This window comes from Pseudomonas piscis (assembly GCF_009380155.1).
GTDB classification, from domain to species: domain Bacteria; phylum Pseudomonadota; class Gammaproteobacteria; order Pseudomonadales; family Pseudomonadaceae; genus Aquipseudomonas; species Aquipseudomonas piscis.
Map to the genome: position 1 here is coordinate 279985 of NZ_WHUV01000006.1, position 43386 is coordinate 323370.

Annotated in this window: 42 protein-coding genes (1 of these 42 only partly in view); 24 read left to right on the forward strand and 18 right to left on the reverse strand. The window is 63.4% G+C overall.

Features of this window, described 5'->3' with window-relative positions; translation table 11 throughout:
• The 8 genes from GDH07_RS28635 to GDH07_RS28670 form a co-directional block, all read right to left on the reverse strand.
• Window positions 1-233 carry the start of a PrkA family serine protein kinase gene (locus GDH07_RS28635; RefSeq protein WP_011063831.1) on the reverse strand. The gene continues 1690 nt to the left of window position 1, outside the view, so 233 of the gene's 1923 nt are visible here — the first part of the coding sequence; it begins with the start codon at window positions 231-233; its stop codon lies beyond the left edge, outside the window.
• Between the two features lie 302 nt (window positions 234-535).
• Complete coding sequence (glpE, locus tag GDH07_RS28640) at window positions 536-865, reverse strand: thiosulfate sulfurtransferase GlpE (protein ID WP_022641427.1); 330 nt, start codon at window positions 863-865, stop codon at window positions 536-538.
• Window positions 866-894: 29 nt separating this feature from the next.
• Window positions 895-1755, reverse strand: coding sequence for a symmetrical bis(5'-nucleosyl)-tetraphosphatase (locus GDH07_RS28645; protein ID WP_152899554.1), 861 nt, complete (start codon window positions 1753-1755; stop codon window positions 895-897).
• Entirely contained in the window at window positions 1755-2135 is a 381-nt protein-coding gene (gene apaG / locus GDH07_RS28650) for a Co2+/Mg2+ efflux protein ApaG (protein ID WP_022641425.1), read from the reverse strand. The genes GDH07_RS28645 and apaG overlap by 1 nt, the downstream gene beginning before the upstream one ends.
• Before the next feature lie 126 nt (window positions 2136-2261).
• Window positions 2262-3071, reverse strand: a complete 810-nt coding sequence (gene rsmA / locus GDH07_RS28655; RefSeq protein ID WP_152899555.1) for a 16S rRNA (adenine(1518)-N(6)/adenine(1519)-N(6))-dimethyltransferase RsmA — start codon at window positions 3069-3071, stop codon at window positions 2262-2264.
• A complete protein-coding gene (gene pdxA / locus GDH07_RS28660; protein WP_085599136.1) occupies window positions 3068-4057 on the reverse strand; it encodes a 4-hydroxythreonine-4-phosphate dehydrogenase PdxA in 990 nt (329 codons plus the stop codon). Before pdxA ends, rsmA begins: the two co-directional genes overlap by 4 nt.
• Window positions 4054-5370, reverse strand: coding sequence for a peptidylprolyl isomerase SurA (gene surA, locus GDH07_RS28665; RefSeq protein ID WP_157836821.1), 1317 nt, complete (start codon window positions 5368-5370; stop codon window positions 4054-4056). Before surA ends, pdxA begins: the two co-directional genes overlap by 4 nt.
• Window positions 5351-8182, reverse strand: a complete 2832-nt coding sequence (locus tag GDH07_RS28670) for an LPS-assembly protein LptD (protein WP_152899556.1) — start codon at window positions 8180-8182, stop codon at window positions 5351-5353. The genes surA and GDH07_RS28670 overlap by 20 nt, the downstream gene beginning before the upstream one ends.
• Before the next feature lie 131 nt (window positions 8183-8313).
• On the opposite strand from GDH07_RS28670, the gene GDH07_RS28675 reads away from it, so the two are divergent.
• The 3 genes from GDH07_RS28675 to GDH07_RS28685 are packed head-to-tail and all read left to right on the forward strand — an operon-like array spanning window position 8314 to window position 10779.
• A complete protein-coding gene (locus GDH07_RS28675) occupies window positions 8314-9339 on the forward strand; it encodes an aminoglycoside phosphotransferase family protein (RefSeq protein WP_152899557.1) in 1026 nt (341 codons plus the stop codon).
• Window positions 9336-10010 carry an N-acetylmuramate alpha-1-phosphate uridylyltransferase MurU gene (gene murU / locus GDH07_RS28680; RefSeq protein WP_152899558.1) on the forward strand — a complete coding sequence of 225 codons (675 nt, stop codon included), beginning with the start codon at window positions 9336-9338 and terminating at the stop codon, window positions 10008-10010. Before GDH07_RS28675 ends, murU begins: the two co-directional genes overlap by 4 nt.
• Window position 10011: 1 nt before the next feature.
• Entirely contained in the window at window positions 10012-10779 is a 768-nt protein-coding gene (locus GDH07_RS28685) for a TerB family tellurite resistance protein (RefSeq protein WP_085599142.1), read from the forward strand.
• A gap of 50 nt (window positions 10780-10829) precedes the next feature.
• Here the strand turns inward: GDH07_RS28685 and GDH07_RS28690 are convergent, their stop codons facing one another.
• Window positions 10830-11822, reverse strand: a complete 993-nt coding sequence (locus tag GDH07_RS28690) for an alpha/beta hydrolase family protein (protein ID WP_085599144.1) — start codon at window positions 11820-11822, stop codon at window positions 10830-10832.
• A gap of 74 nt (window positions 11823-11896) precedes the next feature.
• On the opposite strand from GDH07_RS28690, the gene GDH07_RS28695 reads away from it, so the two are divergent.
• The 17 genes from GDH07_RS28695 (at window position 11897) to GDH07_RS28775 (ending at window position 31614) form a co-directional block, all read left to right on the forward strand.
• A complete protein-coding gene (locus GDH07_RS28695; RefSeq protein WP_152899559.1) occupies window positions 11897-14296 on the forward strand; it encodes a PAS domain-containing sensor histidine kinase in 2400 nt (799 codons plus the stop codon).
• A gap of 13 nt (window positions 14297-14309) precedes the next feature.
• On the forward strand, window positions 14310-14939 hold the full coding sequence (locus GDH07_RS28700) for a response regulator (RefSeq protein ID WP_103325778.1): 630 nt from the start codon (window positions 14310-14312) through the stop codon (window positions 14937-14939).
• A 300-nt stretch (window positions 14940-15239) separates the two neighbouring features.
• Complete coding sequence (locus GDH07_RS28705) at window positions 15240-16364, forward strand: ABC transporter ATP-binding protein (protein WP_022641413.1); 1125 nt, start codon at window positions 15240-15242, stop codon at window positions 16362-16364.
• Window positions 16365-16409: 45 nt separating this feature from the next.
• On the forward strand, window positions 16410-17453 hold the full coding sequence (locus GDH07_RS28710; protein WP_022641412.1) for an ABC transporter substrate-binding protein: 1044 nt from the start codon (window positions 16410-16412) through the stop codon (window positions 17451-17453).
• Between the two features lie 76 nt (window positions 17454-17529).
• Complete coding sequence (locus GDH07_RS28715) at window positions 17530-18777, forward strand: ABC transporter permease (RefSeq protein ID WP_053137591.1); 1248 nt, start codon at window positions 17530-17532, stop codon at window positions 18775-18777.
• Between the two features lie 13 nt (window positions 18778-18790).
• Entirely contained in the window at window positions 18791-19615 is an 825-nt protein-coding gene (locus tag GDH07_RS28720; protein WP_022641410.1) for an ABC transporter permease, read from the forward strand.
• 101 nt (window positions 19616-19716) lie between these two features.
• Window positions 19717-21090 carry a sigma-54 interaction domain-containing protein gene (locus tag GDH07_RS28725; protein WP_022641409.1) on the forward strand — a complete coding sequence of 458 codons (1374 nt, stop codon included), beginning with the start codon at window positions 19717-19719 and terminating at the stop codon, window positions 21088-21090.
• Between the two features lie 195 nt (window positions 21091-21285).
• Complete coding sequence (locus GDH07_RS28730) at window positions 21286-22434, forward strand: iron-containing alcohol dehydrogenase (protein WP_022641408.1); 1149 nt, start codon at window positions 21286-21288, stop codon at window positions 22432-22434.
• A gap of 73 nt (window positions 22435-22507) precedes the next feature.
• Window positions 22508-23950, forward strand: a complete 1443-nt coding sequence (locus tag GDH07_RS28735; protein ID WP_053137585.1) for a hypothetical protein — start codon at window positions 22508-22510, stop codon at window positions 23948-23950.
• Between the two features lie 117 nt (window positions 23951-24067).
• Complete coding sequence (locus tag GDH07_RS28740; RefSeq protein ID WP_085599154.1) at window positions 24068-25216, forward strand: iron-containing alcohol dehydrogenase; 1149 nt, start codon at window positions 24068-24070, stop codon at window positions 25214-25216.
• 80 nt (window positions 25217-25296) lie between these two features.
• Window positions 25297-25971, forward strand: coding sequence for a ribulose-phosphate 3-epimerase (gene rpe, locus GDH07_RS28745; protein WP_022641405.1), 675 nt, complete (start codon window positions 25297-25299; stop codon window positions 25969-25971).
• The gene (locus GDH07_RS28750; RefSeq protein WP_085599156.1) at window positions 25968-26786 is read left to right on the forward strand and encodes a phosphoglycolate phosphatase; all 819 of its coding nucleotides are present in this window, start codon (window positions 25968-25970) and stop codon (window positions 26784-26786) included. The genes rpe and GDH07_RS28750 overlap by 4 nt, the downstream gene beginning before the upstream one ends.
• Before the next feature lie 71 nt (window positions 26787-26857).
• Complete coding sequence (gene trpE, locus GDH07_RS28755; protein WP_152899561.1) at window positions 26858-28345, forward strand: anthranilate synthase component I; 1488 nt, start codon at window positions 26858-26860, stop codon at window positions 28343-28345.
• Between the two features lie 13 nt (window positions 28346-28358).
• Window positions 28359-28952 carry an aminodeoxychorismate/anthranilate synthase component II gene (locus GDH07_RS28760; RefSeq protein ID WP_022641402.1) on the forward strand — a complete coding sequence of 198 codons (594 nt, stop codon included), beginning with the start codon at window positions 28359-28361 and terminating at the stop codon, window positions 28950-28952.
• A 9-nt stretch (window positions 28953-28961) separates the two neighbouring features.
• A complete protein-coding gene (gene trpD / locus GDH07_RS28765; RefSeq protein WP_022641401.1) occupies window positions 28962-30011 on the forward strand; it encodes an anthranilate phosphoribosyltransferase in 1050 nt (349 codons plus the stop codon).
• Window positions 30008-30844, forward strand: coding sequence for an indole-3-glycerol phosphate synthase TrpC (trpC, locus tag GDH07_RS28770; RefSeq protein WP_053137579.1), 837 nt, complete (start codon window positions 30008-30010; stop codon window positions 30842-30844). The genes trpD and trpC overlap by 4 nt, the downstream gene beginning before the upstream one ends.
• A 68-nt stretch (window positions 30845-30912) precedes the next feature.
• Complete coding sequence (locus GDH07_RS28775; protein ID WP_152899562.1) at window positions 30913-31614, forward strand: lipoate--protein ligase family protein; 702 nt, start codon at window positions 30913-30915, stop codon at window positions 31612-31614.
• Here the strand turns inward: GDH07_RS28775 and crp are convergent.
• Entirely contained in the window at window positions 31611-32255 is a 645-nt protein-coding gene (crp, locus tag GDH07_RS28780; RefSeq protein WP_152899563.1) for a cAMP-activated global transcriptional regulator CRP, read from the reverse strand. The two genes, GDH07_RS28775 and crp, sit on opposite strands and share 4 nt — an antisense overlap.
• Window positions 32256-32493: 238 nt before the next feature.
• On the opposite strand from crp, the gene GDH07_RS28785 reads away from it, so the two are divergent.
• Complete coding sequence (locus GDH07_RS28785) at window positions 32494-32916, forward strand: OsmC family protein (RefSeq protein WP_152899564.1); 423 nt, start codon at window positions 32494-32496, stop codon at window positions 32914-32916.
• 56 nt (window positions 32917-32972) lie between these two features.
• Here the strand turns inward: GDH07_RS28785 and coq7 are convergent, their stop codons facing one another.
• The 6 genes from coq7 to hemJ form a co-directional block, all read right to left on the reverse strand.
• Window positions 32973-33620, reverse strand: a complete 648-nt coding sequence (gene coq7, locus GDH07_RS28790; RefSeq protein WP_022641396.1) for a 2-polyprenyl-3-methyl-6-methoxy-1,4-benzoquinone monooxygenase — start codon at window positions 33618-33620, stop codon at window positions 32973-32975.
• A 121-nt stretch (window positions 33621-33741) separates the two neighbouring features.
• Window positions 33742-34080, reverse strand: a complete 339-nt coding sequence (locus GDH07_RS28795) for a histidine triad nucleotide-binding protein (RefSeq protein WP_022641395.1) — start codon at window positions 34078-34080, stop codon at window positions 33742-33744.
• A 74-nt stretch (window positions 34081-34154) separates the two neighbouring features.
• Window positions 34155-34943, reverse strand: coding sequence for an SDR family NAD(P)-dependent oxidoreductase (locus GDH07_RS28800; protein ID WP_022641394.1), 789 nt, complete (start codon window positions 34941-34943; stop codon window positions 34155-34157).
• 61 nt (window positions 34944-35004) lie between these two features.
• A complete protein-coding gene (locus tag GDH07_RS28805) occupies window positions 35005-35949 on the reverse strand; it encodes a DUF805 domain-containing protein (protein ID WP_152899565.1) in 945 nt (314 codons plus the stop codon).
• 94 nt (window positions 35950-36043) lie between these two features.
• Window positions 36044-37012 carry an NAD(P)H-dependent flavin oxidoreductase gene (locus tag GDH07_RS28810; RefSeq protein ID WP_152899566.1) on the reverse strand — a complete coding sequence of 323 codons (969 nt, stop codon included), beginning with the start codon at window positions 37010-37012 and terminating at the stop codon, window positions 36044-36046.
• Window positions 37013-37044: 32 nt separating this feature from the next.
• Window positions 37045-37476, reverse strand: coding sequence for a protoporphyrinogen oxidase HemJ (gene hemJ / locus GDH07_RS28815; protein ID WP_053137565.1), 432 nt, complete (start codon window positions 37474-37476; stop codon window positions 37045-37047).
• 136 nt (window positions 37477-37612) lie between these two features.
• Here hemJ and argC point away from each other — a divergent pair, with 136 nt between their 5' ends.
• Both argC and erpA read left to right on the forward strand, forming a co-directional pair.
• Window positions 37613-38647: an N-acetyl-gamma-glutamyl-phosphate reductase gene (gene argC, locus GDH07_RS28820; RefSeq protein ID WP_068575543.1), complete on the forward strand. Its 1035-nt coding sequence runs from the start codon at window positions 37613-37615 to the stop codon at window positions 38645-38647.
• A 168-nt stretch (window positions 38648-38815) separates the two neighbouring features.
• On the forward strand, window positions 38816-39166 hold the full coding sequence (erpA, locus tag GDH07_RS28825) for an iron-sulfur cluster insertion protein ErpA (protein WP_011063789.1): 351 nt from the start codon (window positions 38816-38818) through the stop codon (window positions 39164-39166).
• A gap of 69 nt (window positions 39167-39235) precedes the next feature.
• Here erpA and GDH07_RS28830 read toward each other — a convergent pair whose 3' ends face one another.
• The gene (locus GDH07_RS28830; protein ID WP_152899567.1) at window positions 39236-40327 is read right to left on the reverse strand and encodes an anhydro-N-acetylmuramic acid kinase; all 1092 of its coding nucleotides are present in this window, start codon (window positions 40325-40327) and stop codon (window positions 39236-39238) included.
• Window positions 40328-40330: 3 nt separating this feature from the next.
• Window positions 40331-41752, reverse strand: a complete 1422-nt coding sequence (locus GDH07_RS28835) for a peptidoglycan DD-metalloendopeptidase family protein (RefSeq protein ID WP_152899575.1) — start codon at window positions 41750-41752, stop codon at window positions 40331-40333.
• 209 nt (window positions 41753-41961) lie between these two features.
• Here GDH07_RS28835 and tyrS point away from each other — a divergent pair, with 209 nt between their 5' ends.
• Complete coding sequence (gene tyrS / locus GDH07_RS28845) at window positions 41962-43161, forward strand: tyrosine--tRNA ligase (protein WP_085599168.1); 1200 nt, start codon at window positions 41962-41964, stop codon at window positions 43159-43161.
• Window positions 43162-43386 lie beyond the last annotated feature (225 nt).

Here is a 43386-nt window from a genome sequence, read left to right on the forward strand (position 1 = left end):
AAGTCTTCAAAGGCCGGATAGCGCCGGATCACTTTGTTGGAAAAGATTCGCGACAGCCTCGAGTTGGTCGAGGTGTCCAGCAGCTCGGGTTCGCCAATGGCCAATAGCAGGCGTTCTGCGGCCGAGGCATAGGCGCTGCGATCCTTCTTGCACAGTTCGAGGTATTCCTGCAGGGAAAACTCTTCCTGGCGCGTGGATTCGAAGCGTTGTTGGAAGTGGCTAAAAATACTCATGACGTCACCTCGCTCGATACGTGGAGCCGGCCGCGGATCAGTCAGTCAAGTGCTGGCATGCAACTGATGAAGTTCCAGTTGCTGTTTACCCCCCAGAACACTTTCAAAGCTATCGAGCTTGAAAGCTAGTACCGATGACCCGCTCGCCGGTGTACCGGCTCTCCCCTGATTTGGATGGCCTGTGGCTAAGGATAGTTCGGAATCGCAGAGGTCAAGGCGAGATGGCGGATTAGTTACACGCTACCGTTCGTCTGGTGGCGCGTCAGCCCACGTAGTACGCGGGCTAGAGCGGTGGAAAAAAATTATTCGGCGTTGTCCCGGGCGGTTTCCGCAGGATAGGTGCTGCGCCACAGCTCGAAACCGCCATCGAGGCTGTAGACGTCGGAGAAACCCTGGCTGACCAGGTAGGCCGCAGCGCTCTGGCTGGAGTTGCCGTGGTAGCACACCACCACCAGCGGGGCGTCCAGGTCGGCGTTGCGAATGAAGTCCGAGATGGAGTGGTTGTCCAGGTGCAGCGAACCGCTGATGTGGTTCAGGGCGTAGGTTTGCGGGTCACGGATATCCACCACGACGGCGCCTTGTTCGCGCAGGGCCTGGGCCTGTTCTGGAGGGATGCGTTTGAATTCGCTCATGGCGGACTCCTGGGTTGGGTCGGCGCCGTCTAGGCGACGGGCGGGGTAGGGATGGGGGCGGGTGCTGCATGGCCATGGGCATCGCAGTCGCAGGTCAGGCGCAGGCCGGTATCGAGGTTCATCAGGGTCATGGAGCCGCCCCAGACACAACCGCTGTCCAGGGCGAAGACGCCCGGTTCGTTGCACTGGCCTTCCAGGGCCGCCCAGTGGCCGAAGATGATCTTCAACTCCCGGGTCTTGCGTTCCTTGTGGCTGAACCAGGGGGCATAGCCGGCAGGCGCGGTATCCAGGCCCTCCTTGGTCTTGAGGTCGAGCTTGCCGTCGCTGGTGCAGAAGCGCATGCGCGTGAAGTAGTTGGTGATGACCCGCAAGCGGGTGACACCCTTGAGCTCGCTGTCCCATTTCGCTGGGTCGTTGCCGTACATGCCGTCCAGGAAGGGCTCGAAGAGGTTGTCGTCACGCAGTGCCTGCTCGACTTCCGCTGCGTACTTGAGCGCCTTCTTCAAGGACCATTGCGGAGCGATGCCGGCATGCACCATGGCGACGTTGCGGGTTTCGTCGTAGTGCATCAGCTGCTGCTGGCGCAGCCATTGCAGCAGTTCCTCGCAGTCCGGGGCTTGCAGGATTTCGCGCAGGGTATCGGACTTCTTCAGGCGCTCGATATTGCGCCATGCGGCCAGCAGGTGCAGGTCGTGGTTGCCCAGTACGCAGACCAGCGACTCACGGATGGAGTAGAGATAACGCAGGGTCTCCAGGGACTGTGGGCCGCGATTGACCAGGTCGCCGACCAGCCACAGGCGGTCCCGGGTGGGGGCGAAGTCTACCTGCTCCAACAGGCACTGCAGCGGTTCCAGGCAGCCTTGCAGGTCGCCAACGGCGTAGGTTGCCATCAGTGCAGTGCCCCGGGGACCGCGAGGCGGAAGGGCGCGATGATGGCGTCGAACTGTTTGCCGTCCTCGGCCAGCATCTGGTAGCTGCCCTGCATGTTCCCGACCTGGGTGGTCATGACTGTGCCGCTGCTGTAGGTGTGGCTCTTGCCGACGGCGATCAACGGTTGCTGGCCAACCACGCCGGCACCGCGTACCTCTTCCACATGCCCGTCGCCATCGGTGATCACCCAGTGCCGGGACAGCAACTTGGCTGGCAGCAGGCCGTTGTTCTGCACGGTGATGGTGTAGGCGAAGGCGAAACGGTTGTGCTCGGGTTGCGACTGGTCTGCCAGGAAGCGAGTGACGACGCTGACGTCGATCTGATAGCGGGGATCGGACATGCAAAGGGCCTTTAAAGCAAAGCGGGGCGCGGGACAGGATTGACGCAGGTCAGTCTAGGTCAAGTAGCGGGTAGGACACCAGACATCCTGGTTGGCGTCCTACCCGCTGGCGCTGGGTGGGGTTGCTCAGCTGGTGGGCTTGGCCTGGTCGGCCAGTTGGTCGGCCAGGCGCACGAACGCGGCCAGGTCCAGCTGTTCAGGGCGCAGGCTGCCGTCGACGCCGGCGGCTTCGATCTCGGCATTGCTCAGGAGGGCCTTGAGGGTGTTGCGCAGGGTCTTGCGACGCTGGTTGAAGGCTTCGCGAACGATGCGTTCCAGCAACCGATGGTCCTTGGCCGGGTGCGGCAGCACTGCGTGGGGTACCAGGCGCACGATTGCCGAATCGACTTTCGGCGGCGGGTTGAAGGCGCCAGGGCCGACATTGAACAGGTGTTCCACGCGGCAGTGGTACTGGACCATGATCGACAAGCGACCCCAGTCGCCACCGCCTGGGCCGGCGGCCAGGCGCTCCACCACTTCCTTCTGCAGCATGAAATGCATGTCGCGGATCAGGCCCGCGTTGTGCAGCAAATGGAAGATCAGCGGCGTGGAGATGTTGTAGGGCAGGTTGCCCACCACCCGCAGGCTGCCTGGCGCGGCACCCAGGGTGTTGAAGTCGAACTTCAGGGCATCGCCCTGGTGCAGCTTGAAGTTGCCGCGGCCAGCGAACTGCTGGTTGAGGATCGGCACCAGGTCCTTGTCCAGCTCCACCACGTCCAGTTGCGCGCCGCTGCCCAGCAGGCCCTCGGTGAGGGCCCCCTGGCCCGGGCCGATTTCCAGCATGCGGTCCTGGGGCTTGGCGTTGATGGCCCGCAGGATGCGGTCGATGACGCCGGCGTCATGCAGGAAGTTCTGACCGAAGCGCTTGCGCGCCCGGTGTTGGTATTGCTCGCTCATATACGGTTCTCGGCCATCTGGTAGGCGGTTTCCAGGGCGACCTGCAGGCTGCCGGTATCGATCCTGCCGCTGCCGGCCAGGTCCAGTGCGGTGCCGTGGTCGACTGAGGTGCGGATGATCGGCAAGCCTAGTGTCACGTTGACGGCAGCGCCGAAGCCTTTGTACTTCAGCACGGGCAGGCCCTGGTCGTGGTACATCGCCAGCACTGCATCGCAGTGCTCCAGATATTTGGGGGTAAACAGAGTGTCGGCCGGCAGCGGACCGCGCAGGTCCATGCCTTCTTGGCGCAGACGCTCCAGGGTAGGTTCGATGATGTCGATTTCTTCGCGGCCCAGGTGGCCGCCTTCGCCGGCATGGGGGTTGAGCCCGCAGACCAGGATTCGCGGCTGGGCGATGCCGAACTTCTGTTGCAGGTCGGCATGCAGGATCCGCGTGACCCGTTCCAGGCGCTCGGGGGTGATCGCATCGGCGATATCCCGCAGCGGCAGGTGGGTGGTCACCAGTGCCACGCGCAAGCCGCGGGTGGCCAGCATCATGACCACCTGCTGGGTCTGGGTCAGGTCCGCGAGGAACTCGGTATGCCCGGAAAAGGCGATCCCGGAATCGTTGATCACGCCCTTGTGTACGGGAGCGGTGATCATCCCGGCGAAGCGACCGTCCAGGCAACCCTGGCCGGCACGCGTCAGGGTCTGCAGGACGAAGGCGGCATTGGCCTGGTCCAGTTGGCCGCTGGCTACGGGTTTACCCAGGGGGGTATCCCAGACATAGAGGCTGCCCGCTGCTGCCGGAGCATCCGGCAAGTGCTCCGGGTCCACCGACAGTAGGGTGACGGCCACTCCCAGTTGCGCGGCCCGCTCGAGGAGCAGGTCGCGGCTGGTAATGGCAATCAGGGGGTGGGGCTGGGGTTGCGAGGCGAGCAGCAGGCATAGGTCGGGGCCTATACCCGCCGGCTCGCCGGGTGTCAGGGCGAAGCGTGCGGGTTTCACTGTGCCGCCTGTTCAGCGCCAGGCAGCTTGATTTCAACGTAGGCCTCGTCGCGGATCTGCCGCAACCAGGTCTGCAGCTCTTCGTCGTACTTGCGGTTACGCAGGACGGTCATGGCTTGCTGCTCGCGGGCCTGGCTGGTGCTGTCGGTGGCGCGACGGCCAAGGACTTCCAGTACATGCCAGCCATAAGGGCTCTTGAACGGCTTGGACAGCTGGCCCTGCTGGGTCTTGGCCATCACTTCGCGGAACTCCGGCACCAGGGCGTTCGGGTCGATCCAGTTGAGGTCGCCACCGTTGAGTGCCGAGCCCGGATCTTCCGAGTAGCTCTTGGCCAGTTCGGCGAAGTCTTCACCGGCAGTGATGCGCTCGTAGAGCTTCTGCGCCAGGCGCTTGGTCTCTTCTTCGCTACGGATCTCGCTAGGCTTGATCAGGATGTGGCGCACATGCACTTCGTCGCGCACCTGGTTGCCACCGCCACGCTTGTCCAGCAGCTTGAGGATGATGAAGCCGCCAGGAGTACGAGCCGGCTGGGTGATGTCGCCAACCGACATCGCGCTCAGTTCACGGTCGAATGGAGGTGGCAGTTGTGCGGCCTTGCGCCAGCCCATGTCACCGCCTTCCAGGGCGTTGTCGCTGCCGGAGCGGGCGATGGCCAGCTGGGCGAAGTCGGCGCCCTGCTTGAGCTGCTGGTACACCTCCATGGCCTGGCGGGCAGCGCCCTGGATGGCTTCGGAGCTGGCGCTTTCCGGAGTCGGGATCAGGATGTTGGCCAGGTGCAGTTCTTCGGAGAGCTGCATCTTGCCCAGGTCCGAGGCGAGGAAGTTCTTCACTTCCTGCTCCGATACCTGGATGCGCTCGGCCACACGGCGTTGGCGCACGCGGCTGATGACCATCTCGCGGCGTACCTGCTCGCGGGCATCTTGATAAGACAGGCCGTCACGGGCCAGGGCGGCACGGAACTGCTCGACGCTCATGTTGTTGCGCTGGGCGATGGTACCAATGGCCTGGTTCAGTTCTTCGTCGGTGATGCGGATACCGGAACGCTCGCCGATCTGCAGTTGCAGGTTCTCGACGATCAGGCGCTCCAGTACTTGCTGTTCCAGGACGCTGGCAGGGGGCATGCCGCCGCCGCGCTTGGCGATGGTCTGCTGGACTTCGTTTACCCGCTGGTCCAGCTGACTCTGCATGACCACGTCGTTATCGACGATGGCCACGACCTTGTCGAGGGACTGCACCGCGGCGCTGGCCGCAGTGCTCAGGAACAGCGCGCCCAGCATCAGCGGGCGCAGACAATCAGAAAGCTTGGTCTTCACGTTCACGATAACCTTGGATGCCTTTGTCGAGGAAGCTCTCTACTTTGGTGCCCATGACGCCACCGAGACCCTTCAGAACAATTTGGAGGAAGATGCCGCGGTCGCCTTTTTCGTTCTCCGGGGCGTTCTGACTGAATTCGTCATACTTGACCCAGTAACGGTTGATCAGGCGCAGTTTCCAGCAGCAGTTGTCGTATTCGAAACCACCGAAGGCCTCGAGCGTGCGGTTGCGGTTGTAGTCGTACTGCCAGCGGCTGATCAGGTTCCACTGCGGCACGATCGGCCAGATGGTCGAGAAGTCGTGCTGCTGGATCTTGTAGTAGTCCTTCACGTAGCCGGGTTGGCCCGGGGTGCCATAGTCGCCACCCATTTTCCAGGAACCGCTGTTCTGGTCGTAACGGATCTGGTCGTTGCGATAGCGATAACCGACGTTGACCACCTTGTTCGGGTTGTCTTCAGGCTGGTAGTGGAACATCGCGCTGCCGGAGCGCGGGCTATGGCTATCCGGGTCCCAGTTGTACTCGGCGGTGGTGCGCCAGTCGCGATTGAAGCGATATTCATACTCGAGTGCGTAGGGCGATACGTTGGATGTCGCATCGTCACGGGTTCGGTAGTCGATACCTGGCAGCTGGACGGTGCGATCCTTGAAGTACAAGGCCTGGCCGACGCTGATGCGCTGGCGCTGGAAGCCGTTGTCTTCGATCCAGCGGCTGGTCACACCCAGGGACAGCTTGTTCTCGTCGCCGACACGATCGGCACCGCTGAAGCGGTTCTCGCGGAACAGCGAGGAGTAGTTGAAGGTCGGCTCGCCGGTATCGAATACCGGAATGTCCTGCTGATCCTTCTCCGGAACGTAGAGGTAGAACATCCGCGGTTCCAGGGTCTGGCGATAGTCCTTGCCGAACCACTGGGTGTTGCGGTCGAAGTACAAGCCGCCGTCGATACTGGCGATCGGTACGCCGCGGCTCTGCGAGCTGCTGTAATCGCCGCCAACGTAGCGAGTACCTTTGAGGGCTGCATTTTGGCGCGCGGTGATGATGCCCTCTTTGCCTTGGGCATCCAGGTCAAGGTTGTAGCGGGTGTACATGTACTTGAGCGATGGCGTCAGGTAGCCATAGCTCCAATTCAGCGGCAGGCTGACACCAGGCTTGAGGTTCAGGCGATCACCATTGGCACGGTCCAGGCCGGAGACGTTGGCATCCAGCCGGCGAGTGCCGTAGGTGTTGGTAACCGGATCGAAAGGCCCGCCATCCTTGTCGAAGTAGTTGCCGTTGCGCAGGCTGCGGTCGAAGCGCACCAGTTCGGTTTCGTAGGTGAAGTCCAGGCCCTGCGGATGGAAGGGCAGGGCACCATTGAAGGTAATCTGTGGCAGCTTGTCGTACGGAGTGATGTTGGACACGGTCGCCAACTGATACGCCTGCACGTTGAGGCGTGCGGTGTAGTCGTCGCCGCGGTAGGTCACCGCACCTTGCTGGTTGACGTAGTCGACACTCTTCACGCCGATCTGGTCGGTTTCCAGGTCCTGGAAGTAGTACGGGTCGCTGATCTTGGTGTAGTCGACCTCGGTCATCAGGCGCGAATCGAGTCCACCCTTGTGTTGCCAGTTGAGCAGGTAGCGGGTTTTCTCGGAGTCGGTCTGCTTCCTGCGATCGTCGCTCTCGTCGTTCAGGTACGCCGCGCCGAACTGGCCCTCGCTGCTCTTGGTCAGGTAGCGGAACTCGCCTTCCATGAGCAGGCCGCGCTTGGCCATGTAGCGTGGGTACAACGTGGCATCGTAGTTCGGGGCCAGGTTGAAGTAGTACGGGGTGACCAGCATGAAGCCGGTGTCGCTGCTGGTGCCGAAGCTCGGCGGCAGGAAGCCGGACTGACGGCGATCGTCGATCGGGAAATAGATGTACGGGGTGTAGAGAACCGGGAAGTCCTTGACCCGCAGGGTCACGTTGGTCGCGGTACCGAAGCCGGTCGCCGGGTTCAAGGTGATGTTGTTGCCCTTGAGCTGCCAGGCGTTGCTGTTCGGTTCGCAGGTAGTGTACGTACCATCCTTGAGGCGGATGATGGCGTTTTCCGCCCGCTTGGCATACAGCGCACTGCCGCGAACCCGCGACTTGTGCATCACGTACTCGGCGTTGTCGACCTTGGCCTCGCCAGTGTCGAGCTGGACGTCGGCGTGGTCGCCGACCATCAGCGTGCCGTTGTCGCGGATGCGCACGTTGCCGCTCAGTTCGCCGCGGTTCTCGGCCTGGTACAGGTTGGCCTCGTCGGCTTCGACCTGCATGCTGCCCTGGCGCATGACCACGTCGCCGGCGAGGGTCGCCACCTGTTGTTCCTGCTGATAACGCGAAGCCTTGGCGCCGATGAAGGTCGGTGCGTCACTTTTCTTCGTCTTGTCATTCATGCCAGGACGAATCGGTTCGATATAGGAACCAGAGCAGTAAGGACCGGTCTCGGCCAGTTGGGCGGCAGTGAGCTGCTCACGCGGTACCCAGTCGAGATGGCTGTAGTCCGCGCTGCGGGACTTCAGGCCACGACCCTTGGCTTCGGTCACCAATACTGGCTTGTCGCCAGCATCTTGCGCCGCACCGCTGTCGGTGGCGCCGCTGGAGGTGAGCGAGTTGGCGTCGTGGACCGGGCGCGGCGGCAGTTGGGCTGCACTGGTCTTGGGGGCACAGGCCCAGCCGCCGGTAGCGGAGACCGAACAGTCGTACTGTTCCGCGGCGACCACGAAGGAAGTGGCTAGAGGTTGCAGGGCCAGCAAACCGCCGGTGACCAGCAACGGGAATTTTTTACGAAACGCGGGGGATTTCAATGCCATCTTATTAGTCCGGGCTTCCTGCGTGCCATCTGCCCGCGGTGTTGGGCCGCACGCCTCTCGATGGTCTGAAAAAGATGCTGGATAATAAAGCATGACCCGCTTGACGGCTAGGGCCGTCGGAGACCCTTGTAATGCCTGACCAAGATGTACGCTTGCAACACCTGAAAGTTTGGCTCGATGAACAGTTGGCGATTGTCTATGCAGCACAGGGCTGGGGTGAAGTGCCCCCGGCTACCTTGGTCGCGGCCAGCAGCGACGCGAGTTTCCGCCGTTATTTCCGTTGGCAGGGCGCAGGCCGCAGCTTTGTGGTGATGGATGCCCCGCCGCCCCTGGAGAACTGCCGGCCCTTCGTGGAAATCGCCGGCCTGTTGGCGACTTCCGGTATCAATGTGCCGAAAATTTTTGCCCAGGACCTGGAGCGCGGCTTCCTGTTGCTCAATGACCTGGGTAGCCAGACCTACCTGGATGTAATAAACGAAGACAATGCCGACGGGCTGTTCGAAGACGCATTGCAAGCGCTGCTGGCCTTCCAGCAGTTGCCCATGGATGCCCCCTTGCCCAGCTACGATGTGGCCCTGCTGCGCCGCGAGCTGGAGCTGTTCCCGGAGTGGTACGTCGGCCGTGAGCTGGGCATTACCCTTACCGCCGAGCAGCGCCAGCAATGGCAACGGGTCAGCGACCTGTTGATCGACAGCGCCCTGGCACAACCCAAGGTTCTGGTCCATCGCGACTATATGCCGCGCAACCTGATGCTCAGCACGCCGAACCCGGGGGTGCTGGACTTCCAGGACGCGGTCTACGGCCCGGTGACCTACGACATCACCTGCCTGTTCAAGGACGCCTTCCTCAGCTGGCCAGAATCGCGCGTGCGGCTCTGGCAGGAAAACTACTGGACCCGCGCCCGGGCGCTGGGCATTCCGGTCCAGGAGGATTTTCAGGAGTTCCTGCGGGCCAGCGACCTGATGGGCGTGCAGCGCCACCTCAAAGTGATCGGGATCTTCTCGCGCATCTGCCACCGCGACGGCAAGCCGCGCTACCTGGCCGATGTCCCGCGATTCCTGGCTTATATAAAAGCGGTGCTGGCCCGTCGGCCTGAATTGTCGGAGCTGGCGCAACTGCTGTTCAGCTTGAGCCAGCCGGCAGGAGCCCAGGCATGAAGGCGATGATCCTGGCGGCGGGCAAGGGCGAGCGCATGCGCCCGTTGACCCTGACCACTCCCAAGCCCCTGCTGCCGGTGGCCGGCGTGCCTCTGATCGAATACCACCTGCGGGCCCTGGCGGCCGCAGGTTTTCGCGAGATCGTCATCAATCATGCCTGGCTTGGCCAGCAGATCGAGGATGCCCTGGGCGACGGCCAGCGCTGGGGCCTGAGCATCCGCTATTCGGCGGAAGACCAGCCGCTGGAGACCGGTGGCGGGATCTTCAAGGCCTTGCCGTTGCTGGGCGACGAGCCCTTCCTGGTGGTCAATGGCGATATCTGGACCGACTACGATTTCGCCAGCCTGCGCCGGCCCCTGGATGGCCTGGCCCACCTGGTGATGGTCGACAACCCGCCGCACCATCCCACCGGTGGCGACTTCTGCCTGGAAAACGGCCTGCTGCACGACGGCCAGCCGGGCGCGCCGACCCTGACCTACAGCGGTATCTCGGTGCTGCATCCTCGCCTGTTCCAGCACTGCGCCGCCGGCGCCTTCAAGTTGGCGCCGCTGTTGCGCGAGGCCATGGCCCGGGGCCAGGTCAGTGGTGAGCACATGCGCGGCCAATGGGTCGATGTGGGAACCGTCGAGCGTCTGGCGCAGGTCGAGCACCTGCTGCAAGCGGGGCGCTGACATGTGGTGGCCAGGGACTCTGATCGGAGCCGGAGCAGGTTTTGCCATAGCCAGCATTCCGGGGGCCATGCTTGGTGCGTTGCTGGGGCAGGCGCTGGATCGGCGCATGCAACTGCACAGCTGGGCACATGTACGTGAACGCCTGGGCGGGCGTCCGGCGCTGCGCAACGATGAGTTGCTGTTCGTCTTGCTCGGGCGCCTGGCGAAAAGCGACGGGCGGGTGGTGGATGGGCATATCCAGCAGGCGCGCCAGGAAATGCGTTCGCTGGACATGAACGAAGTGGCGCAGCGCCGAGCCATCGCCGCCTTCAACCGTGGCAAGTCGGGCAATGACCACCTGCGCGGCTACCTGCGCCGCCTGGGTAGCCAGCCCTATGCCGCCGAAGGCGTGCTGCGCGCCTGCTGGCGCATGGTCTGGGCCGACGGCCGGGTCGGTGCGGCGGAACGCGAGTTGATCCAGTCCTGGGGCAAATGGCTGGGTTGGAGCAGCGAGCAGATCCAGGCGCTGGCCCAGGACTACGGTCCCGCCAGGAGAGACACCGCCGAAGCCGGCATGAGCTACCAGGAGGCCCTGCGCCTGCTGGGGGTGGCGGCGACCACCGAGCCGGCGCAGATCAAGCGTGCCTATCGGCGGCTGCTCAGTCGCCACCACCCGGACAAGGTCGCCGGTAGCGGCGCGACGCCGGAGCAGGTGCGCACTGCCACGGAGAAAACCCGCGAACTGCACAGCGCCTATGCGCTGGTGCGCCAGCGCCGGGCCTTTCGCTGAAGGCAAGGCTGGGGCGCCGCTGCTTCTCTGGCTGCGGCGCCCCGGTGTTTTCAGTTATCGGCGTTTTGCGGATTGAGCCAGCCACGGACCCGGCGGAACAGCTGCTCCTGCTGGGCGCTGTCGTTGCCGGGCAGGGCCTTGAGGGAGATCTGGCTGAAGTTCGAGTGCTTCAAGCGCTTGCTGGCCTGCAGTCGCTCCAGTGCCTCCTTGCGCGCCACCGCTGTGTCGACATAGAAGATATCGGCAGTGGCCAGTTTCAAGGTCGGGGTCAGTTCCGCCAGTTGCGGCTTGCCGTTGCTTGGCGAACGGGCCTCGACCAGCACCAGTTTCTGTACCTGCGATGGCTGTTTTTCGTTCAGGTAGCGCGCGGCCCAATAGGCGCCGGTGCCATGGCCCAGCAGCACGATGCTGCGGGCATTCTGCTGTTCGGCGTAGGCCAGGGCCGCGTCGACCCGGGCGAAGATGCGCTCGGCGTCGGCCTTGACCTGCTCCTCGGTGGTTTCGGCGACCGGATGATCGGCCACATCGGCTTCTCCGCCGGCGACCTGCTCGATGGGCTTGGCCTCGGTGCTGGCGTCCTTGGCGGTATTGGCGCTTTCCGTCGGTGCCGCGGGAGCCGCCTCGACAATTCGCGGTTGTGCCGCTTCGCTTTGCATATCGGGGAGGGTCAGGCTCAGGCTGCCCCAGTCGGTGTCGGGCAGGCGATTGCGTAATGGCGCCACCACCTGTGGCCAGTCGGCGCTTTCCCCGGCACCAGGGAGGATGATCACCACGCCCTTGGGCTCGCTGGTGTTGGCCGGTTTCCACAGGGCCAGGAAACTGCTGTCGCCAGCTTGCAGTTGCTGCTGTTCCTGGGTGGGCAAGCGGCGCTCCAGGGCGGTGGCATCTTCCTGGCTGCGTTCGGGCAGGGCGGGGCGTGGTGCCGGTTGTTCCTCGGCAGGCTTGGCCTCGGGAGCCGGATCGTCGGCGTGGGCGGAAAAGCTCCAGGGCAGGATCAGCGACAGGCACAATACGGGCAGTGCCGAGCGGGGGACGAGGGGCATCGGATATTCCAGGCCAGAAGTAATTCCGGCAGCCTAATGGGTTGGTCAGTATTTGTCAGGGTGTGAGACTTCAGATGATGCGCTTTCGCTGCCTCTTGCTTATCGGCTGTCTGTGCCTTCCCTTGATAGGCGCGGCGGCGCCGGCGGCCCACGAGCCTGCCGCGGTCCTGGGCCATGAGCTGCGCCAGTGGCTGGAGCAGCACCCGGAGCTGCGCGTGGGGGTGGTGCTACAGGCGCCCTTGGCCCAGTACGACCGACGCTTGCAACGCTTGTCCGGGGCCAACGTCGAGTTGATGCAGGCCGTGGCCAGGACCCTGGGCACCGAGTTCAGCTGGCGCAACTTTCCCGACCAGGCCCAACTGGAAAAGGCCCTGCGCGACGGCGAGATCGATATGGCCCCGGGCCTGACCCAGACCCCAGCCGGCCTGCGCCTGTGGCTGTACAGCGATCCTTACATGCGGGTGCCGCAACTGGTGGTGGGAGAGCGCAAGGCTTCCGGGGCGGTGGAGCTGGAGAAGCTCGACAGCCAGGCCCGGGTGGCGGTGCGCATGCCCAGCGCGGTGTCCGAGTACCTGCGCCAGACCTACCCCAACCTCAACTTGCAGGGCGTGCCCCAGGAGCGCCAGGCCTTACAGTTGCTATTGAGCCAGCAGGCCCGCTACGCGGTAGTGGATGAAGCCCAGCTCAGCCGCCTGTCCGCCGAGGCGGAGTTCTCCGGCCTGGCGGTGGTGGGCGATATCGGCCTGCCGCAGCTGTTGCGGGTGGCCACCCGGCGCGATTGGCCGGAACTGGCCAGCATCATGCAAACCGCCCTGCGCACGATTCCCGCCAAGGAGCTGGAACAACTGCACAACCGCTGGCTGCAACCCAAGTATCCGCGCCTGGGCGAGTCCCCCGGCGCCTGGCGCAGCCTCAGCCTGTTGCTGGCCCTGCTGTTGCTGGGCAGCCTGGGCTTGATCCTCTGGCTGCGCCGCCAGCAACGTGGGCTGGAACAGCAGCTGCTGGCGGCCCGGGAAGACATCGCCTTGCGCGCCGCCAGCGAGGAGGCCTTGCGCCTGACCCAGTTTTCCATCGACCAGAGCACCGTGGGCATCCTCTGGGTCAATTGGGACAGCCACGTGCGCTATGCCAACCGCGCCGCCGAAGAAATGCTCGGCTATGCCCCGGGTGGAGTGATCGAGCGGCCGCTGATCGATTTCGAACCCAACCTGCACATGGATCGCTGGCTCAACCTATGGAAGCGCGCCCGGGCCAGCGCCGGGGGCGTGCAGAGCTTCGAAAGCCAGTGCGTACGGGCCGACGGCAGCATCCTGCCGGCGGACGTGTCCTTGAGCTTCCTGCGTTTTCGCGACAGCGAGTACCTGGTGGTCTACCTCACCGATGTCACCGAGCGCCGTCGCGCCCTGGCGGCCCTGCGCGAGAGCGAAGCGCGGCTGCAAGGCATCGCCGCCAACGTGCCGGGCCTGGTGTTTCGCCTGGAGCGTGCGCCAGTCAGCGGGCAGATCGACTTCGCCTACATCAGCGAGGGCAGCCAGACCCTGGTGGGCTACTCGCCTGCGGTGCTCGCCCATCGCGACAAGGGCCTGCGCAGCCTGGTGCACCCTGATGACAAGGCCAGTTACCACCAGACCCAGGACCAGGCCCTGGACACCGACAGCGACTGGTCCTGGCAGGGGCGTATCCTCACCCGCCAGGGCCAGCAGCGCTGGGCCGAGATCAAGGCGATTACCCGGCAGCTGGACGACGGCACCTTCGTCTGGGACGGCATCGTCTGGGACATCAGCGAGAGCAAGCGCATCGAGTTGGAGCTGGCCAGTTCCCGCGAGCAGCTGCGCGAGCTGTCGGCGCACCTGGAGAGCGTGCGGGAAGAGGAAAAGGCCCGCATTGCCAGGGAAGTCCATGACGAACTGGGGCAGATGCTCACCGTGCTCAAGCTGGAGACCTCCATGTGCGAGCTGGCCTACGCTCAGCTCGATCCCGGGTTGAACGAGCGCCTCAACAGCATGAAGCGCTTGATCACCCAGCTGTTCCAGTTGGTGCGCGACGTGGCCACGGCCCTGCGCCCGCCGATCCTGGATGCCGGTATCGCCTCGGCCATCGAATGGCAGGCCCGGCGTTTCGAGGCGCGCACGCAGATCCCGTGCCTGGTGGACGTGCCGGATAACCTGCCACGCCTGAGCGACGCCAAGGCCATCGGCCTGTTCCGCATCCTCCAGGAGGCCCTGACCAACGTCATGCGCCATGCCCAGGCGCATACTGTGGAGCTGTCCCTGGTATTGGATGGGCCACAGTTGTGCATGAGCATCAGCGACGATGGCCTGGGGTTCGATACCGCCGCCACGCGCCCCACCTCCTTTGGCCTGGTGGGGATGCGCGAGCGAGTGCTGATCATGGGCGGCAGCCTGGCGCTGCACAGCGAGCCGGGGGAGGGCACCAGCCTGACCGTCCGGGTGCCCCTGGACCGACAACAATAACGAGGAGAACCGCGTGATCCGTGTACTGGTAGCCGAAGACCACACCATCGTCCGCGAAGGCATCAAGCAACTGATCGGCCTGGCCAAGGACCTGACGGTGGCGGGGGAGGCGAGCAACGGCGAGCAACTGCTGGAGACCCTGCGCCAGGTGCCTTGCGAGGTGGTGTTGCTGGACATCTCCATGCCCGGGGTGAACGGTCTGGAAGCCATCCCACGAATCCGCGCCCTGAGTGATCCGCCGGCGATCCTGGTGCTGTCGATGCATGACGAGGCGCAGATGGCCGCCCGGGCCCTGAAGATCGGCGCCGCTGGCTACGCCACCAAGGACAGCGATCCGTCGCTGCTGCTGACGGCCATCCGCAAGGTGGCGTCCGGTGGGCGCTACATCGACCCGGAACTGGCGGATCGCATGGTCTTCGAGGTCGGCCTGACCGATGCCCGGCCACTGCATTCGCTGTTGTCCGAGCGTGAATTCTCGGTGTTCGAGCGCCTGGCCCAGGGGGCCAATGTCAACGACATCGCCCAGCAATTGGCCTTGAGCAACAAGACCATCAGCACCCACAAGGCGCGGCTGATGCAAAAGCTCAACGTCACCTCCCTGGCCGAGCTGGTGAAATACGCCATGGAGCACAAGCTGCTCTGAGCCAGCGGGAGTCAGCTCCCCCCGCCACAATGGATACGCCCCGAGGTTCGATGGTCCTGGTCAAGGCATTGGCGGGGCATATCCGTTTACGACATCGCCACTTCCCGGCCTTTGCCTGTTCTTGGGGCTTGCCGCTTCAAGCTTGCCCCTGCTCTTGTCTGTTTCCGCCATTCTTGTAGGGCAATCCCTACAGGCAGCCTTCCAGGCGGCTGAGGCGAATCTCTCCTACCCCCCGATTTTCGGGCTTTGTGGGCTGCACTAGGCTTGCCCTACAGCCGTCTAAAACAAAAAGGTGCGGGTATGAGCGAGGTCGATTCAAGCGCTGGGGCCAATGATGTTCTGGTCAGCTTTCGTGGTGTGCAGAAGAGCTACGACGGCGAGAACCTGATCGTCAAGGACCTCAACCTGGAAATTCGCAAGGGCGAGTTCCTCACCCTGCTCGGGCCGTCCGGCTCCGGCAAGACCACCAGCCTGATGATGCTGGCCGGTTTCGAGACGCCGACCGCCGGCGAGATCCAGTTGGCCGGGCGCTCGATCAACAATGTGCCGCCGCACAAGCGCGATATCGGCATGGTGTTCCAGAACTACGCGCTGTTCCCGCACATGACCGTGGCCGAGAACCTGGCGTTCCCGCTGTCGGTACGGGGCCTGGGCAAGACCGACATCAGCGAGCGGGTCAAGCGCGTGCTGAGCATGGTCCAGCTGGACTCTTTCGCCCAGCGCTATCCGGCGCAACTGTCCGGTGGCCAGCAGCAACGGGTCGCCCTGGCCCGGGCCCTGGTGTTCGAGCCGCAGCTGGTACTGATGGACGAGCCCTTGGGGGCGCTGGACAAACAGCTGCGCGAGCATATGCAGATGGAGATCAAGCACCTGCACCAGCGCCTGGGTTTGACCGTGGTCTACGTGACCCACGACCAGGGCGAGGCCTTGACCATGTCCGACCGGGTGGCGGTGTTCCACCAGGGCGAGATCCAGCAGATCGCCCCGCCGCGGACCCTCTACGAAGAACCGAAGAACACCTTCGTCGCCAACTTCATCGGCGAGAACAACCGCCTCAGCGGTCGCCTGCACAGCCATGACGGCGAGCGCTGCGTGGTGGAGCTGGGGCGTGGCGAGAAAGTCGAGGCATTGGCGGTCAACGTCGGCCAGGTCGGCGGCCCGGTGACCCTGTCCATCCGCCCGGAGCGGGTGAGCCTCAACGGTTCCAGCGAACACTGCGCCAACCGCTTTTCCGGGCGGGTGGCGGAGTTCATCTACCTGGGCGACCACGTCCGAGTGCGCCTGGAAGTCTGCGGCAAGAGCGACTTCTTCGTGAAACAGCCGATTGCCGAGCTCGATCCAGCGCTGGCGGTGGGCGACGTGGTACCGCTTGGCTGGCAAGTCGAGCACGTTCGTGCGCTCGACCCGCTTCTAGAGGCGAATTGATCGCCCCCCTTGCAACACCAACCTGCACGTGGAGAACACAATAAAATGCTGAGATCCCTGAAACTCACAGCCCTGACGCTGGGCATGCTGGGGGCCGCGCACGCCTTGGCGGCGGGACCGGACCTGACCGTGGTGTCCTTTGGTGGGGCGAACAAGGCCGCCCAGGTCAAGGCCTTCTACGCTCCGTGGGAAGCGGCGGGCAACGGCAAGATCGTCGCCGGCGAGTACAACGGCGAGATGGCCAAGGTCAAGGCCATGGTCGACACCAAGAGCGTGTCCTGGGACCTGGTGGAAGTGGAGTCCCCCGAGTTGTCCCGCGGTTGCGACGAAGACCTGTTCGAACCCCTCGACCCGGCGCTGTTCGGCAAGGGCGAAGACTATGTCAAGGGCGCTATCCAGCCGTGTGGCGTGGGCTTCTTCGTCTGGTCCACGGTGCTGGCCTACAACGCCGACAAGCTCAAGGCGCCGCCAGGCAGCTGGGCGGACTTCTGGGACACGCAGAAATTCCCGGGCAAGCGCGGCCTGCGCAAGGGGGCCAAGTACACCCTGGAATTCGCCCTGATGGCCGACGGCGTCGCGCCCAAGGACGTGTACAAGGTGCTGGCCAGCAAGGATGGCCAGGACCGTGCCTTCAAGAAGCTCGATGAGCTCAAGCCCAACATCCAGTGGTGGGAAGCCGGCGCCCAGCCACCGCAGTACCTGGCCTCGGGCGACGTGGTCATGAGCTCGGCCTACAACGGCCGGATCGCCGCGGTGCAGAAGGAAAGCAACCTGAAGGTGGTGTGGAACGGCGGCATCTACGACTTCGATGCCTGGGCCATCCCCAAGGGCCTGGACAAGACCCGTGCCGAAGCGGCGAAGAAGTTCATCGCCTACTCGGTGCAGCCGCAGCAGCAGAAGACCTATTCGGAAAACATCGCCTATGGCCCGGCCAACACCCAGGCCGTGCCGCTGCTGGCCAAGGACATCCTCAAGGACATGCCGACCACTCCGGAGAACATCGCCAACCAGGTGCAGATCGACGTCAGCTTCTGGGCTGACAACGGCGAGCAGCTGGAGCAGCGCTTCAACGCCTGGGCGGCCAAGTAAGCATCGCTAGTGGCAGGGGCGGGCTGGCCCGCTCCTGTCGGTGGTGTATTCGAAAGATCGATTCGCGGAGTTTGTCATGACCATCACCGTTCCCCTGGATGCGGTCGCCGGCCCGACCCTCAAGCAGCGACTGGCCCGTGCCGAGAGGGTCAACCGCTGGAAAGCACAGGCCCTGATCGCGCCGCTGGTGCTGTTCCTGCTGCTGGTGTTCCTGGTACCGATCGTGGCGCTGTTGTACAAGAGCGTCGGCAACCCGGAAGTGGTCGGCGGCATGCCGCGCACGGTGGTGGCCGTGAATGCCTGGGACGGTCGTGGTTTGCCCGGCGAGGCCGCCTACAAGGCCTTGAGCGAAGACCTGGCCGAGGCCCGCAAGAACCAGGGCCTGGGCGACCTGTCCAAGCGCCTGAACATGGAACTGGCCGGCTATCGCAGCCTGCTGACCAAGACTGCCCGCGCCTTGCCGTTCAAGGCCGAGCCCGAATCCTATAAAGAAGCCATGGAGGGGGTGGACGAGCGTTGGGGCGACCCGGCCTACTGGCAGGCGATCCGGCGCAATACCAGCAGCCTGACTCCCTACTACCTGCTGGCGGCGCTGGACCACCGGATCGACGACCTGGGCGAGCTGGCCCCGGCGACCCCGGACCAGTCGATCTACCTGGATATCTTCGCCCGGACCTTCTGGATGGGCCTGGTGATCACCGCCATCTGCCTGGTACTGGCCTATCCCCTGGCGTACCTGCTGGCCAACCTGCCGGCGCGCAAGAGCAACCTGCTGATGATCCTGGTGCTGCTGCCGTTCTGGACTTCGATCCTGGTGCGGGTGGCGGCCTGGATCGTGCTCCTGCAGTCCGGCGGCCTGATCAACAGCGCCTTGCTGGCCATGGGCGTGATCGACAAGCCCCTGGAGCTGGTGTTCAACCGCACGGGGGTCTACATCTCCATGGTGCACATCCTGCTGCCGTTCATGATCCTGCCGATCTACAGCGTGATGAAGAGCATCTCGCCGACCTACATGCGCGCGGCGATCTCCCTGGGCTGCCATCCGTTCGCCAGCTTCTGGCGGGTGTACTTCCCGCAAACCTATGCCGGAGTTGGCGCCGGTTGCCTGCTGGTGTTCATCCTGGCCATCGGCTACTACATCACCCCGGCCCTGCTGGGCAGCCCGAACGACCAGATGGTCAGCTACTTCGTGGCCTTCTACACCAACACCAGCATCAACTGGGGCATGGCCACCGCCCTGGGCGGCCTGCTGTTGCTGGCGACCATCGTGCTGTACCTGATCTACAGCTGGCTGGTGGGCGCCAGTCGCCTGCGCCTGAGCTAAGGAGAGAATCGAAATGCTGAGCCCCTACATGTCGCCCGTCGAGCGGGTCTGGTTCTACAGCTTGAGGATCCTCTGCGGCTTGATCCTGTTGTTCCTGGTGTTGCCGGTGCTGGTGATCATCCCGTTGTCGTTCAACTCGGGCAGCTTCCTGGTGTATCCGCTGCAGGGCTTCTCGCTGCATTGGTACCAGGACTTCTTCGCCTCCGCCGAATGGATGCGCGCCCTGAAGAACAGCATCATCGTGGCCCCGGCGGCCACTGTGCTGGCCATGGTCTTCGGCACCCTGGCGGCCATCGGCCTGACCCGCGGCGATTTTCCCGGCAAGTCGCTGGTCATGGCCCTGGTGATCTCGCCGATGGTGGTGCCGGTGGTGATCATCGGGGTCGCCAGCTACCTGTTCTTCGCTCCGCTGGGCATGGGCAACAGCTTCTTGTCGCTGATCATCGTGCATGCGGTGCTCGGGGTGCCGTTCGTGATCATCACCGTCTCGGCGACCTTGCAGGGCTTCAACCACAACCTGGTGCGGGCGGCGGCCAGCCTGGGCGCCTCGCCGCTGACCACCTTTCGCCGGGTGACCCTGCCGTTGATCGCTCCGGGGGTGATCAGTGGTGCGTTGTTCGCCTTCGCCACCTCGTTCGACGAAGTGGTAGTGACCCTGTTCCTCGCCGGACCCGAGCAGGCGACGCTGCCCCGGCAGATGTTCAGTGGTATTCGCGAGAACCTCAGCCCCACCATCGCCGCCGCGGCCACGCTGCTGATCGCCTTCTCGGTGATCCTGCTGCTGACCCTGGAATGGCTGCGCGGGCGCAGCGAAAAACTGCGCACTGCCCAGGCCTGATGCCCTTGGCGGCCTTGGACTAACGTCGCGGCCGCCGGCGTGCCGCTGCCTGGCGTTCACCCGTAAACTGCGTGCTTGCCATGCTTACTGCGGAGTCACGGGTGAACTTCAACGATGCCAGTTTCGAAGAGCTGCTCAATGCACTGCATGACGGTGTCTACATCACCGACGGCCAGGGCCAGACCCTCAAGGTCAACCAGGCCTACGAGCGTCTCACCGGCCTGAACGGCGCCGAGCTGCTGGGGCGGCCGATGCAGGAACTGGTGAAAAGCGGGGTGATTTCCCAGTCTGCATCGTTGCGGGTCCTGCAGGATGGCCGGCCGGTCTCGATGATGCAGAGCCTCAGCCAGGGCAAGAAGCTGCTGGTCAGCGCCACGCCGATCCTCGCCGCCGACCGGAGCATCCGCTATGTGGTCAGCACCGTGCGCGACATGACCGAGCTGCTGCGCATCAAGCGCGAGCGCGACGAGCTGCAGCAACTCAAGCAACTGCGCAACAGCACCGCGCGGCTGCACGCCGGCCAGCGTGACGATCTCCTGCAATCGCCGCTGATGGCCGACCAGGAAGTCTCCGGGCGGATCTTCGCCCAGGCCCGGCAAGTGGCCGACTGCGATGTCAAGGTGCTGCTGCAAGGGGAAACCGGGGTCGGCAAGACCCTGGTGGCGCAGTTCATCCACAACGCCAGCGCTCGCGCCGCGGAACCGTTCCTGGCCCTCAACTGCGGAGCCTTGCCGGAGAACCTGATCGAGGCCGAGCTGTTCGGCTACGCCCCGGGGGCGTTCACCGGCGCGGGTAGCAAGGGCAAGCGCGGGCTGCTGGAGCTGGCCCACAACGGCACGCTGTTTCTCGACGAGATCGGCGACCTGCCGCTGGCGGTGCAGGTCAAGTTGCTCAAGGTCATCGAGGAGAACCGCTTCATCCCCGTGGGCGGCCTGGAGCTCAAGGAGGTGGATGTGCGGATCGTCAGCGCCACCCATCACGACCTCAAGCAGCGGGTGGCCGAGGGCAAGTTTCGCGCCGACCTCTATTACCGCTTGAACGTGGTGCCGATCGCCATCCCGGCCCTGCGCGAGCGCAGCGAGGAGATCGGCCCCTTGCTGGAGTACTACCTGGAGCACTTCAACCAGCGCTACCAGCGGCAGGTGCAATGGAGCCTGGAAGCCCTGGAGCATTTGGGCGAATACGCCTGGCCGGGGAACATCCGCGAGCTGATCAATGTGGTGGAGCGCCTGGTGGTGACTTGCCCGGGGCAGGTGATCGAGGCCCTGGACCTGCCGGAGGAGCTGGTCGGGCAGCAGGCGCGCAATCTCGACGACAGCCGCCTGCCCCTGCGCAAAGTGGTGGAGAACGCCGAGCGCCAGGCCATCCGCGCGGCCTTGCAACTGCACAAGACCACCCGCCTGGCCGCCAAGGCCCTGGGCGTGAGCCAGGCCACGGTGGTGCAGAAAATGAAGCGCTGGGAACACTCTGATTAGGATCCTGATCAGAAGCCCTGCTGGCGATCAACAAAACAATCGCGACGCCCCGGTCATTTCCCGGAATCTACTGCCCGAGCCTTGTAAACCAAGGCTTCTGGCGTCTTGGCACAGCTTTCGCTCTACAAGCTTCGAGCCCATACGAGAGCCCGCCTGGCGGCGCTCTTGCCACAACAATGAATCAAGGCCGAACCGATGAGCATCCGTGCATTCAAAATTGCCAACAAACTGATTACCGGCCAGGGGGCCATCGAGCAACTGGACGCCGAGCTGGCACGCCTCAGGGTCGACAATCCGCTGATCGTCACCGATGCGATCCTGGTGGCCTGCGGCACCGTGGACCTGGCTGTGGCCCACATGGGTGGGCGCAGCCATGGGATCTTCGATGGGGTCGAGCCCGAACCGCAGGTCGCCATCGTCCGGGAGTGCGCCAATGCCTATCGCGCCGGTGGCCATGACGGCCTGATCGGCCTGGGCGGCGGCAGTGCCATCGACATCGCCAAGGCCGTGGCCGCCTTCGCCGGCCATGAAGGTGCGCTGGAGCAGCTGTTCGGCATCGACCAGGTGCCGCGCAAGGGCCCACCTTTGATCGCCATCCCCACCACGGCCGGCACCGGCTCGGAAGTCACTAACGTGGCGATTCTCTCGGACAAGCAGGCCCAGCTGAAAAAAGGCATCGTCAGTGACTACCTGCTGCCGGACGTAGCGCTGGTGAGCCCGGCCATGACCCTGACCTGCCCGCGCAGCGTAACCGCAGCCAGCGGTATCGACGCGCTGGTGCATGCGGTGGAGTCCTACTTGTCGCTCAACGGCTCGCCGATCACCGATGCCCTGGCCCTGGGGGCGATCCGCCTGATCGTCAAGGCACTGCCCAAGGCCTATGCCAACCCCGGGCACCTGCAGGCCCGGGAAGACATGGCCAGCGCCAGCCTGATGGCCGGCATGGCCTTCGGCAATGCCGGGGTCGGCGCGGTGCACGCCCTGGCCTATCCCCTGGGCGGGCGCTTCAACATCGCCCACGGTGTGAGCAATGCGCTGCTGCTGCCCTATGTCATGGCCTGGAACAAGCTGGCCTGCGTCGAGCGCCTGCGGGACATCGCCCAGGCCATGGATGTGCCCGTCATCGGCCTCAGTGACGAGCAAGCGGCGGAGCAGGCGGTCAAGGCCATGGCGGCGTTGTGCGCAGCGGTGGCTATCCCCACCGGCATGCGCAGCTTCGGCGTGCCGGAGGAGGCGATCCCGGCCATGGCCGTTGAGGCCGCGGGCATCGAGCGCCTGATGCGCAACAACCCGCGCCAGCTGAACGCTGCCGATATCGAGCAGATCTACCGGGCCGCCTATTGAGCGACCTGCCCCACGTCGGGCTGGCGTGGGGCGCCTTACACCGCCACCAATACCAATAAGACAGGTGCAGTTGATGCCAACCCCTTCCGACACCCGGCACGAAACGCCGTATTTCGCCCTTGGCCCGTTCAAGGTGCGCTTGCCGTTCATCCACTACAAGCTCGAGCTGCCGGACTACCTGCAGGGCTTGCTGATGTGCGCCGTGGACCTGGCGGCCATCCCGTTGATGACCGAATTCCTCGGCATGCCCTTCGAAATGGCCCTGGCCGTGGTCATGCTCAATGGCCTGTTGTACCTGGCCCACCATCTGTTGGGCGACCCGGTGGTGCCCGGCTGGATCACCCCGGCGGTGCCATTGTTGATGGCTTACTGCGCACAGTTCCCGGTGGGGCCGGAGCGGGTCCATGCGCTGATCGCCTTCCAGCTGATGCTCGGGGTGTTCTCCATTGCCCTGGGCGCTACCGGCATGGCGCGCAAGGTGGTGGGGTTCGTGCCATCGGCGATCAAGTCGGGGGTCATCGTGGGCGCCGGGCTCAGCGCGGTGACCACGGTGTTCCAGGTGGGCGGCAAGTTCGACAGCTTTCCCTGGACCATTTCCATCGCCATCGGCATCGCCTTCTACCTGATCTTTTCCCAGCACTTCGCCAAGTTGAAGTTGCAGAGCCGCTTCTGGTGGAACTTCGCCAAGCTGGGGATCCTGCCGATCATCCTGCTGGCGGTGGTGCTGGCGCCGCTGTTCGGCGAAGCGCCGTGGCCGACCATCCAGTGGGGTCTGAGCAAACCGGACTTCGCCGGCCTGTGGAACAACTACACGGTATTCGGCCTGGGCATGCCGCCGCTGTCGATGTTCCTCAGCGCGCTGCCGACCATGCTGGCGGTGTACATCATCGTCTTTGGCGATGTGCTGAGCGCCAAGGTGTTGCTGGACGAGGCCGGGCAGATCCGCAAGGACGAGAAGGTGGACTACGACCCGGACCGTTCGCACCTGATCTTCGGTGGGCGTAACGCTTTCATGAGCATCTTCGGCCCGGACATCGCCATGTGCGGCCCGAAATGGGCGGCAATGCTGGTGGTCATCATCGAACGCTTCAAGGGCGGGCCCAAGGCCATGGGCTCGATCTATGGCGGCATGGGTTCGTTCCGCTGGGGCACCAACACCGGCTTGCTGCTGTTGCCGGTGGTGACCCTGGTGCAGCCGATCCTCGGGGTGGCGTTGGCCCTGACCCTGCTGATCCAGGGTTATGTCAGCGTGCGCCTGGGCATTCTCGAGGCCCGCAGCCAGCGCGACCTGGGCATCGCCGGGGTGATCGGCGCGGTATTGGCGATCAAGGGCGCGAGTTGGGGCTTCGCCATCGGCGTGGTGCTGTGCCTGCTGATCTACGGCAAGAACTTCTTCAAGGGCGAGAACGACAATACCTTCACCAAGGACCTGGACAGTCCTGACGCCCCGGCGCCAGAGGCTCGGCCGGAACCCGGGGTGAAGGCCCATGCAGTGGCGAAGAACGAGGCGGCCTGAGGCCTGGACCGCCGGCAACAGGCCGTGGCGATGCCGATCGGGCGTCGCGGCGGTCCGGTTGTGCAATCCCCAGCTACGCTTGTGCCGGCTCCCATCTCTATACAAGAGGCTGCGCGCATGAGTATTTCCTCTTTCAAGATCGCCCATAAGCTGCTCACCGGCACCAGCGCCATCGAGCAACTGGCCACCGAACTGACCCGCCTGGATGTGGATAACCCGCTGATCGTCACCGATGCCGCGTTGGTCGAATCCGGCACCGTGGCGCTGGCGCTGGCCCACCTGGGGGCGCGCGACTACGAGATCTTCGATCGGGTACGGCCGGATCCGGAAATCGCCATCGTCGAGGACTGTATGCAGGTCTATCGTGATGGCGGGCACGACGGCCTGATCGGCCTGGGCGGTGGCAGCGCCATCGATATCGCCAAGAGCGTGGCGGCCTATGCCGGTTACCACGGCGCCCTGGAGGACCTGTTCGGCGTCGACCTGGTGCCGCGCAAGGGGCCACCGCTGATCGCCATTCCCACCACCGCCGGTACCGGCTCGGAGGTGACCAACGTGGCGATCCTTTCCGACAAGGCCGCACAGTTGAAGAAGGGCATCGTCAGTGACTACCTGCTGCCGGATGTGGCGCTGGTCAGCCCGCAGATGACCCTGACCTGCCCGCGCCATGTCACCGCCGCCAGCGGTGTCGACGCCCTGGTGCACGGGGTGGAAGCCTACTTGTCGCTCAATGCCTCGCCCATCACCGATTCCCTGGCCCTGGGGGCCATCCGCCTGATCGCCAGGGCCCTGCCCAAGGCGTTCGCCAATCCGGCCAACCTAGAGGCCCGGGAGGACATGGCCACGGCCAGCCTGATGGCCGGCATGGCTTTCGGTAACGCCGGGGTAGGGGCGGTGCATGCCCTGGCCTATCCGTTGGGCGGGCGCTTCCATATGTCCCATGGGGTCAGCAATGCCTTGTTGCTGCCCTACGTCATGACCTGGAACAAGATGGCCTGCGTCGAGCGCATGCAGGATATCGCCGCCGCCATGGGCGTGCGCACGGCGCGCTTGAGCGCCAGCGAAGCGGCGGACCGGGCCGTAGAGGCCATGGCCGATTTGTGCGCCGCCGTGGAAATTCCTGCTGGCCTGCGCGGTTTCGGCGTGCCGGAGGAGGCGATCCCGGCCATGGCCCGGGAGGCCGCCGGTATCGAGCGGCTGATGCGCAACAATCCGCGCCGGCTGAGCCCCGCCGATATCGAGCAGATCTATCGGGCGGCCTACTGATCATTGCGGTGACGGTGTGCGCTCCAAAGCATGAGGTATACAATGCGCGCCATCGTGATTCCGCTCAAAAAAGGTGCGTCATGCAGCCCTTCGCTATTGCTCCGTCGATTCTTTCCGCCGACTTCGCCCGCCTGGGCGAGGAAGTGGACAATGTCCTGGCCGCCGGTGCCGATATCGTCCACTTCGATGTCATGGACAACCACTATGTGCCGAACCTGACCATCGGTCCGATGGTCTGCGCTGCACTGCGCAAGTACGGGATCACTGCGCCGATTGATGCGCACCTGATGGTCAGCCCGGTGGATCGCATCATCGGCGACTTCATCGAGGCGGGCGCCACCTACATCACCTTCCACCCCGAGGCCACGCTGCATGTGGACCGTTCCCTGCAGATGATCCGCGAGGGTGGCTGCAAGGCCGGCCTGGTGTTCAACCCGGCGACCCCGCTGGATGTGCTCAAGTACGTGATGGACAAGGTCGACATGGTGCTGCTGATGAGCGTCAACCCGGGCTTCGGTGGCCAGAAGTTCATTCCCGGCACCCTGGACAAGCTGCGTGAAGCGCGGGCATTGATCGACGCTAGCGGCCGGGACATTCGCCTGGAGATCGACGGTGGCGTGAACGTTGGCAACATCCGCGAGATCGCCGCGGCCGGCGCCGACACTTTCGTCGCCGGTTCGGCGATCTTCAATGCGCCCAACTACCAGGAAGTGATCGAGAAGATGCGCGCCGAGCTGGCGCTGGCTCGATCATGAGTGCCTTCGAGCAGCTGTTCTCGGGGAAGCTGCCACGGCTGGTGATGTTCGACCTGGATGGCACCCTGGTCGACTCGGTGCCCGACCTGGCCGCCGCCGTGGACCAGATGCTGCTCGAGCTGGGCCGTCCGCCCGCGGGGATCGAGGCGGTGCGCCAGTGGGTGGGCAATGGTGCACCGATGCTGGTGCGCCGGGCTCTGGCCAACAGCCTGGATCCGCAGGACATCGACGATGCCGAAGTCACCCAGGCCCTGGAGCTGTTCAACGCCGCCTACGAGGGTAGCCATGAGCTGACCGTGGTCTATCCCGGTGCGCGCGAGACCCTCAAGTGGTTGTACAAGCAGGGCGTGGAGCTGGCGCTGATCACCAACAAGCCCGAGCGCTTCGTCGCGCCCTTGCTGGACCAGATGCGCATCGGTCGCTATTTCCGCTGGATCATCGGCGGCGATACCCTGCCGCAGAAGAAGCCCGACCCGGCGGCGCTGTTCTTCGTGATGAAGATGGCCAGCATCCCGGCCTCGCAGTCGCTGTTCGTCGGCGACTCGCGCAGCGACGTGCTGGCGGCGCGGGCGGCGGGGGTCAAGTGCGTGGCGCTGAGCTACGGCTACAACCATGGACGGCCGATTGCCGAGGAGTCCCCGGCCCTGGTAATCGACGACTTGCGGGCGCTGATCCCCGGTTGCTTAGAACCTGCCGCTGAGATAACGTTGCCCGACGCTGTCCCATCCCCTTCTGGAAATTCCATCGTGGTGGTCACTCGCAAACTCTGGATGAAAGTCATCAAGGCCTTGGCCCGTTGGCGTTGGCGCGCCTGATTTTTGTCTGGCCGGCCCTGCCGGCGTGTTTGCATACCTGACTGTTAGACCCTCAAGCCACGAGGCATCCCATGATTCGCGAAGAATTCCTGCGCCTGGCCGCAGCCGGCTACAACCGTATCCCGCTGGCCTGCGAGACCATTGCCGACTTCGACACCCCGTTGTCGATCTACCTGAAACTGGCCGACCAGCCCAACTCCTACCTCCTGGAGTCGGTGCAGGGCGGCGAGAAATGGGGACGCTACTCGATCATCGGCCTGCCGTGCCGCACCGTCCTGCGGGTGCACGGCTACCGGGTCAGCCTGACCCACGACGGCGTCGAGATCGAAAGCCACGAAGTGGCCGACCCGTTGGCCTTCGTCGAGGAATTCAAGGCGCGCTACAACGTCCCGACCATCGCCGGCCTGCCACGCTTCAACGGTGGCCTGGTGGGGTATTTCGGTTATGACTGCGTGCGTTATGTGGAGCCTCGGCTGGGCCAGTGCCCGAACCCCGACCCGATCGGCGTACCGGACATCCTGCTGATGGTTTCCGATGCGGTGGTGGTGTTCGACAACCTGGCGGGCAAGATGCACGCCATCGTGCTGGCCGATCCGAGCCAGGACAATGCCTATGAAGCTGGTCAGGCGCGCCTGCAAGAGTTGCTCGAGCAGCTGCGCCAGCCGATCACGCCACGTCGCGGCCTGGACCTGGACCGCCCGCCGGCCGCCGAGCCGGTATTCCGCTCCAGCTTTACCCAGGGCGACTACGAGCGTGCGGTGGACACCATCAAGGAGTACATCCTGGCCGGTGACTGCATGCAGGTGGTGCCGTCCCAGCGCATGTCCATCGACTTCCACGCCGCACCCATCGACCTGTACCGGGCCTTGCGCTGCTTCAACCCGACTCCCTACATGTACTTCTTCAACTTCGGTGACTTCCACGTGGTGGGCAGTTCGCCGGAGGTGCTGGTGCGGGTCGAGGACAACCTGATCACCGTGCGGCCGATCGCCGGTACTCGTCCGCGGGGCGCCACTGAGGAAGCCGACCTGGCCCTGGAACAGGACCTGTTGTCCGACGCCAAGGAGATCGCCGAGCACTTGATGCTGATCGACCTGGGGCGCAACGACACCGGGCGGGTCTCGGAAATCGGCTCGGTGCGGCTCACCGAGAAGATGGTCATCGAGCGTTATTCCAACGTGATGCATATCGTGTCCAACGTCACCGGCCAACTGAAGGCAGGCCTGACCGCGATGGACGCACTGCGGGCGATCCTGCCGGCGGGCACCTTGTCCGGCGCACCGAAGATCCGCGCCATGGAAATCATCGACGAACTGGAGCCGGTCAAGCGCGGGATCTATGGCGGAGCCGTGGGCTACTTCGCCTGGAACGGCAACATGGATACCGCCATCGCCATCCGCACGGCGGTGATCAAGGATGGTGAACTGCATGTCCAGGCCGGTGGCGGCATCGTCGCCGACTCGGTCCCGACCCTGGAGTGGGAAGAGACGCTGAACAAGCGTCGTGCAATGTTCCGTGCCGTGGCACTGGCTGAACAAACCCCCGCATCCAAGGCTTGAGGAGTTTCCACCTATGTTGCTGATGATCGATAACTACGACTCCTTTACCTATAACGTCGTGCAGTACCTGGGCGAACTGGGTGCCGAGGTGAAGGTGGTGCGCAATGACGAACTGACCGTGGCCGAGATCGAGGCGCTCAAGCCCGAGCGCATCGTGGTCTCCCCAGGCCCCTGCACGCCGACCGAGGCCGGGGTTTCCATCGAGGCGATCATGCATTTCGCCGGCAAGCTGCCGATCCTCGGCGTCTGCCTGGGCCACCAGTCCATCGGCCAGGCCTTCGGCGGCCAGGTAGTACGGGCCCGCCAGGTGATGCATGGCAAGACCAGCCCGGTATTCCACCGTGACCTGGGGGTGTTCAGCGGCCTGAACATGCCGCTGACCGTGACCCGCTACCACTCCCTGGTGGTCAAGCGCGAGACCCTGCCCGAGTGCCTGGAGATCACCGCCTGGACCCAACTGGACGACGGCTCCGTGGACGAGATCATGGGGCTGCGGCACAAGACACTGAACATCGAGGGTGTGCAATTCCACCCTGAATCCATCCTCACCGAGCAGGGCCACGAGCTGTTCGCCAACTTCCTCAAACAGAGCGGCGGCACGCGCTAAGGACTTTTCATGGATATCAAGACTGCCCTGAGCCGTATCGTCGGCCACCTGGACCTGAGCACCGATGAGATGCGCGATGTCATGCGCGAGATCATGACCGGCCAATGCACCGATGCGCAGATTGGCGCCTTCATGATGGCCATGCGCATGAAGAGCGAAAGCATCGACGAGATCGTCGGTGCCGTGTCGGTGATGCGTGAGCTGGCCGACAAGGTCGAACTCAAGACCCTCGACGGCGTGGTGGATGTGGTCGGCACCGGCGGTGACGGCGCCAACATCTTCAACGTGTCCACCGCTTCGGCCTTCGTGGTGTCCGCCGCCGGCTGCACCGTGGCCAAGCATGGCAACCGCGCGGTATCCGGCAAGAGCGGCAGCGCCGACCTGCTGGAAGCGGCGGGTGTCTACCTGAACCTGACCCCGGTCCAGGTGGCGCGCTGCATCGACAACGTCGGCATTGGCTTCATGTTCTCCCAATCCCACCATGGCGCCATGAAACATGCCGCCGGCCCGCGTCGTGACCTGGGCCTGCGCACCCTGTTCAACATGCTCGGCCCGCTTACGAATCCGGCTGGCGTGAAGCACCAGGTAGTGGGCGTGTTCACCCAGGCCCTGTGCCGGCCGTTAGCCGAAGTGCTGCAGCGCATGGGCAGCAAGCATGTGCTAGTGGTGCATTCCCAGGATGGCCTGGACGAATTCAGCCTGGCGGCGCCGACTTATGTCGCGGAGCTGAAAAACGACCAGATCACCGAGTATTGGGTGCAGCCGGAAGATCTGGGCATCAAGAGCCAGAGCCTGTTCGGCCTGGTGGTGGAGAGCCCGGCGGCTTCCCTGGAGCTGATCCGTGATGCCCTGGGACGGCGCAAGACCGAACATGGCCAGAAGGCCGCCGAGATGATCGTGCTCAATGCCGGCGCCGCTTTGTATGCTGCGGATCACGCCAGCAGCCTCAAAGAAGGGGTGGCCCTGGCCCACGATGCCTTGCACACCGGCCTGGCCCGGGAGAAGCTCGAGGAGTTGGGAGCCTTTACCGCGGTGTTCAAGCAGGAGAATGAAGGATGAGTGTGCCGACAGTTCTGGAAAATATCCTCGCCCGCAAGGTCGAGGAAGTTGCCGAGCGCAGCGCGCGCGTCACCCTGGCCGAGCTGGAGAGCCTGGCCCGGGCAGCCGATGCTCCGCGTGGGTTCGCCAAGGCGCTGCAGGAGCAGGTCAAGCTCAAGCAGCCGGCGGTGATCGCCGAGATCAAGAAGGCCTCGCCAAGCAAGGGCGTGATCCGCGAGGACTTCGTGCCTGCCGATATCGCCAAGAGTTATGAGAAGGGCGGCGCCACTTGCCTGTCGGTGCTCACCGACGTGGATTATTTCCAGGGTGCCGACCTCTACCTGCAGCAGGCGCGCGCGGCGTGCAAGCTGCCGGTGATCCGCAAGGACTTCATGATCGATCCCTACCAGATCGTCGAGGCACGGGCCCTGGGTGCTGATTGCGTGCTGCTGATCGTCGCCGCGCTGGACGACGGGCGAATGGCCGAGCTGGCATCGGTGGCCAAGGGCGTTGGCCTGGATGTACTGGTGGAAGTGCACGATGGCGATGAACTCGAGCGGGCGCTGAAGACCCTCGACACGCCGCTGGTCGGGGTCAACAACCGCAACCTGCACACCTTCGAGGTCGATCTGGAAACCACCCTCGACCTGCTGCCGCGGATTCCTCGCGAGCGCCTGGTGATTACCGAGAGCGGCATCCTCAACCGTGCCGATGTCGAGTTGATGGAGATCAGCGACGTCTATTCGTTCCTGGTGGGCGAGGCCTTCATGCGGGCCGAGAACCCGGGTACCGAGTTGCAGCGCCTGTTCTTCCCGGAGCGTGGCGTGCCGGTGACGGGCTCGACCCTGGACTGAACCTGAGACGATGAACGAGCCGGCAATGCCGGCTTTTTCATGATTATTGCCAAGGAATTGCCGCTGCCATGACCCAACCCCTCGCGCTTACCGTCGAAGCCGGCCTGCAGGCCGAGCAGGATCTGCTGGCCCAGGTTTGTGCCGGTGACCAGGAATTCGGCCTGCTGTTCTGGCAGCCCAGTGACCGGGCGCTGGTGATGCCCCGGCGCTTGAGCCGCTTGCCGGGGTTCGAACAGGCCTGCGAGGCCTCACGAGCCAATGGCTGGCCGGTATTGCTGCGAGAAACCGGCGGCGAGCCGGTGCCGCAATCGGCGGCCACGGTGAATATCGCGCTGGTGTATGCCCCGCCGCGCAGCGAAGGCGACCAGGGCCGGATCGAAACCGCCTACCGGCGCCTATGCCAGCCAATCTGCGACCTGCTCAGCGAACTGGGCGGCAATCCGTCGCTGGGGGAAGTGGAGGGGGCCTTCTGCGATGGGCGGTTCAACGTCAATCTCGATGGTCGCAAGATGGTCGGCACGGCCCAGCGCTGGCGCCAGAGCAAAGGTGGGCAGCGGCCGGTGGGCCTGGTGCATGGGGCGCTGCTGCTGGATGACGAGCGCGAATCCATGGTGGGAGCGGTCAATACCTTCAACCAGGCTTGCGCACTGGAGCAGCGTTGCCGGGCCGAAAGCCATATCGCCTTGCATGAGGCGTTTGCCGCCCCGGATGCCATGGCGCGCCTGGACAACCTGTATCGACAGATGCTTGGCAGTTTCCTGCCGGGCTAGCGGGTACCGAAGACCACCATGGTCTTGCCCTTGACGTTCACCAGGTTGCGCTCTTCCAGATCCTTGAGGACGCGACCGACCATTTCCCGGGAGCAGCCGACGATGCGCCCGATCTCCTGGCGGGTGACCTTGATCTGCATGCCGTCCGGATGGGTCATGGCGTCCGGCTGCTTGCACAGTTCAAGCAGGCAACGGGCGACACGCCCGGTCACATCGAAGAAGGCCAGGTCGCCCACTTTGCGAGTGGTGTCGCGCAGGCGCTGGGCGATCTGGCCGCTGAGCGCATAGAGGATGTCCGGATCGCTCTGCGACAACTCGCGGAACTTGGCGTAGCTGATCTCGGCCACTTCGCATTCCACCTTGGCCCGGACCCAGGCGCTACGCAGTTGCTCGTGTCCCGCGTCCTCGAACAGCCCCAGCTCGCCGAAGAAGTCCCCGGCGTTGAGGTAGGCGATGATCATCTCCCGGCCATCATCGTCTTCGATGAGGATGGTCACCGAACCCTTGATGATGAAGTACAGGCTGTCGGCTACGTCACCGGCGCAGATGATGTTGCTCTTGGCCTGGTAGCGACGGCGCTGACAGTGCATCAGCAGCTTGTCGAGGTGTTTGATCTTGGGAGTTGGGGCAATAGCAACCATGGTTGTATCCCGGAAAGCCTGCACGGTATGGGGTGGTTTTCTTATGGGGCGGAAAGCATCGGCGCATAAAGCTGGCGATGCGCCATTCATTTGGCGTCAGCTTAACAGACACATCCTAGGCAGATTTAAGAATTTTCTTACAGGTAGGTCGCTTTTGGCATCAAGATGCCGCTCGCTGCGAGTCCAAACCCCTGTGCTAAGCTGGCGACCCTTTTTTAAAAGCAGTGGAGTCTGGGCGATGAAGGCACGCATCCAATGGGCTGGCGAGGCCATGTTCCTCGGTGAGTCGGGCAGTGGCCACGTGGTGGTGATGGATGGTCCGCCTGAGGCCGGTGGGCGCAACCTGGGTGTGCGTCCCATGGAAATGCTCCTGTTGGGCGTGGGCGGTTGCAGTAACTTCGATGTGGTCAGCATCCTGAAAAAGTCCCGCCAGGCGGTCGAGAGCTGCGAGGCCTTCCTGGAGGCTGAGCGTGCCAGTGAAGATCCCAAGGTCTTCACCAAGATCCACCTGCACTTCGTGGTCAAAGGCCGTGACTTGAAGGAAGCCCAGGTCAAGCGCGCCGTGGAGCTGTCCGCCGAGAAGTACTGCTCGGCCTCGATCATGCTCGGCGCCGCCGGCGTGGCCATTACCCATGACTACGAGATCGTCGAGCTGGGCTGAGCCCAGGCAGCGGCAAAAGAAAAGGGCGCCCTGGGGGCGCCCTTCTTGTTTCGCTTTCAGATCCGGTAGGTGCTCTTGGTCATGACCTTGGCCAGCAGGCTCATGCCGAATTTCACCGGTGCCGGGAAGCGGAAGCCGCCCGCTTCGAGGGCGGTCTCGGCATGGTGTTCTTCGTCGATGCGCATCTGCTCGAGGATGGCCCGGGATTTTTCGTCCTCGGGCGGCAATTGCTCCAGGTGGTCGTTGAGGTGCTTGCAGACCTGGTCCTCGGTGGCGGCGACGAACCCGAGGCTGACCTTGTCGCTGATCAGCCCGGCGGCGGCGCCGATACCGAACGACAGCCCGTAGAACAGCGGATTGAGTACGCTGGGATGGCTACCCAACTGGCGGATGCGTTGCTCGCACCAGGCCAGGTGGTCGATTTCTTCTTCGGCCGCGTGCTCCATGGCCTGGCGTACTTCGGGCAACTTGGCGGTCAGGGCCTGGCCCTGGTACAGCGCCTGGGCACAGACTTCCCCGGTATGGTTGATGCGCATCAGGCCGGCCACGTGCCGGGTGTCCTCGTCACTCATCTGCGCTTCCGGCTGCACGATGGCCGGCGACGGGCGATAAGGTTGGCCGCTGAACGGCAGCAGCGTGCGCATGGCCATATCGGCTTGCAGCAGCAGGCGGTCGATCGGCGAGTAGTGACGTTGGGTAGTCATGCTTATCTCCGGGAAGAATCACGGCGGCCAGTTTACTCCAATCGATGGGGTGAAACCTGCGCTGGATCAGCGCACCTTCGCCCGGGGCGGGCGCAAGGGCGCTGGAAGAGGGGATGTTCGATCAGCCCGGAGGCCAGTTCATCTGGCGCTGACCCAGGACGTGCATGTGAATGTGGTAGACGGTCTGGCCGCCCATCTCATTGCAGTTCATCACCACCCGGAAGCCATCCTCGCAGCCTTGCTCCTTGGCCAGGCGCTGGGCGGTGAACAGGATGTGTCCGGCCAGGGCCTTGTCGTCCTCGGTGAGGTCGTTGAGGGTCCGGATGGGTTTCTTCGGGATCACCAGGAAGTGCACCGGCGCTTGCGGGGCAATGTCGTGGAAGGCCAGGACCTGGTCGTCCTCGTAGATGATCTTCGCGGGTATTTCTCTGTTGATGATCTTGGTGAACAGAGTATCCACAGCTGTTTCTCCATTGGTTGGTCCGGGCTGAGTGTACTCAGGCGCAAGCCCTGCGCCCAGCCCCGACGGGGTGTCTAGCGTGGGCAGTAGGCCCGGTTGACGTAGCCGACGATCTTGCGGGTCAACCAGCGTGAACTCAGGCGGCCAAGCTGGGCCATCCAGCGGTTCAGGCGCCCGGGAATGATGATGGCGCGGTTCTTCTCCAGGGCTCGGACGGTATACAGCGCCACTTCCTCGGGACTCATGAGCCACTTGCTGTCGTCGACTTTGCGGGTGTCCATCTGGGCGTTCTGGAAGAAGGCGGTCCGGGTCGGCCCGGGGCAGAGTACCGAGACCTTGACCGCGCATTTTTTCAGTTCTTCGCGCAGCCCTTCGGAGAAATGCAGGACATAGGCCTTGCTGGCGTAGTAGGTGCTCATCCAGGGGCCGGGATGGAAAGCGGCCACCGAAGCGACATTGAGGATCTGCCCGCCGCCCAGCAACGCCATGCTGTTGCCCAGGGCATGGCACAGGCGGGTGAGGGCGAGGATGTTGACTTCGATCAGGTCCTGCTCGGTCATCCAGTCCTGGGCCAGGAACGGCCCGCTGGTGCCGATGCCAGCGCAGTTGACCAAAAGGTCGATCTGCCGGTCACCTTCCTCCAACTCCAGCAGGAACCCGGACAGCCTCAGGGGCTCGCCCAGGTCGCAGGCGCGGAACAGGACCTCGACGCCGAAGCGCTGGGTCAGTTCCAGGGCGATGCTTTCCAGCTGATCACGCTGGCGGGCCACTAGTAGCAAGTTGCGGCCACGCCGGGCCAGGGCTTCGGCCATGGCCAGGCCTATGCCGCTGGAAGCACCGGTGATCAGAGCGTAACGGGTCATGCAGTTCTCCATCGCAACGGCCGACGGCCCGCGACGGGAAGGGTCGCAGGCTCGGACGCGTTTATTCTTCCTCGGATTCTACAGTGCTTGCTGCATCGGCGGCTTCAGCCGCTGCGGCCGCGGCATCGGCAGCGCTTTCGGCCTCGTCGCTGCTGGAGTCGTAGGATTCGCTGTAGCTGGTTTCGCTGTAGCGGTCTTCCAGGGAACTCAGGCCACCAGCGACCATGCCGATGATGATCGCGACCAGCAGCACCACCCACATCCAGGACAGGACCTTGACCGCAGTGGTGTTGGGCGGCGGAGGGGCGCCATAGCGGTTGGCCACGTTGCTGCCGGGGCTGACCATCAGCACCAGGGGGAAGACGCTGCCGACGATGGGCACGAAGTTCAGCAGCCACAGCCAGCCCGACCAGCCCAGGTCATGCAGGCGCTGTACGCTGATCTGGATGCTGACGACGATGAAGCCGATGAACACCACGGCGCCGGCGAGAATTCCCAGGCCCATGAGCAGGGTGGAGTTGAGGACTGCTGTGGTAATGACACCGAACAAGGCACCGGCACCGATCACCGCCAACAGGGCCACGGTCAGTACCAGGGTCCAGGCCAGGTAGCGCAGGCGGCCGATACGCCCTTCGAAGCTGAAGACGTTGAGTGTCGCGTATTGGGGTACGGCGTCGCCGACGGTGGCCTGTGGCGGCGCGTAAGGCGAATCCGCGACGCTGGCTGGGCGCGGTGCGGCCGGGGTTACGGCCTCCAGGTTCAGCTCCAGGCCTGGTTCGGCTTCGATCCGGGCATCGAGGCCGGCGTTTTTCAGGGCTTCGAGATAGCGCTGGGCATCGGCCTGGGTCAGGTCGCGCTTGAGTTCGACCGGTTGGCCGCTGAACAGACGCTCCACTGCTGCGGTATCGGTCTTGAACAGTTCTGCGAGGTTCAGCTGCGCGGTGGACTTTTCGACACCGGGCAGCAAAGTGCCGTCGAAGACGATTTTGTAGCGGTTCTCGCTCATGGGGGCTTCCCTGTCACTTGAAATGAAGGCTTACATAAAGTCGCGTAGTTTAAGGCCAGCGCCCCCTGGCTGGCCAAAAAACTATGAGAACTGGTTATCGTGGCCAGCGTTTGGGTAGCTGGGCACAACGCTCCTGGGCCCGGCGGTACTCCTTGTCCAGGCGCTCGATCAACTGGTCGATGCCGGGCAGGTCGTCGATCTCGCCAACGCCCTGGCCGGCGGACCAGACGGTTTTCCAGGCCTTGGCCTCGTCGCTGATGGGTTTGAGCTTGGCCCCGAAGTTGACTTCGCCCTTGCCTTGCAGGGCAGCCATATCGAAGCCGGCGTTCTCCAGGCTCTGGCGCATGAAGCTGGCGGGCACTCCGGATACGGCGGCGGTGTGCACGATATCGGCGGCATGGGAGCCCAGGAGCATGTCCTTGTAGGCTTGGGGCGCGTGGCTCTCGCTGGTGGCGATGAAACGGGTGCCGAGGTAGGCGAGGTCGGCGCCCAGCACCTGGGCGGCGAGAATCTCATGCCCGTGGTTCAGGCAGCCGGCCAGCAGCAGGGTCTTGTCGAAGAACTGGCGGATCTCGGCGACCAGCGAGAACGGGCTCCAGGTCCCGGCATGGCCACCGGCTCCCGCAGCGACGGCGATCAGCCCATCGACCCCGGCCTCGGCGGCTTTTTCCGCATGGCGGCGAGTGGTCACGTCATGGAATACCAGGCCGCCGTAGCTGTGTACGGCATCCACCACTTCCTTGACCGCCCCCAGACTGGTGATGACGATCGGCACCTTGTGCTCGATGCAGATCTGCAGGTCGGCCTGCAATCGCGGGTTGCTGTTGTGCACGATCAGGTTCACGGCATAGGGCGCAGGATTCTCCAGGTTGGCCAGGCCCGCTTCGATCTCCTCCAGCCAGGCCTTGAACCCACTGCTTTCACGCTGGTTGAGCGCCGGAAAGCTGCCGACCACGCCGTTGCGACAGCAGGCCAGGACCAGTTCTGGATTGGAGATCAGGAACATCGGTGCCGCCACGACGGGCAGGCGCAAGCGTTGTTCGAGCAAAGCGGGCAGAGACATCGGTATACCCCCGGGAAAGCAGCTAGATAGAGTTAGAACGGTCGTACGACGACCAGAATTACAATAGCCAGCAATAACAGAACCGGTACTTCATTGAACCAGCGATAAAAGACATGGCTGCGGGCGTTTTCGCCACGGGCGAAGCGCTTAACCTGCGCGCCGCACATGTGGTGGTAGCCGATCAGTATCACTACCAGGGTGAGCTTGGCGTGCATCCAGCCGCCCTGGCTGAAGTAGGCACCGGGGTTGAGGCTGATCAGCCCGATGCCGAAGACCAGCGCTGCGATCATCGCCGGGCCCATGATGAAGCGATAGAGCTTGCGCTCCATGACGCAGAAACGCTCGCGACTGATGCTGTCCTCGCTTTGGGCGTGATAGACGAACAGGCGCGGCAGGTAGAACAGGCCGGCGAACCAGCAGACCACGCTGACGATATGAAAGGCCTTGAGCCATAGATAGAGCATTTTTGGTTATCCCCCAGATTCACGGTGGCGCGATAGTAGAGGCTAGAGCGTCCATACGTCACCTTGACGGTTGTCGCAGGGGGTTGCCGCCCCTATTATCGGCAGCTTTCCAGTGGGTTCGTTGAGGGCAAGGTTTATGGTCAAGGTCGGTATCGTCGGCGGCACGGGTTACACCGGGGTCGAGCTATTGCGTCTGTTGGCACAGCACCCACAGGCGCGGGTAGAGGTCATCACCTCGCGATCCGAGGCGGGCCTGGCCGTAGCCGACATGTATCCGAACCTGCGTGGTCACTATGACGGCCTGGCTTTCAGCGTGCCGGATATCAAGACCCTCGGCGCCTGCGACGTGGTGTTTTTCGCCACCCCCCACGGCGTGGCCCATGCGCTGGCTGGCGAGCTGCTGGCTGCCGGGACCAAGGTCATCGACCTATCGGCGGACTTTCGCCTGCAGGACGCCGATGAGTGGGCCAAGTGGTATGGCCAGCCCCACGGTGCTCCCGAGCTGCTGGACGAAGCGGTCTACGGTTTGCCGGAGGTCAATCGCGAGAAGATCAAGCAGGCGCGCCTGATTGCGGTTCCGGGCTGCTATCCAACGGCAACCCAGCTGGGCTTCCTGCCGCTGCTGGAAGCTGGCCTGGCTGATACGTCCCGTCTGATTGCCGACTGCAAGTCCGGTGTCAGCGGAGCAGGTCGTGGCGCCAGCGTGGGCTCGCTGTATTCCGAAACCTCCGAGAGCATGAAGGCCTATGCAGTCAAAGGGCATCGTCATCTGCCGGAGATCCGCCAGGGCCTGCGCCGGGCGGCGGGCAAGGATGTCGGCTTGACCTTCGTGCCGCACCTGACGCCAATGATCCGGGGTATCCACTCCACGCTCTATGCCACTGTCGTGGACAAGTCGGTCGATCTGCAGGCGCTGTTCGAGAAACGCTATGCCAACGAGCCGTTCGTCGATGTCATGCCGGCAGGGAGCCACCCCGAGACCCGTAGCGTGCGTGGTGCCAACGTCTGCCGGATTGCCGTGCACCGGCCGCAAGGTGATGACCTGGTGGTGGTGCTGTCGGTGATCGACAACCTGGTCAAGGGCGCTTCCGGCCAGGCCGTCCAGAACCTCAACATCCTGTTCGGCCTGGATGAGCGCCTGGGCCTGTCCCATGCGGGCATGCTGCCTTAGGGTCGTTGTTGCGTTGGAGAAAAGGCCCGTTTGACGGGCCTTTTTGCGTTCTGGGCATTGCTGTACGACTATTGATATACCGTAACAATAGTTGACCGCTTTTCTGGGAGAAGCGGATAATGCGCGTCATCACGCAGTATGGCGGCGTAACGCCGGGAGATAGTCAGCATGAGCGTTGAATCCTTCACCCCCACGGCTTTGCAATTCACTCAAGGTGCAGCGCACAAGGTGAAGACCCTGGTCGATGAAGAGGGTAATGATCGCTTGAAGCTGCGCGTATTCGTTACGGGCGGCGGTTGTTCGGGGTTCCAGTACGGTTTCACCTTCGATGAAGAGGTGGCCGAGGATGACACCATCGTTGAGCGCGAAGGTGTGAGCCTGGTTGTCGACCCCATGAGTTTCCAGTACCTGGCAGGTGCTGAGGTGGACTACCAGGAAGGCCTGGAAGGTTCGCGTTTCGTGATCAAGAACCCTAATGCCACTACTACCTGTGGTTGTGGATCGTCGTTCTCGATCTGATCGATCAGCAAGAGCCGTTTTAGAGCGCCGCAGTGGTCCATGACCCTGCGGCGTTCTGCTGTCTGGTGCTTAGGTGGGATAGATAGCACCGAGGATGCGTGGGCCGCGTGCACCAGTAACGCTAGGGCGGTTGCCGGCAATTCCCTCCAGGCAGCAATGGGCCAGCCAGGCGAAGGCCATGGCCTCTACCCAGTCCGGATCTACGCCATAAATCGCGGTGCTGTTGACCTGGGTTGCCGGTAGCAGGGTCGCCAGGCGTTGCATCAGGGCGGTGTTGTGAGCGCCGCCGCCACATACCAGCAACTCCTGAGTAGAGTCCTGGGCAGATTGCAGGGACTCGACAATGGTCTGTGCGGTCAACTCCAGCAGCGTGGCCTGGACATCCTCGGCGGTGATGGTCTGGTGCCGCGCCAATTGCTGCTGCAACCATGGGAGGTTGAAGACTTCGCGTCCCGTACTCTTTGGCCCGCGAGTGGCGAAGAACGAGTCGCTGAGCAGGGTCTTCAAGAGCAATGGATCGACCTGGCCACTGGCAGCCCATTGGCCGCCGCGATCGAAACTCTCTCCGCGCTGCAACTGGATCCAGGCATCGAGCAGTACGTTGCCTGGTCCGCAGTCGAAGCCGGCGACTGGCTTGGCGGTTTCGATCAGGCTCAGGTTGCTGAAACCGCCCACGTTCAGGACTGCCCGGTTGCCCGAGCGCTGCTCGAACAGTGCTTCATGAAATGCCGGGACCAAGGGGGCGCCTTGCCCGCCCGCGGCTACGTCACGGCTACGGAAATCACTGACGACGGTGATTCCAGTGAGCTCGGTAAGTAGCGCTGGGTTGCCGATTTGTATGGTGAAGCCGCGGCTCGGCTCATGGCGTACGGTTTGCCCATGGCTACCGATGGCCCGGATATCCAGGGCCTGCAGCTGCTGTTGTCGCAGTAGGGCCCGGATGCCCTCGGCCGCCAGTTGGACCCAGTGCTGCTGGGCGATGGCGGAGCGGGCGATCTCATCGGGGCCGCTGGCGCACAAGCTCAGGAGCTCGGCGCGCAAGGAAGAGGGCATGGGAATGTAGTGGGTGGCGACCAGTTTGATCGCCGGGCTCTGCTCGATCAGGGCGATGTCCAGGCCATCAAGACTGGTCCCGGACATCACTCCTATATAAAGCGCCATGGCTCAGCGCTTGCTCGAGGCCAGCATCGTGGCCTTTTCCTGGTCCATGCGGGCCATCAGCGGCTGGCTCTGCTGAAGGAAGCGCGCGCGCTCGGCTTTGGCGATTGGGTCGGCCATGGGCAGCTTCTGGCCCAGAGGGTCGACGTGGACGCCGTTGACCTGGAACTCATAATGCAGATGCGGTCCAGTGGACAGGCCGGTGGTGCCGATGTAGCCGATCACTTGACCCTGTTTCACCGAGCCGCCGGTCTTGACGCCTTTGGCGAAGCCTTGCATGTGGCCGTAGAGGGTGCGGTAGGTATTGCCGTGCTGGATGATCACGGTGTTGCCGTAACCACCGCGACGACCTGCCAGCAGGACCTTGCCATCGCCGGCGGCCTTGATTGGCGTGCCTCGTGGCGCGGCATAGTCGACCCCTTTGTGGGCGCGGATCTTGTTCAGGATGGGATGCTTGCGGCCGGCGGAGAAGCGCGAGCTGATACGGGCGAAGTCCACAGGGGTGCGGATGAACGCCTTGCGCATGCTGTTGCCGTCTGCGGTGTAGTAGCTGCTGGAGCCTTGCTTGTTGGTGTAGCGCACGGCGGTGTAGGTCTTGCCGCGGTTGGTGAAGCGCGCGGAGAGGATATTGCCGGTGCCCACCACCTTGCCGTTGACCATCTTCTGCTCGTAGATCACATCGAACTCATCGCCTTGGCGAATGTCCTGAGCGAAGTCGATGTCATAACCGAAGACGTTGGCCATATCCATGGTCAGGCTATGGGAAAGGCCGGCGCGGGCAGCGGATTGCGACAGGGAACTGTTGATGATCCCGTGGACATAGGCTGAGCGAACTACCGGCTTGGTGGTGACCTTGGCGAAGGAGAAGCCTTTGGCGCCCTTGGTCAGGGTGATGGTCTCAAGGTCGCTGACCTTGCTGTGAAGCTTGTTCAACTGGCCGTCGGGCGAGAGTTCGAACTCGAGCTTTTGGCCGTGCTTGAGCTGGGAGAATTGCTTGGCTTGCTTGTCGCTGGCCAGCACCTCATGGACAGCCGTGGCTGGCAGGCCGACCTTCTCGAACAGGGTCGAGAGGGTGTCACCCTTCGCGACTATGACTTCTCGATGTCCTGGAGCCTTGGGTTCTTCCGCGATGGGAGGGGCTGGCTCGCTTTCGGCCGTTTCGGTGGGGGCTTGGGCTGCGTCGTCGATCTGCGCAAATGGCGATGCAACCGCCTCGTTTGTGGCTTGCTCGACGGATGCAGCGTCTTGATCTTGTCGCAGTTGCTCGATCGGACTTTCCAGATCAAGACTCAATGTCGTTTTCTTTGCCTCGACATCGCTGGAAGGAAATACCAGCAAGGCCAGACTGAGGAGGGCTGCTATGCCGCTGGCGGCGAGCAGGTGGCTCTTCGGATAAAGCGGTGGCGCTTTAGGCGGTTCGGTGCTCATAGGTAATTTGACTTTGAAAAGATGAAATGGAAAAGATGAATGACATGATGAAGATGAAATAACTGTATAAAATATAACCAAATCATCTGTGACGCAAGCGCACGGGCACTCCCGTCTCCTGATGTATCCGTACGCCGGGCAAAACTTGTAATTAGTCCGTGATCTTGTATGGTTGGTTCCTTTTTGAATCTGAGCCTTGCGGGTCTGTTATGAAGTCGGTTGAAGAACAGCTAGCGCTGATCAAACGTGGTGCGGAAGAGTTGTTGGTCGAGTCCGAGCTGATCGAGAAGCTCAAGCGTGGCGAGCCGCTACGTATCAAGGCAGGCTTCGACCCGACTGCTCCGGACCTGCATCTCGGTCATACAGTGCTTATTAATAAGCTGCGCCAGTTCCAGGAGCTGGGGCACAAGGTGATCTTCCTGATCGGCGACTTCACCGGGATGATCGGCGATCCAAGTGGCAAGAGCGCTACTCGGCCACCGCTGACTCGCGAGCAGGTTCTGGATAACGCTGAAACCTACAAGAACCAGGTCTTCAAGATCCTGGATCCCGCCAAGACCGAAGTGGCATTCAACTCAACCTGGATGGACAAGATGGGGCCGGCGGACTTTATTCGCCTGACTTCCCAGTACACGGTTGCGCGCATGCTGGAGCGAGATGACTTCGACAAGCGCTACTCCACCAATCAACCGATCGCCATTCACGAGTTCCTCTATCCGTTGGTGCAAGGCTACGACTCGGTAGCCCTGCGTGCCGACGTCGAGTTGGGTGGTACCGATCAGAAGTTCAACTTGCTGATGGGGCGTGAGCTGCAGCGTAGCTATGGCCAGGAAGCGCAGTGCATCCTGACGATGCCTTTGCTTGAAGGACTGGATGGCGTCAAGAAGATGTCCAAGTCCCTGGGTAACTATGTAGGTATCCAGGAAGCACCGGGAGTGATGTACAGCAAGCTGGTTTCCATCCCGGATGCCTTGATGTGGCGCTATTTCGAACTGCTCAGCTTCCGCTCGATGGATGAAATTAACGCATTCCGGGCTGACGTGGAGGCTGGTGCCAACCCGCGTGATATCAAGATCAAGCTGGCCGAAGAGATCGTGGCGCGTTTCCATGGCGAAGAAGCTGCTGCGAATGCTCATCGTGCTGCGGGTAACCGTATGAAGGATGGCGAGCTTCCGGATGACCTGCCAGAGGTTGAGCTGGTGGCGGATGAAGATATGCCGATTGCTGCTGTCCTTAATAAGGCGGGGCTGGTGAAGAACTCCGCCGCGGCTCGCGATCTTCTCGGGTCTGGCGGTGTGCGCGTAGATGGTCAGGTAGTGGATCGTGCCTTTATATGCGTGCTGGGTTCTACCTATGTTTGCCAGGCCGGCAAGAAGGCTTTTGCGCGCATTACGCTTAAATCCGAATAAATCTGAAAATAAGTGTTGACGGCGAGTTTAATGTCTCTATAATTCGCCCCACTTCCGGCGCAGTCGAAACGGAAAACTCCTTGAGATTCAACGAGTTACGAAGATTTCGACAGCGGTCACGCTTCAGTTCATCGAAGTCCGAAAGGAGCTGATAAGGCAGCGAAAGTGGCCTTGTTAGCGTTTCGATCCTCTCGATCGAAAGCGGTTAAAAAGAGGTGTTGACAG

Excerpts from the sequence above, each read along its gene's own strand:
- GDH07_RS28670 (WP_152899556.1), bottom strand. The coding sequence starts at position 8,182 with ATGGCATTGAAATCCCCCGCGTTTCGTAAAAAATTCCCGTTGCTGGTC.
- GDH07_RS28740 (WP_085599154.1), top strand. The coding sequence starts at position 24,068 with ATGAGTATTTCCTCTTTCAAGATCGCCCATAAGCTGCTCACCGGCACC.
- coq7 (WP_022641396.1), bottom strand. The coding sequence starts at position 33,620 with ATGACTACCCAACGTCACTACTCGCCGATCGACCGCCTGCTGCTGCAA.
- GDH07_RS28710 (WP_022641412.1), top strand. The coding sequence starts at position 16,410 with ATGCTGAGATCCCTGAAACTCACAGCCCTGACGCTGGGCATGCTGGGG.
- GDH07_RS28645 (WP_152899554.1), bottom strand. The coding sequence starts at position 1,755 with ATGGCAACCTACGCCGTTGGCGACCTGCAAGGCTGCCTGGAACCGCTG.
- tyrS (WP_085599168.1), top strand. The coding sequence starts at position 41,962 with ATGAAGTCGGTTGAAGAACAGCTAGCGCTGATCAAACGTGGTGCGGAA.
- rsmA (WP_152899555.1), bottom strand. The coding sequence starts at position 3,071 with ATGAGCGAGCAATACCAACACCGGGCGCGCAAGCGCTTCGGTCAGAAC.
- GDH07_RS28705 (WP_022641413.1), top strand. The coding sequence starts at position 15,240 with ATGAGCGAGGTCGATTCAAGCGCTGGGGCCAATGATGTTCTGGTCAGC.
- glpE (WP_022641427.1), bottom strand. The coding sequence starts at position 865 with ATGAGCGAATTCAAACGCATCCCTCCAGAACAGGCCCAGGCCCTGCGC.
- GDH07_RS28810 (WP_152899566.1), bottom strand. The coding sequence starts at position 37,012 with ATGTCTCTGCCCGCTTTGCTCGAACAACGCTTGCGCCTGCCCGTCGTG.
- apaG (WP_022641425.1), bottom strand. The coding sequence starts at position 2,135 with ATGTCCGATCCCCGCTATCAGATCGACGTCAGCGTCGTCACTCGCTTC.
- GDH07_RS28805 (WP_152899565.1), bottom strand. The coding sequence starts at position 35,949 with ATGAGCGAGAACCGCTACAAAATCGTCTTCGACGGCACTTTGCTGCCC.
- GDH07_RS28750 (WP_085599156.1), top strand. The coding sequence starts at position 25,968 with ATGAGTGCCTTCGAGCAGCTGTTCTCGGGGAAGCTGCCACGGCTGGTG.
- argC (WP_068575543.1), top strand. The coding sequence starts at position 37,613 with ATGGTCAAGGTCGGTATCGTCGGCGGCACGGGTTACACCGGGGTCGAG.
- murU (WP_152899558.1), top strand. The coding sequence starts at position 9,336 with ATGAAGGCGATGATCCTGGCGGCGGGCAAGGGCGAGCGCATGCGCCCG.
- GDH07_RS28675 (WP_152899557.1), top strand. The coding sequence starts at position 8,314 with ATGCCTGACCAAGATGTACGCTTGCAACACCTGAAAGTTTGGCTCGAT.
- GDH07_RS28785 (WP_152899564.1), top strand. The coding sequence starts at position 32,494 with ATGAAGGCACGCATCCAATGGGCTGGCGAGGCCATGTTCCTCGGTGAG.
- hemJ (WP_053137565.1), bottom strand. The coding sequence starts at position 37,476 with ATGCTCTATCTATGGCTCAAGGCCTTTCATATCGTCAGCGTGGTCTGC.
- GDH07_RS28695 (WP_152899559.1), top strand. The coding sequence starts at position 11,897 with ATGATGCGCTTTCGCTGCCTCTTGCTTATCGGCTGTCTGTGCCTTCCC.
- GDH07_RS28685 (WP_085599142.1), top strand. The coding sequence starts at position 10,012 with ATGTGGTGGCCAGGGACTCTGATCGGAGCCGGAGCAGGTTTTGCCATA.
- GDH07_RS28720 (WP_022641410.1), top strand. The coding sequence starts at position 18,791 with ATGCTGAGCCCCTACATGTCGCCCGTCGAGCGGGTCTGGTTCTACAGC.
- GDH07_RS28800 (WP_022641394.1), bottom strand. The coding sequence starts at position 34,943 with ATGACCCGTTACGCTCTGATCACCGGTGCTTCCAGCGGCATAGGCCTG.
- erpA (WP_011063789.1), top strand. The coding sequence starts at position 38,816 with ATGAGCGTTGAATCCTTCACCCCCACGGCTTTGCAATTCACTCAAGGT.
- GDH07_RS28735 (WP_053137585.1), top strand. The coding sequence starts at position 22,508 with ATGCCAACCCCTTCCGACACCCGGCACGAAACGCCGTATTTCGCCCTT.
- trpD (WP_022641401.1), top strand. The coding sequence starts at position 28,962 with ATGGATATCAAGACTGCCCTGAGCCGTATCGTCGGCCACCTGGACCTG.
- crp (WP_152899563.1), bottom strand. The coding sequence starts at position 32,255 with ATGGTTGCTATTGCCCCAACTCCCAAGATCAAACACCTCGACAAGCTG.
- trpC (WP_053137579.1), top strand. The coding sequence starts at position 30,008 with ATGAGTGTGCCGACAGTTCTGGAAAATATCCTCGCCCGCAAGGTCGAG.
- trpE (WP_152899561.1), top strand. The coding sequence starts at position 26,858 with ATGATTCGCGAAGAATTCCTGCGCCTGGCCGCAGCCGGCTACAACCGT.
- GDH07_RS28690 (WP_085599144.1), bottom strand. The coding sequence starts at position 11,822 with ATGCCCCTCGTCCCCCGCTCGGCACTGCCCGTATTGTGCCTGTCGCTG.
- GDH07_RS28835 (WP_152899575.1), bottom strand. The coding sequence starts at position 41,752 with ATGAGCACCGAACCGCCTAAAGCGCCACCGCTTTATCCGAAGAGCCAC.
- GDH07_RS28775 (WP_152899562.1), top strand. The coding sequence starts at position 30,913 with ATGACCCAACCCCTCGCGCTTACCGTCGAAGCCGGCCTGCAGGCCGAG.
- GDH07_RS28715 (WP_053137591.1), top strand. The coding sequence starts at position 17,530 with ATGACCATCACCGTTCCCCTGGATGCGGTCGCCGGCCCGACCCTCAAG.
- GDH07_RS28830 (WP_152899567.1), bottom strand. The coding sequence starts at position 40,327 with ATGGCGCTTTATATAGGAGTGATGTCCGGGACCAGTCTTGATGGCCTG.
- rpe (WP_022641405.1), top strand. The coding sequence starts at position 25,297 with ATGCAGCCCTTCGCTATTGCTCCGTCGATTCTTTCCGCCGACTTCGCC.
- GDH07_RS28730 (WP_022641408.1), top strand. The coding sequence starts at position 21,286 with ATGAGCATCCGTGCATTCAAAATTGCCAACAAACTGATTACCGGCCAG.
- GDH07_RS28760 (WP_022641402.1), top strand. The coding sequence starts at position 28,359 with ATGTTGCTGATGATCGATAACTACGACTCCTTTACCTATAACGTCGTG.